The sequence below is a fragment of the Pseudomonas sp. LBUM1672 genome (assembly GCF_059695655.1).
On the sequence record NZ_CP166781.1, the window covers coordinates 1,027,664 to 1,085,334 of the forward strand.

46 protein-coding genes and 2 pseudogenes (2 of these 48 running past the window's edge) are annotated in these 57,671 nt (G+C 59.2%); 26 read left to right on the top strand and 22 right to left on the bottom strand.

The window, feature by feature from the left end:
* Positions 1 to 107, top strand: the end of a protein-coding gene (locus tag ACA053_RS04540; protein ID WP_497394629.1) for an SDR family oxidoreductase. The gene continues 805 nt to the left of window position 1, outside the view; the window shows 107 of its 912 coding nt (coding positions 806-912); its start codon lies beyond the left edge, outside the window; its stop codon occupies positions 105 to 107.
* 52 nt (positions 108 to 159) lie between these two features.
* Here the strand turns inward: ACA053_RS04540 and ACA053_RS04545 are convergent, their stop codons facing one another.
* Both ACA053_RS04545 and ACA053_RS04550 read right to left on the bottom strand, forming a co-directional pair.
* Entirely contained in the window at positions 160 to 423 is a 264-nt protein-coding gene (locus ACA053_RS04545) for a bacteriocin immunity protein (RefSeq protein WP_497394630.1), read from the bottom strand.
* Position 424: 1 nt separating this feature from the next.
* On the bottom strand, positions 425 to 2,548 hold the full coding sequence (locus tag ACA053_RS04550) for a pyocin-S2/colicin E7-DNase domain-containing protein (protein ID WP_497394631.1): 2,124 nt from the start codon (positions 2,546 to 2,548) through the stop codon (positions 425 to 427).
* A gap of 919 nt (positions 2,549 to 3,467) precedes the next feature.
* Between ACA053_RS04550 and ACA053_RS04555 the strand changes: the two genes are divergently transcribed.
* The 4 genes from ACA053_RS04555 to ACA053_RS04570 all read left to right on the top strand — a co-directional run bounded on the left by ACA053_RS04555 (position 3,468) and on the right by ACA053_RS04570 (position 11,958).
* Positions 3,468 to 5,261: a DUF1302 domain-containing protein gene (locus ACA053_RS04555; RefSeq protein ID WP_497315671.1), complete on the top strand. Its 1,794-nt coding sequence runs from the start codon at positions 3,468 to 3,470 to the stop codon at positions 5,259 to 5,261.
* Between the two features lie 23 nt (positions 5,262 to 5,284).
* On the top strand, positions 5,285 to 6,652 hold the full coding sequence (locus tag ACA053_RS04560; RefSeq protein WP_497394632.1) for a DUF1329 domain-containing protein: 1,368 nt from the start codon (positions 5,285 to 5,287) through the stop codon (positions 6,650 to 6,652).
* A gap of 140 nt (positions 6,653 to 6,792) precedes the next feature.
* A complete protein-coding gene (locus ACA053_RS04565; protein ID WP_497394633.1) occupies positions 6,793 to 9,348 on the top strand; it encodes a LuxR C-terminal-related transcriptional regulator in 2,556 nt (851 codons plus the stop codon).
* Between the two features lie 198 nt (positions 9,349 to 9,546).
* Complete coding sequence (locus ACA053_RS04570) at positions 9,547 to 11,958, top strand: hypothetical protein (protein ID WP_497394634.1); 2,412 nt, start codon at positions 9,547 to 9,549, stop codon at positions 11,956 to 11,958.
* 9 nt (positions 11,959 to 11,967) lie between these two features.
* Here ACA053_RS04570 and ACA053_RS04575 read toward each other — a convergent pair whose 3' ends face one another.
* Positions 11,968 to 12,774 (bottom strand): IclR family transcriptional regulator, encoded by an 807-nt coding sequence (locus tag ACA053_RS04575; protein ID WP_109628032.1) that lies wholly within the window; start codon positions 12,772 to 12,774, stop codon positions 11,968 to 11,970.
* A gap of 165 nt (positions 12,775 to 12,939) precedes the next feature.
* On the opposite strand from ACA053_RS04575, the gene hmgA reads away from it, so the two are divergent.
* From hmgA to maiA, 3 genes are read left to right on the top strand one after another with little or no spacing between them, the layout of a single operon-like run.
* Positions 12,940 to 14,244 carry a homogentisate 1,2-dioxygenase gene (gene hmgA / locus ACA053_RS04580; protein WP_497315679.1) on the top strand — a complete coding sequence of 435 codons (1,305 nt, stop codon included), beginning with the start codon at positions 12,940 to 12,942 and terminating at the stop codon, positions 14,242 to 14,244.
* Positions 14,245 to 14,247: 3 nt separating this feature from the next.
* Positions 14,248 to 15,552: a fumarylacetoacetase gene (gene fahA, locus ACA053_RS04585; protein WP_497394635.1), complete on the top strand. Its 1,305-nt coding sequence runs from the start codon at positions 14,248 to 14,250 to the stop codon at positions 15,550 to 15,552.
* Between the two features lie 12 nt (positions 15,553 to 15,564).
* Complete coding sequence (maiA, locus tag ACA053_RS04590; protein WP_497394636.1) at positions 15,565 to 16,206, top strand: maleylacetoacetate isomerase; 642 nt, start codon at positions 15,565 to 15,567, stop codon at positions 16,204 to 16,206.
* Positions 16,207 to 16,319: 113 nt separating this feature from the next.
* On the opposite strand, the gene ACA053_RS04595 is transcribed toward maiA, so the two are convergent.
* Positions 16,320 to 17,123 carry a SirB1 family protein gene (locus ACA053_RS04595; RefSeq protein ID WP_497315685.1) on the bottom strand — a complete coding sequence of 268 codons (804 nt, stop codon included), beginning with the start codon at positions 17,121 to 17,123 and terminating at the stop codon, positions 16,320 to 16,322.
* A gap of 183 nt (positions 17,124 to 17,306) precedes the next feature.
* Here ACA053_RS04595 and ACA053_RS04600 point away from each other — a divergent pair, with 183 nt between their 5' ends.
* Complete coding sequence (locus ACA053_RS04600) at positions 17,307 to 18,326, top strand: Glu/Leu/Phe/Val dehydrogenase family protein (RefSeq protein ID WP_219095759.1); 1,020 nt, start codon at positions 17,307 to 17,309, stop codon at positions 18,324 to 18,326.
* Positions 18,327 to 18,486: 160 nt separating this feature from the next.
* Here ACA053_RS04600 and ACA053_RS04605 read toward each other — a convergent pair.
* Positions 18,487 to 18,741, bottom strand: a pseudogene (locus ACA053_RS04605) (YebG family protein); the annotation flags it as partial.
* A gap of 314 nt (positions 18,742 to 19,055) precedes the next feature.
* Between ACA053_RS04605 and ACA053_RS04610 the strand changes: the two are divergent.
* Positions 19,056 to 19,556 carry a phosphate-starvation-inducible protein PsiE gene (locus ACA053_RS04610; protein ID WP_109628039.1) on the top strand — a complete coding sequence of 167 codons (501 nt, stop codon included), beginning with the start codon at positions 19,056 to 19,058 and terminating at the stop codon, positions 19,554 to 19,556.
* Here the strand turns inward: ACA053_RS04610 and ACA053_RS04615 are convergent.
* The 3 genes from ACA053_RS04615 to ACA053_RS04625 form a co-directional block, all read right to left on the bottom strand.
* On the bottom strand, positions 19,553 to 19,870 hold the full coding sequence (locus tag ACA053_RS04615; protein ID WP_109628040.1) for a DUF3509 domain-containing protein: 318 nt from the start codon (positions 19,868 to 19,870) through the stop codon (positions 19,553 to 19,555). The genes ACA053_RS04610 and ACA053_RS04615 overlap by 4 nt on opposite strands.
* Positions 19,871 to 20,086: 216 nt before the next feature.
* Positions 20,087 to 21,388, bottom strand: coding sequence for an HAAAP family serine/threonine permease (locus ACA053_RS04620; RefSeq protein ID WP_497315687.1), 1,302 nt, complete (start codon positions 21,386 to 21,388; stop codon positions 20,087 to 20,089).
* A gap of 61 nt (positions 21,389 to 21,449) precedes the next feature.
* Positions 21,450 to 22,826 (bottom strand): L-serine ammonia-lyase, encoded by a 1,377-nt coding sequence (locus ACA053_RS04625; protein ID WP_497394637.1) that lies wholly within the window; start codon positions 22,824 to 22,826, stop codon positions 21,450 to 21,452.
* A gap of 135 nt (positions 22,827 to 22,961) precedes the next feature.
* Between ACA053_RS04625 and ACA053_RS04630 the strand changes: the two genes are divergently transcribed.
* A complete protein-coding gene (locus ACA053_RS04630; protein ID WP_109628043.1) occupies positions 22,962 to 23,909 on the top strand; it encodes a LysR substrate-binding domain-containing protein in 948 nt (315 codons plus the stop codon).
* Positions 23,910 to 24,122: 213 nt separating this feature from the next.
* Positions 24,123 to 24,530 (top strand): HPF/RaiA family ribosome-associated protein, encoded by a 408-nt coding sequence (locus tag ACA053_RS04635; protein WP_497315690.1) that lies wholly within the window; start codon positions 24,123 to 24,125, stop codon positions 24,528 to 24,530.
* A gap of 248 nt (positions 24,531 to 24,778) precedes the next feature.
* On the opposite strand, the gene fecA is transcribed toward ACA053_RS04635, so the two are convergent.
* From fecA to ACA053_RS04650, 3 genes are all read right to left on the bottom strand, one after another.
* Positions 24,779 to 27,112: a TonB-dependent Fe(3+) dicitrate receptor FecA gene (gene fecA / locus ACA053_RS04640; protein WP_497394638.1), complete on the bottom strand. Its 2,334-nt coding sequence runs from the start codon at positions 27,110 to 27,112 to the stop codon at positions 24,779 to 24,781.
* Positions 27,113 to 27,373: 261 nt separating this feature from the next.
* On the bottom strand, positions 27,374 to 28,312 hold the full coding sequence (locus ACA053_RS04645) for a FecR domain-containing protein (protein WP_497394639.1): 939 nt from the start codon (positions 28,310 to 28,312) through the stop codon (positions 27,374 to 27,376).
* Positions 28,309 to 28,797: a sigma-70 family RNA polymerase sigma factor gene (locus tag ACA053_RS04650; protein WP_497315696.1), complete on the bottom strand. Its 489-nt coding sequence runs from the start codon at positions 28,795 to 28,797 to the stop codon at positions 28,309 to 28,311. The genes ACA053_RS04645 and ACA053_RS04650 overlap by 4 nt, the downstream gene beginning before the upstream one ends.
* Before the next feature lie 176 nt (positions 28,798 to 28,973).
* On the opposite strand from ACA053_RS04650, the gene ACA053_RS04655 reads away from it, so the two are divergent.
* From ACA053_RS04655 to ACA053_RS04680, 6 genes are all read left to right on the top strand, one after another.
* A complete protein-coding gene (locus tag ACA053_RS04655; protein WP_497394640.1) occupies positions 28,974 to 29,279 on the top strand; it encodes a DUF3649 domain-containing protein in 306 nt (101 codons plus the stop codon).
* Positions 29,276 to 30,856 carry a PepSY-associated TM helix domain-containing protein gene (locus ACA053_RS04660; RefSeq protein WP_497394641.1) on the top strand — a complete coding sequence of 527 codons (1,581 nt, stop codon included), beginning with the start codon at positions 29,276 to 29,278 and terminating at the stop codon, positions 30,854 to 30,856. The genes ACA053_RS04655 and ACA053_RS04660 overlap by 4 nt, the downstream gene beginning before the upstream one ends.
* A complete protein-coding gene (locus tag ACA053_RS04665; protein ID WP_109628049.1) occupies positions 30,857 to 31,180 on the top strand; it encodes a DUF3325 domain-containing protein in 324 nt (107 codons plus the stop codon).
* Entirely contained in the window at positions 31,177 to 31,743 is a 567-nt protein-coding gene (locus tag ACA053_RS04670; RefSeq protein WP_497315704.1) for an RNA polymerase sigma factor, read from the top strand. The genes ACA053_RS04665 and ACA053_RS04670 overlap by 4 nt, the downstream gene beginning before the upstream one ends.
* Positions 31,740 to 32,729 carry a FecR family protein gene (locus tag ACA053_RS04675; protein ID WP_497394642.1) on the top strand — a complete coding sequence of 330 codons (990 nt, stop codon included), beginning with the start codon at positions 31,740 to 31,742 and terminating at the stop codon, positions 32,727 to 32,729. Before ACA053_RS04670 ends, ACA053_RS04675 begins: the two co-directional genes overlap by 4 nt.
* Before the next feature lie 215 nt (positions 32,730 to 32,944).
* Complete coding sequence (locus ACA053_RS04680; protein ID WP_497394643.1) at positions 32,945 to 35,374, top strand: TonB-dependent siderophore receptor; 2,430 nt, start codon at positions 32,945 to 32,947, stop codon at positions 35,372 to 35,374.
* 142 nt (positions 35,375 to 35,516) lie between these two features.
* On the opposite strand, the gene ACA053_RS04685 is transcribed toward ACA053_RS04680, so the two are convergent.
* On the bottom strand, positions 35,517 to 36,392 hold the full coding sequence (locus ACA053_RS04685) for an AraC family transcriptional regulator (RefSeq protein ID WP_109635950.1): 876 nt from the start codon (positions 36,390 to 36,392) through the stop codon (positions 35,517 to 35,519).
* A gap of 276 nt (positions 36,393 to 36,668) precedes the next feature.
* Between ACA053_RS04685 and ACA053_RS04690 the strand changes: the two genes are divergently transcribed.
* Positions 36,669 to 37,571, top strand: a complete 903-nt coding sequence (locus tag ACA053_RS04690) for a DMT family transporter (RefSeq protein ID WP_497394644.1) — start codon at positions 36,669 to 36,671, stop codon at positions 37,569 to 37,571.
* A gap of 28 nt (positions 37,572 to 37,599) precedes the next feature.
* Here ACA053_RS04690 and ACA053_RS04695 read toward each other — a convergent pair whose 3' ends face one another.
* The 5 genes from ACA053_RS04695 to ACA053_RS04715 all read right to left on the bottom strand — a co-directional run bounded on the left by ACA053_RS04695 (position 37,600) and on the right by ACA053_RS04715 (position 42,697).
* Positions 37,600 to 38,109, bottom strand: coding sequence for a DUF2165 family protein (locus ACA053_RS04695; RefSeq protein WP_497315708.1), 510 nt, complete (start codon positions 38,107 to 38,109; stop codon positions 37,600 to 37,602).
* A gap of 140 nt (positions 38,110 to 38,249) precedes the next feature.
* On the bottom strand, positions 38,250 to 39,224 hold the full coding sequence (locus tag ACA053_RS04700; RefSeq protein ID WP_497394645.1) for a 2-hydroxyacid dehydrogenase: 975 nt from the start codon (positions 39,222 to 39,224) through the stop codon (positions 38,250 to 38,252).
* 816 nt (positions 39,225 to 40,040) lie between these two features.
* Positions 40,041 to 40,418 carry a DUF6124 family protein gene (locus tag ACA053_RS04705; RefSeq protein WP_109628057.1) on the bottom strand — a complete coding sequence of 126 codons (378 nt, stop codon included), beginning with the start codon at positions 40,416 to 40,418 and terminating at the stop codon, positions 40,041 to 40,043.
* A 617-nt stretch (positions 40,419 to 41,035) separates the two neighbouring features.
* Positions 41,036 to 41,401: a DUF6124 family protein gene (locus ACA053_RS04710; protein ID WP_109628059.1), complete on the bottom strand. Its 366-nt coding sequence runs from the start codon at positions 41,399 to 41,401 to the stop codon at positions 41,036 to 41,038.
* 327 nt (positions 41,402 to 41,728) lie between these two features.
* A complete protein-coding gene (locus ACA053_RS04715; protein WP_010463147.1) occupies positions 41,729 to 42,697 on the bottom strand; it encodes a LysR family transcriptional regulator in 969 nt (322 codons plus the stop codon).
* A gap of 187 nt (positions 42,698 to 42,884) precedes the next feature.
* Between ACA053_RS04715 and ACA053_RS04720 the strand changes: the two genes are divergently transcribed.
* The 4 genes from ACA053_RS04720 (at position 42,885) to ACA053_RS04735 (ending at position 47,805) form a co-directional block, all read left to right on the top strand.
* Positions 42,885 to 44,384, top strand: coding sequence for an efflux transporter outer membrane subunit (locus ACA053_RS04720; protein WP_497394646.1), 1,500 nt, complete (start codon positions 42,885 to 42,887; stop codon positions 44,382 to 44,384).
* A 138-nt stretch (positions 44,385 to 44,522) separates the two neighbouring features.
* Entirely contained in the window at positions 44,523 to 46,727 is a 2,205-nt protein-coding gene (locus tag ACA053_RS04725; RefSeq protein WP_497394647.1) for an FUSC family protein, read from the top strand.
* A complete protein-coding gene (locus ACA053_RS04730) occupies positions 46,717 to 46,917 on the top strand; it encodes a DUF1656 domain-containing protein (protein WP_109628062.1) in 201 nt (66 codons plus the stop codon). Before ACA053_RS04725 ends, ACA053_RS04730 begins: the two co-directional genes overlap by 11 nt.
* A gap of 27 nt (positions 46,918 to 46,944) precedes the next feature.
* Positions 46,945 to 47,805, top strand: coding sequence for an efflux RND transporter periplasmic adaptor subunit (locus ACA053_RS04735; protein WP_497394648.1), 861 nt, complete (start codon positions 46,945 to 46,947; stop codon positions 47,803 to 47,805).
* Positions 47,806 to 47,845: 40 nt separating this feature from the next.
* Here ACA053_RS04735 and ACA053_RS04740 read toward each other — a convergent pair whose 3' ends face one another.
* From ACA053_RS04740 to ACA053_RS04755, 4 genes are all read right to left on the bottom strand, one after another.
* Positions 47,846 to 48,517: an NHL repeat-containing protein gene (locus ACA053_RS04740; RefSeq protein ID WP_497394649.1), complete on the bottom strand. Its 672-nt coding sequence runs from the start codon at positions 48,515 to 48,517 to the stop codon at positions 47,846 to 47,848.
* Between the two features lie 208 nt (positions 48,518 to 48,725).
* Positions 48,726 to 49,124, bottom strand: coding sequence for a DUF4440 domain-containing protein (locus tag ACA053_RS04745; RefSeq protein WP_497394650.1), 399 nt, complete (start codon positions 49,122 to 49,124; stop codon positions 48,726 to 48,728).
* A 118-nt stretch (positions 49,125 to 49,242) separates the two neighbouring features.
* A complete protein-coding gene (locus ACA053_RS04750) occupies positions 49,243 to 50,067 on the bottom strand; it encodes an SDR family oxidoreductase (protein WP_497394651.1) in 825 nt (274 codons plus the stop codon).
* 33 nt (positions 50,068 to 50,100) lie between these two features.
* On the bottom strand, positions 50,101 to 50,565 hold the full coding sequence (locus ACA053_RS04755) for a multidrug transporter (RefSeq protein ID WP_109628067.1): 465 nt from the start codon (positions 50,563 to 50,565) through the stop codon (positions 50,101 to 50,103).
* Positions 50,566 to 50,746: 181 nt separating this feature from the next.
* Here ACA053_RS04755 and ACA053_RS04760 point away from each other — a divergent pair.
* The 3 genes and pseudogenes from ACA053_RS04760 to ACA053_RS04770 form a co-directional block, all read left to right on the top strand.
* A pseudogene (locus ACA053_RS04760) lies at positions 50,747 to 52,717 on the top strand (RHS repeat domain-containing protein); the annotation flags it as partial.
* Between the two features lie 109 nt (positions 52,718 to 52,826).
* Positions 52,827 to 53,585 (top strand): hypothetical protein, encoded by a 759-nt coding sequence (locus ACA053_RS04765; RefSeq protein ID WP_497394652.1) that lies wholly within the window; start codon positions 52,827 to 52,829, stop codon positions 53,583 to 53,585.
* 156 nt (positions 53,586 to 53,741) lie between these two features.
* Entirely contained in the window at positions 53,742 to 56,468 is a 2,727-nt protein-coding gene (locus tag ACA053_RS04770) for an RHS repeat domain-containing protein (protein WP_497394653.1), read from the top strand.
* Positions 56,469 to 56,544: 76 nt separating this feature from the next.
* On the opposite strand, the gene ACA053_RS04775 is transcribed toward ACA053_RS04770, so the two are convergent.
* A protein-coding gene (locus ACA053_RS04775) for a mannose-1-phosphate guanylyltransferase/mannose-6-phosphate isomerase (RefSeq protein WP_109628068.1) crosses the window boundary here: on the bottom strand, positions 56,545 to 57,671 show its 3' portion. It continues 325 nt past the right edge of the window; only the last 1,127 of its 1,452 coding nucleotides appear in the window; its start codon lies beyond the right edge, outside the window — the gene reads right to left on this strand; it ends in the stop codon at positions 56,545 to 56,547.

Here is a 57,671-nt window from a genome sequence, read left to right on the forward strand (position 1 = left end):
CGGCGCAGTGGGAGCAGATTTGTGATTTTGAAGGGGCGGCGCATCCGAAGGACAATATTGAAGCGCTGAAGGAAATGATGGGGAATTTGCAGAAGTATTCGTTGTAAAAAATCAGACAGAAGGAGCAAGCAATAGTGTGCTTGCTCCTTTGTTGGATTATTAATCTTCGGCTTTAAATCCCGGCTTTCCGTTCGCTGCTCGCCATTGTTTTATGGTCGTCAGAACGCCAGATGGGCTGTCTTCAATACCCTCCGAAGGAAAGTACAAGATGTCGGAACCGTTCGGATGTTCGGAAGTGTTCACGATGTTCTCAACAATGCCATCGAGCTCTTCTTCTGATGAATAATCACCATCAAACAAACGTTGTATAAGGATCTTGTATTCGGATTCGGTATATTCCTCAAACTTGTTTTTAAGGCTCATTTTATTTGTCCCCCCTGTCTGAGTGAATTTTTATGTGTTGCTTTGGAGTCAGTAATTGAATGTTGTCAATGTCGTAGACTGCTCCGTCTTCGCTAATGGGTGTCAGATGATGGAGTTCGTACTTCGTCCTTTTTCCGACGTGATCCACTGAAGGTGCCTTAGCTGAAAGTCCTTTTTTAGCCTCGATTTTGCTTAGCCGAGATAAGTGTGAACTCAACTCTGTATCGGAAGCTACAGCCTTCCAAAACTCCCTGCGAAAAGCTTTGAAACTCGAAAATTCCCTCCCTCGAAGTTTATCCGCAATCTGCTCGGGGATCGGTGCCCCTTCCTGCGTTGAGGCCATCCCCGCCCAGTTTCCTGAAACCGGCTTTCCGTAACCAGTGGCAACACCGGGTTCGTTCCGCCGATCCCTGAACATCGTAAAGATCGGAGGAATTCCCGACTCAGCAGGAAATACCGTGATAAAACCGCCAAAGCTGTAAAGATCCAGCTCCGGAAATTCATCAATCCTGCCTTCCAAGGCGGATGGCGTCGTGCCGTCGTAAACGGCAATGTTCGGCTCGCTGGCGGGGAGGGTGGTTGATGCGCTGTCCGGCAGGACAATCGGCGTCCAGGTCATGCCGATGGACGGGGCATCCGGGTTGTACGACCTATAGATATTAGCGTTAGGGTCGTAGGTGGCGAGTCGCACCGGGACGTTGCCAGGCAGCGTCGTTTCGTTTGTGGCAGCGACAAAGAACTCGGTTATGTTCCCTGCTGTTCTGGAGCCGATCGCCACCGGCAGCCTGACGTCTCCACTGATCTGGGCAATGGCATACAAGTCATCTGGATTGACCTGTGCGAACTCCGAGAGCGGGATGCTCAAGGCGTGGAGATCGTTGGGCTGGTACTCCGATAGCGAGAGGCTCCAGGAGTGGAAATTGTCGGGTACCAGATTCGAAAGCGGGACGCTTAGCGAACGTCTTTCACCGTCAGCCAGTGGAGAGGGGAACATCAGTGCCGCAAATCCGACAAATACGGCACTTGCCGCTGCGGAGCCCGCCATTGTCGCTGTGGTAACTGCGGCGTGCAGCGCGGACCTGACGGATTGAGTTGTCGCTACGCCAGTGGCGAGACGACCCGTTGCCAGGGTGAACACCGGACCTGCTGCGGCAGACCGGCCCGATACGGGAAACGGACGACTGGTTTTGGCGGCTTCCCATGATTTGAACATCGCAACCATGGCTCTGAATCGTTCGATCTCCTGCGCATTCTTTTCTGCATCGGCCTCCTTTCTTTCTTTTTCCTCTTGCTCTTCGCGTGCCCGTTCTTCCTGCCGTATGACCTCGGCTTGTGCTTCGAGAAGCGCCCGTTCTGCAGCGACCTGCTGCGCGGCCGCTTGCGCCGCAACCCGAGCTTGTTCCGCCGCTACCCTCCGCGCGTTTTCCAAGGCGGCAAGCCGCGCTTGCTCTCGAGCCCGGGCTGCAGCCTCCTCATTTACGCGCGCCAACTCGGCGGCAGCCCTCTGTGCTTGCTCATTGGCCTGCACAGCACTCAGAAAGTTCTGCACATTGCCGTTTTGCTGTCTAAGCAACTCAAGGCCTTGAGCCAACAATCTTGCATCGTGGGCCGCCCTAAGAGACTGAAACAATGCCTGCATTGCAACGCCGTTCGGCGCAGGCCTTTTTTCGATAGTTGTAGCCTTCTTCATGAACTCGTTGATGTGTCTGTTAAATGGATCTCCTCCATAAAAAGAATGGGCAACCGCTGTTTTGTCTTGGAGTTCGGCCGTTTTTCGAACGGTGAGTTTATTTCGTACATCCAACTCGCGAATGATCGATTGCACAGGCGGAAGCGGTGCAGTTGAACCCTCAAGCCGAGTGGTGGCGAGTTCATTCTCAATGGTTTGCGGTAGTTGGCTGGACTTGGTTTGATATTCCTGTTCCAGCGCATTGGAAGTGGCTTTGATTGTATTGAGATTCTGGTAGTAAACCGGTATGCCGTGTCCGTGTGGGCCGGTTGTTACTACGTTTGATGTTAGAGGTGCGGGGATAATGTGATCGGGTGCTTCGCCAATCGTGTGAACAGGTGTGCCGATATCAAGAAATCCTGGTCTTGATTGATCTGGTGGCTTTTGCATATTCATATCCTTTTGAATGTGCAGGGTGATTTAGAAAGCGCGCGTGGTTGGCATGTCTTCTAAAAATAAATTCGAGTTATTACGTCGTGCCCATAAAACGTTACAACCAAAACCAACAGTCTGGGTCCGAGAGATGTGTGGGCTGTTACAGACAGGATTGAGAGAAGTTTCGATGCGGCAGGAATAAAGACGTGAATGTCTTTCGCGTAAAGAGATGTTTCTTATCCCGATATAGGAAATATCTTGCAGGAGATTCTCGAGCGGAAATCCCTGTCCCCATCGCCAGCCACAAAACCACCGCCCATAAAAAAGGCCGCTGCAAACGCAGCGGCCAAAGTAAGACGTTGGATCAAGGAGCTACAAATCAACGTCAGTGAACACGGGGCGATCAATCGATAAAGCGTCGATTCATCAGGATTCTGTCGCCAATGGCATGGGCATGATCACATGCCATCGCTTCGCGCTTCCTGGCTACTCACCGTGAAAGCCCGGCAAGAATAAGGCCTTGAGCCCAAAGGAAAAATAGCGATTCGCGACATGAACTGTTGCAGCATAAGTAAAAGTCCACTGCGCCAAGGCCCCTGTAGCAGCTGCCGAGCAACGCGAGGCTGCGTTCGGCTGCGAAGCAGTCGTTTAATCAGCCAACGCGGTTCACCAGGAGATTTGCATATGCAGGTTTTGCGACTGCTGCGCAGCCGAACGCAGCCTCGCGCTGCTCGGCAGCTGCTACATCGGTCGGTGCCATCCTCCCGCCATGCGTTCTGCTGATAACCCTCCATCCAGCCCATCCATGCTCAGCGCAAACGCCCGTCCCATCAGGCCATTCATCCTTTAGAGGTACACCACGAATACCTCCTTGGTGCGCTTATCGCTCCTCACGTGCGGCAGTAGGGTGGGGCCTTCTGTCACTCACCGGGGAAGACGCATGACAAAAACAACAATGCGCGCCATCTTCACGCCGCAAGCGCTGGCCGCTGCGGTTGCCTTGGGCTGCTGTGCCCAGGCGCAAGCGGTTGCATTCAACATTGGCGAAATCGAGGGGACGTTTGACTCCTCGCTGTCCGTCGGCGCGAGTTGGGGTATGCGCGATGCCGATAGATCGTTGGTGGGCACCGTCAACGGCGGGACCGGACAGTCTTCGACCGGTGATGACGGCCGGCTGAATTTCAAGAAGGGCGAAACCTTCTCCAAGATCTTCAAGGGCCTGCACGACCTCGAATTGAAATACGGCGACACCGGCGTGTTCGTCCGTGGCAAGTACTGGTACGACTTCGAGCTCAAGGACGAAGACCGCGAGTTCAAGCCGATCAGTGACAGTGGCCGCAAGGAGGGCGCCAAGTCGTCCGGTGCGCAGATTCTCGATGCCTTCGTCTATCACAACTATTCCATTGCCGATCTGCCGGGCACTGTGCGCGCCGGCAAGCAGGTGGTCAGTTGGGGTGAAAGTACCTTCATCGGCAACTCGATCAACAGCATCAACCCGATCGACGTCTCCGCGTTCCGTCGCCCAGGCGCCGAGATCAAGGAAGGTCTGATTCCGGTGAACATGCTGTTCGCCTCCCAGGGCCTGACCGATCAGCTCTCGGTGGAAGGTTTCTATCAACTGGAGTGGGACCAGACGGTCGTTGACAACTGCGGCACCTTCTTCGGCAACGACGTAGTGGCGGATGGTTGCAACAACAACTACACCGTCGGCAGCCCCGCGATTGCCCCGTTGGCGCCTTTGGCGTCAGCCTTCGGTCAACCAATCCAGGTGACCCGCGAAGGCGTGGTCGTTCCCCGTGGCGGCGACCGCGATGCGCGGGATTCCGGGCAGTGGGGCACGGCGTTGCGCTGGCTCGGTGACGACACCGAGTACGGCCTATATTTCATGAATTACCACAGCCGCACACCGACGGTCGGCACCACCACCGCCGGCCTGTCGACGCTGGCCAGCCTTCCAGGCATGGTGAGTGTGGCCAACCGTCTGGCGCCGGGCAGCGGAGCGGGTCTGGCCCAGAGCGTCATGCTCGGACGCGGTCAGTATTACCTCGAATACCCGGAAGACATTCGTCTCTACGGCGCGAGTTTCTCCACCACCTTGCCGACCGGCACCGCGTGGAGCGGCGAGATCAGTTATCGGCCGAATGCTCCGGTGCAGCTCAGCACCAACGACCTGACCCTGGCCATGGTCAACCCGATTGCCGGTGGCGCTGCATCACCGATCGCCACCACCCCTGGTGCTGACAACAAAGGCTACCGCCGCAAGGAAATCACGCAGATCCAGACCACCCTCACGCAGTTCGTCGATCAAGTGTGGGGCGCCCAGCGCTTGACCCTGGTCGGCGAAGCAGCGGTGGTTCACGTCGGTGGTCTGGAGTCGCGCAGCAACCTGCGTTACGGCCGCGACTCGGTCTACGGCCAGTACGGTTTCGGCGGCGATACCGAAGGTTTCGTCACCTCGACCTCCTGGGGTTACCGCGCCCGGGCGATCCTCGATTACGCCAACGTGATTGGCGGGATCAACCTCAAACCCAACCTGTCCTGGTCCCATGACGTCGCGGGCTACGGCCCCAACGGGCTGTTCAACGAAGGCGCCAAGGCAGTCAGCGTCGGCGTCGATGCCGACTACCGCAACACCTATACCGCGAGCCTGAGTTACACCGATTTCTTCGGCGGTGACTACAACACCCTGGAAGACCGCGACTTCCTGGCACTGAGCTTCGGCGTGAACTTCTGATCTGGCTGAGAAGGATGAATTTGATGCGCAAGATGATTCTGCAATGCGGCGCCCTGGCCCTGAGCCTGCTGGCGGCCAACGTGATGGCGGCGGTCTCGCCGGACGAAGCGAACAAACTCGGCACCAACCTCACGCCGCTCGGCGCCGAGAAGGCCGGTAACGCGGATGGCTCGATCCCGGCGTGGACCGGTGGCATCCCGAAAAACGCCGGTGCGGTGGACAGCAAAGGTTTCCTGGCTGACCCGTTCGCCAGTGAAAAACCGTTGTTCGTGATCACCCCGGCCAACGTCGACAAGTACAAGGACAAACTCTCGGAAGGCCAGGTGGCGATGTTCAAGCGCTACCCGGAAACCTACAAGATCCCGGTCTACCCGACTCACCGCACCGTGGCCGTACCACCGGAGCTTGTCGAGTCGGCCAAGCGCAGCGCGCTGAACGTGAACAGCATCAACGACGGTAACGGCCTGGCGAATTTCACTGGCAACCGCTACTACGCGTTCCCGATTCCGAAGACCGGGGTCGAGGTGTTGTGGAACCACATCACCCGTTATCACGGCGGCAACCTGCGCCGCATCATCACCCAGGTGACGCCGCAGACCAACGGCAGCTACACGCCAATCCGCTTTGAGGAAGAGATCGCCGTCCCGCAATTGATGAAGGACCTGGACGCGGAAAAAGCTGCCAACGTGCTGACCTTCTTCAAGCAGTCGGTCACGGCGCCAGCGCGTCTGGCGGGTAACGTGCTGCTGGTGCACGAAACCCTCGATCAGGTGAAAGAACCGCGCCTGGCGTGGATCTACAACGCCGGCCAACGCCGTGTGCGCCGCGCGCCGCAAGTGGCCTACGACGGACCGGGCACCGCCGCCGATGGTCTGCGCACCTCCGACAACTTCGACATGTTCTCGGGTGCGCCGGATCGCTACGACTGGAAACTGGTCGGCAAGAAGGAAATGTACATCCCCTACAACAGCTACAAACTCGACTCGCCGAGTCTCAAGTACGACGACATCGTCAAGGCCGGCCACATCAACCAGGACCTGACCCGCTATGAACTGCACCGCGTCTGGGAGGTGATCGGCACGGTCAAGTCGAGCGAGCGGCACATCTATGCCAAGCGCCACATGTACATCGACGAAGACAGCTGGCAAGTGGCGCTGGCGGACCACTACGATGGTCGCGGTCAACTGTGGCGAGTGGCCGAAGGTCACGCCCAGTACTACTACGATCACCAGACCCAGGCGTACACGCTGGAAGCGCTCTACGACATCATTGCCGGCCGATACATTGCGCTGGGGATGAAGAACGAAGAGAAGCACAGCTTTGAATTCGGTTTCGAAGCCAAGGCCGCGGACTACACGCCATCGGCGTTGCGTGCCGAGGGGGTTCGGTAAGGTAATTGATGTATTCGCAGTGCAGAAGGCGACCGCTTGGTCGCCTTTTTTATGGGCGTCAATCAGCGTTCTGAATACTTCTAAACAAGCGGGTTGTAGAGGGCTAGGGTTGCCGGACAATTATAAATAGGCACGCCGCAATGACCGCCATGACCCCGTGTCTTGACCGTTCTGGATTCCTGCCCCGTCTGTCCTCGCATCACCTGTCGCGTGATCGATTGACCGGGCCTTTGCTGGCTTCCACGTCACGGGTGAAATTACTCTGCGCGCCGGCCGGCAGCGGCAAGACCGCGCTGCTCGCCGACTGCCTGTTACAGGCGCCGCCGCAATGCCGGGTGTGTTGGTTGCCGTTGTCTGGCGTGACGATGAATGCGGCGCAATTTCGTCAGCGAGTGGCAGAAGCGCTGGGTCTGGCTTCTTCGCAAGAGTCGGCAATGCTCGGGGCGCTGGCTCGCGTGCAGGTTCCGACCTGGCTGTTTCTCGATGACTATTGCCGCGTTCCAAACCCGGAGCTCGATCAATTGCTGGATCGCATGCTGGCCGTCAGTAGTCCTGTGCTGACGTGGTGGTTGGGCGCCCGCCGCCGCCCGCAATGCAATTGGCCACGGTTGCTGCTCGATGACGAATTGTACGAATGCGAGCGCGCCACGCTGGCCTTCAATCAAGCTGAGATTGCCTCGCTGTTACGTCACCTGACGCCGGTTGATGCCAACACCGCCGCCAGCAAGATTATCCAGACCAGCGGCGGCTGGTGCGCCGGTGTCCGCGTTGCGCTGCTGCAAAAATGCGACTGGTCGCGCAACGATCCGCATCACAGCCGACCGGACACGTTGCTCGATTACCTCGAACACGAACTATTCACCAGCCTGACCCCTGAGTTGACGGAAGCCTGGCGGGTGCTCGCGCATTTGCCACGCTTCAATGCGCGGTTGTGCGATCACCTGTTTGGTGCGGGGGAGGGCGCGCAATGCCTGAAGACGTTGCAGGACCTGGGCTGCTTTATCGAGCCTTGGCAGGAATCGACCGACTGGCTGCAGATCTTCCCTCCACTCACGCAGTTGATGCGCGATGAGCAATGGCCGGCCGGGCGTTCCTGGCATCGCCGCGCCTGCCAGTGGTTCGCCGCCGAACTGGACTGGAAAGCCGCGTTCGAGCAGGCCTTGCTGGCCGAAGAGTTCGAGGTTGCGGTCAGCCTGTTACAGCATTTCAGTTTCGAGCATTTGTTCGAGGAACAGACGGTCGTGCTGTTGTTGCGGTTGTACGAGCAACAAGGCGAAGCGCTCATGTTCGGTTCGCCGCAACTGGTCGGGCTGATCACCGCGGCATCGCTGTTTGCGGGACGATTTGAACAGGCCGGGGATTGCATCGAGCAGTTGTCACGATTCACCCCGCAGCCGTCGGCGATTCTGCAACGGCAACTGATCGCGCGGTGGCAAGCTCAGCAGGGTTGGCTGTTGCATCTGCAGGGGCGGGCAGAGGGCTCACGCGCGCATTTTCTCGATGCGCTGAATGACCTCGGCCCCGAGCTCTGGACTGTGCGCGTGATGTGCTTGTCGGGGCTGACTCAGCAGGCCTTGCTGCGGGGCGAGCTGGATGTCGCTCAGGCGATGAATCGTGAAGCTTTATGCCTGGCGCGTGCTCAAGGCTCGCTGGTTTTCGAAGGACTGCTGGAGCTCGATCATGCGCAATTGCTCGAGCAGCGTGGTGCTCTCCAGCGTGCCGAACACCTGCTCGCCAATGTTCACCTCATGTTTACCAGGCAGCAGCGCAATGCCGAACCATTGCTTGGTCGATTGGCGTTGCAGCGTGGCCGTTTGAATTTGTCTCAGGGACGGGATGCGCAAGCGGCCGAGTTGTTCGAGAGTGGCTTGCGGATTTGTTTGCGCAACCACGACAAACGGGTTTTGTATGGTTTTCTTGGCTTGGCGCAATTGGCGGCCAATCAGCGTGACTATGACTTGGCGTTTGCTCATCTACGCGACGCTGAGCGGCTGATGCAGCAGCGACAGAGTCCTGACACCGTTTACCGCGGCGTGTTGTTGCAAATCAGCAGTCATTTCTGGCTACAGCAAGGCCGTCCCGAACTGGCTCGCGAAGCACTCACTCGAGTGCTGCGCCATTATCGTGGTCCGCAAGCGCGGCAAGCACCTCCCGCAACTTTGATGTTGATCGCACGGATCGAATATTTACTGGTGCTGGCGCAAGTTTATCTACACCAGGTCGACGACCCGATGATCCAATTTGAACAAATGCTTGAGCAGTCACAGAGGGCCGCAATCCCGACACTGGAAGTTGAACTGCTGTTCGCATGCACTGAAGGTGCCTGGTTGAAGGGGGACCTGGCTGGCGCCAGGGAGTTCTTGCGTAAGGGCTTGAACCTCGCAGAGCGCTGTGGGCTGCGTCAGGCACTTCGTGAATTACAACTGCGTCAGCCGGGGTTACTGTCGTCGCTGGGTATTGCCGAAAATTTCACTGAAAACAGCACAGTGGTCATTGAAATCAATCCACTCAGTCAGCGTGAGTCTGAAGTGCTGAAGTTAATTGCCATGGGTAATTCCAATCAACAGATTGCAGAGCAGTTGTTCATCTCGTTACATACGGTGAAAACTCATGCTCGACGTATTCATGGAAAGTTAGGTGTCGAACGCAGAACTCAGGCGGTGGCAAAGGCCAAGCGATTGGGTTTGCTGGATTAAAGTCGCGTGTTGGTTTGTGACGGCGCTTTTGCTTTTTTATTGCGATTAAACGTGTGTTGGATGTAGTTGGGTTGCGCGGTGAGGATTGTTTAATATGCAGAAAAAAGTTTGATATTTTTATCTTGGGAGAGGGGGGTTAGTGTTTGTTGGTAGAGCAATTGGCATGGTGCCATTGCTGTTGTCAACAAGGATGATTTAGTGAGTTTTAATAACAGTGTGCCTAGTAAACGAGAGATGCGACTGGATTACTGGCGTCAGAGTTTTTCGGAGCAACACGTTCAGCATTTTCTGGGGCTTGAAGCAGCGTTGGTTGAAAGTGAAAAGAATTTGAACGAAGCGTTAGGCCCACGCGCTTCTTTAAAGGCTTATGCACTGAATCGTGTTCGTTCATGGGCACGCAGCGCCGCAGGTGTCGAGTGTGAGCCCGACCAGATTGTCGTGACGTCCCGACATACGCTCCGCGTTGCTGGCAAGGAGATCATTCAGGAGGATAAAAGATCGCTGACCGAGTTCGCGATTTTTGGTTTGCAAATTTCGACGCTTCAGGAATTGAGTTTTGCAGGTCCGGTTTACCCGGGGCTTACCAGCGCTGGCCTTCAACAATGGCTTGCCTCGGTCGACATTCGTTCTGACTTCGCCGTGATGATGACTATCGATGCAACCGAGGTTATCAATGAAGCGATGCAAGAGTATTTGGCCAGGCAGATAGAATTCACTCTTTTTTGCGCGAGTGTCGAGCGTGCTTACGAACGCTTGGACGACCACTGGGTGCTGCGATACCTGGCGGGTGATCCGGCATTGTTTGTCCGTGGCGTGGTGTTGCCGGGCACGGGCGCTGCAATGAAAGATCTGTTTGTCATCAGTGAGAGAGGGAACCCGCTGGGGCGAAACATCCTGTATGCGCCCGCTGCTCCAGATGAGAAGGTTTGGCACAGCTTTGACAGTGTCGTCGAGATGGGTAACGCAGTCGGTGATTGGGCCAGCAAGTCTTCGGATTTTATCGATGATCAGGTTGATAGCCGTTTTCGGGATTCGGCTCACTTGTTTTTTCGTGAGCTCGCGGCGAATAAACGCTTCTGGAAAAACGACGATGTACAACTGCGTGAGTTTATCGCGCCCAAGGCGGGACAGCCTTTGTTTGGTGTGGTGTCTGAAAGAATTCGTCGAGACAAAATTGAAGCGATCGAATTGGCCTCGGCAAACTATCGTAATGCGCCTGTCTTCTTGCGGGAGCAGTTTGCTCGACTCAATACCGAACTCAAGGCGTTGTATACCGTTGAGGCGCGTGATCATGCGTTGATTTCGTATCATCAGTTTGCGTACGACTTGATCAAGTATCAAGTCGAGCAGGTGCTGAAGTCTCGGGGGGAACATGTATCAGTTGATCCGGATTTGATAATTGTCGAGTTAAGTTCGACGGAAAAACTGTCTCTGACTTCCATAATTGTCAATGAGCGTGTTTTCGACGCCAGAAATGAAGGCAGTGCAAAACCTTCGTACTACCCAAGATTCAGCCTGGCGGAGGGGCAGCCTGAATTCAAGAAGCTGGATATATACGAGTTGTCTTCGTGGTCCAAGGTGTTGCGTCCTGGTGAACAATACATCGATATGTTGCGCGCGGTTTATCTGGATTCTTCCGAGTTGAGTTACGCGTTCAGGCGCGGTGTTCATCAACAGCGTCAGCTGGCGGAAATGAACCGGGCTGTATTGTCAGAATACTTTCAGCAGCGAATCAACTATGAGCAACGCAATGGTCTTTTCAATTTAATCAGTTCGTTGGAGCATGTGCAGGCACGCCATCCGTTGGGCGATTATCCGGCGATGGAAAACAGTATCTACCAGCTTCACCTTGGTCGGCTTCGTCCGGTGGAGGGGGTCTATGTATTCCGGCTCATGACCGCGGGGAAAAACGAGGATTGGTTGTATACCCCGCAAGCTCCGGACGGTTTATGGTTTCGCCCATTCAGCCATTTTGATACGTCGGTTCGTATCAAGGGGTTGAGGGATTACTACTCTACGCGCGTTCATTTCAGGGATCGGCTCGCGGTCAGCAATTACTTTGATGGACTTGAGGCCTCGACTCGTAGCCTGCCTCCGCCGACATTGGAGCACAACAGTCGGGTCCGAGACTTCGTCAGGTCTTACGACGACATGATCTGGCGCGTCATCAGGGATGTGGACGCGCAGACGACCAGTCTGGCCGAGATCATTGCGGGCCTGACGTACAACGCTGTCATCAACGCCGCACAGGTCATCAGCCTGATTATTCCTCCTCTAGGGCTCGCGGTCGCCGGAATACAAATCACCAAAAACATTCTTGAAGGCGCGCAGGCCTATCACGATGGGGACAAAAATAAAGCGATCACCCATTTCAAGGACGCATTGATTGATCTGGCCACGTTGGGTTATGGCAAATACAAAGAGCTGGGCAAGGGCGCAATCACCGCAGCGCAAAGAACGCTGATCGACCTCGCGGGTGATGCGAAGACAGTTGCAGGCCTGGTTTCTGCAGCCACTGGGCAAGAGGTTCCGCACCAGGTACTGCAGCAAATTGTTCAGGATGTATTGGCCGACACGCAGGGGCGGGGCAGCAAAACCATCGTCCGTTAACCCTGCTGATTAATCGCTGATCGGACTCGCTGCATGGACGGGCTCATGGCCCATCCGCCAACTCACGGCCCGCGTCGCCGCCAGCAATCGCTGCGCCGCCGGGCCGTTTTCGTCGGCGTGAAATAACGAGGTAGGGCCGACAATGGTCATGACCGCCGCGACATTCCCTACTGCGTTGAATACCGGTGCTGACAAGGCGTCCACCCCCGGCATGAGTAAACCATGCACATGATGCAGGCCGCGCTCGCGGATCTGTTCGCACAAGGCCGCATAGGCTTGATCGTCCGCCAAGACGTGCTCGTTGGTGTTTTGCAGTTCCTGATCGCGCAAGTCCACGGTTTCGCGCTTCGGTAGAAACGCGCCAAACACCAGGCCAGTGGACGAGCTGAGCAACGGCAGCACCGAACCCAACTGCGTCACAACCGTCACCGCACGCACCGCCGGTTCGATGTGCACCACGGTCGCACCCTGATTGCCCCACACCGCCAAAAAGCAAGTTTCGTTCAGTTCATCGCGCAACTCGGCCAAGGGCAGGGCGGCAACTTTCAGCACGTCCATACTGTTGAGCGCGGCGAGGCCCACGCGCAGTGCTTCACGGCCGAGTCCGTAATGGTTGGTGGCGGTGTTCTGCTCGGCGAAACCGCTGGCGATCAGCGCCTGCAAATAACGATGAACCTTGCTTGCCGGCATCTGCACGTGTTCGGCCAGGCGCGACAACGAGGTCGAGGGCGACAACTCGGCGAGTGCCTTGAGGATGTCGGTACCGACCTCGGCCGAGCGGACTTTCTGTTTGTCGTTGTTGCGCGGCGTTTCCATGAAGGCAGTCTGATCCCGGGACGAATGGGCGTCTTTATAGCTTGACGGTCAATACCAATCAAATTACGTTATGCGTAATCGAATTACGACAAAAATAACCCGGGCGTGCCGAGAACTCTGCAGTAGAGCGACAGGCCATTGCCTACTCCCTGTTCAGGAGGCTCCATGAACCTCGATTCAACGGCGCCAGCGCTGGCTTATCAGTCAGGCTTCGGCAACGAATTCAGCAGCGAAGCGTTGCCCGGCGCACTGCCCGTCGGCCAGAACTCCCCGCAAAAAGCCCCTTACGGCCTCTACACCGAACTGTTCTCCGGTACCGCGTTCACCATGGCCCGCAGCGAAGCGCGGCGCACCTGGATGTACCGGATTCAGCCGTCGGCCAATCACCCGGCGTTCGTCAAACTGGATCGGCAATTGGCCGGTGGTCCGTTGGGTGAAGTAACCCCCAATCGCCTGCGCTGGAACCCGCTGGACATCCCGAGCGAACCGACCGATTTCATTGACGGGCTGGTGAGCATGGCCGCCAACTCGGGCGCAGACAAACCCGCCGGGATCAGCATCTACAGCTACCGCGCCAACCGTTCCATGGAGCGCGTGTTCTTCAATGCCGACGGTGAACTGCTGCTGGTGCCTGAGCAGGGCCGCCTGCGCATCGCCACCGAATTGGGCGTGCTGGAACTGGAGCCGCTGGAAATCGCCGTGCTGCCGCGCGGTCTGAAATTCCGCGTCGAATTGCTCGACCCGCAAGCGCGCGGCTATATCGCCGAAAACCACGGCGCGCCACTGCGCCTGCCAGACCTGGGGCCGATCGGCAGCAACGGTCTGGCCAATGCCCGGGACTTCCTGACGCCCGTTGCGCATTACGAAAACCTCAAGCAACCGATCACTCTGGTGCAGAAATTCCTCGGCCAATTGTGGGGCTGTGAGCTCGATCATTCGCCGCTGAACGTGGTCGCCTGGCACGGCAATAACGTGCCGTACAAATATGACCTGCGCCGTTTCAACACCATCGGTACGGTGAGTTTCGATCACCCGGATCCGTCGATTTTCACCGTCCTGACCTCGCCGACCAGCGTCCACGGTCTGGCCAATCTGGACTTCGTGATCTTCCCGCCACGCTGGATGGTCGCCGAGAAAACCTTCCGTCCACCATGGTTCCACCGCAACCTGATGAACGAATTCATGGGCCTGATCAAGGGCGAGTACGACGCCAAGGCCGAAGGTTTCGTGCCCGGCGGCGCGTCGTTGCACAGCTGCATGAGCGCTCATGGCCCGGACGGCGAAACCTGCACCAAGGCCATGAACGCCGAACTGGCGCCAGCGAAAATCGACAACACCATGGCGTTCATGTTCGAGACCAGCCAGGTGCTGCGCCCGAGCCGTTTCGCCCTGGATTGCCCGCAACTTCAACCTAATTACGATGCCTGCTGGGCCACGCTGCCCGCCACTTTCGACCCGACCCGGAGATAACCCATGACTCAGACTTCCATCACTCGTAGCTGGGTTTCTTCCGCCAACGGCCATGCTGATTTCCCGCTGCAAAACCTGCCGCTGGGCGTGTTCAGTGTGAAGGGCTCTGCACCGCGCAGTGGCGTCGCCATTGGCGAACACATTTTTGATCTGGAAGCGGCGCTGGACGCCGGCCTCTTCGACGGCCTGGCAAAAACCGCCGTAGAAGCCACCCGTGGCGGTCAGCTGAATGCGTTTTTCGAATTGGGTCGTGAGGCTCGCGTTGCACTGCGTGAGCGTCTGCTGGAACTGTTCGCTGAAGGCAGCACCCTGCACGGCAAGATCGAAGCCCAAGGCGCAAAGCTGCTGCCACTGGCGGCAAACTGCGAGATGCACCTTCCGGCGAAAATCAACGATTACACCGACTTCTACGTCGGCATCGAGCACGCGCAGAACGTCGGCAAACTGTTCCGCCCGGACAACCCGTTGCTGCCGAACTATAAGTACGTACCGATCGGCTATCACGGTCGTGCTTCGACCATTCGCCCGTCCGGCACCGACGTTCGCCGTCCGAAAGGCCAGACCTTGCCAGCCGGTCAGACCGAGCCGACCTTTGGCCCGTGCGCACGCCTGGATTACGAACTGGAACTGGGTATCTGGATCGGTCATGGCAACGAGATGGGTGACTCGATCGCCATTGGCGACGCGGCCGATCACATTGCCGGTTTTTGCCTGCTCAACGACTGGTCGGCGCGGGACATCCAGGCCTGGGAATACCAGCCGCTGGGGCCGTTCCTGTCGAAAAGTTTTATCACCAGCATCTCGCCCTGGGTCGTGACAGCCGAAGCGCTGGAGCCGTTCCGTCGTGCTCAACCGGCGCGCCCTGAAGGCGATCCGCAGCCGCTGCCGTACCTGTTCGACAAGCGTGATCAAGCCTTGGGTGCTTTCGATATCGAGCTGGAAGTGCTGCTGCTGACCGAAGGCCTGCGCGAGCAAAAACTGCCGGCCCATCGCCTGACGCTCAGCAACACCAAACACATGTACTGGACCGTGGCGCAAATGGTCGCGCACCACAGCGTCAACGGCTGCCAGTTGCAGGCCGGTGACCTGTTCGGTTCGGGCACGTTGTCGGGACCGGAAAACGGTCAGTTCGGCAGCCTGCTGGAAATCACCGAGGGCGGGAAAAAGCCGATCGAGCTGGCGTCGGGCGAGGTGCGCAAGTTCCTTGAAGACGGCGACGAAATCATCTTGCGGGCGCGTTGCAGCCGCGACGGTTTTGCCTCCATCGGTTTCGGCGAATGCCGCGGCAAAGTCATCGCGGCGCGCTAAGAGGATCGGCTCATGGAGCTCTACACCTACTACCGTTCGACGTCGTCTTACCGGGTGCGCATTGCGTTGGCATTGAAGGGCCTGGATGTCCAGGCGCTGCCGGTCAATCTGATCGCACCGCCGGGTGGCGAGCATCGGCAAGCACCGTATCTGGCGATCAATCCGCAAGGCCGGGTGCCGGCCTTGCGCACCGATGAAGGCGAACTGCTGATTCAGTCGCCGGCCATCATCGAGTACCTGGAGGAACGTTATCCACAGGTGCCGCTGCTGTCCAAAGACCTGGCCGCGCGCGCTCATGAGCGTGGTGTCGCAGCCATAATTGGTTGCGACGTGCATCCGTTGCACAACGTCAGCGTGCTCAACAAGCTGCGGCAATTGGGTCACGATGAGACGCAGGTGGTGGAGTGGATCGGCCACTGGATCAGCCAGGGTTTGGCGACGGTGGAGCAGTTGATTGGGGATGAGGGGTTTTGCTTTGGGCCGGAGCCAGGCTTGGCGGACGTCTATCTGATCCCGCAGCTGTACGCCGCCGAGCGGTTCAACATCTCACTTGAAGCGTATCCACGGATTCGTCGGGTGGCGGCACTGGCGGCAACGCATCCAGCCTTCATCAAGGCCCATCCGGCCAACCAGCCAGACACCCCTAAAACCTGATACCACCACCCCTGTGGGAGCGGGCTTGCCCGCGATGAGGGTGTGTCAGTCGACATTCATTTGGCTGACACACCGCCATCGCGGGCAAGCCCGCTCCCACAAGGGATCTGTGATTAATGGACGATCGAGTTCGGCGGCAGATGCCCCAGTCGTTCAGTCAGGCGAATCCGCTGGATCGGGTCGTCACTGAGCAGCAATGCATGCTCCAGGTCGAAGCGCTCGGCGTTCGGGCAGTCCAGCCGTTGATAGAGGCTCGCCCGGGCCAGGTAATCGGAGGCGTTGGCGTTGCCCAGTTCCAGCACGCGTTCAGCGTCGATCAGCGCGCCGATGTAGTCATCGTGGGAAAGGTGCAACTGGCGCAGGTTGCGTGACAGCCGTTGCAGCATTTGCGCCGGTTCGGCGGTCAGCAAATGCTCGGCGTTGAGTTTTATGTTCGGGCCGTACTGGCGTTGCAGCAATTCACGGCAATCGTTGGGGTACAAGCGGCGCCCGCCGCACGGGTCCAGCAGGTGATCGGCACCTGGCACCCGCAGCAGGAAGTGCCCGGGGAAATTGACCCCGACCAACGGGATCTCCAGGCGTCTGGCCAGCTCCAGCGCGATCAACCCCAAGGACAGCGGCTGGCCGCGCCTGAGTTCCAGCACCTTATTGACCAGTGCCACTTGCGGGCGCAGCGGGGTGAAGTCGTCCTGGGCGAACCCCAGGTCATTCATCCGCCGCAACAGCGGCTGGGCCAGTTCGCTCACCGGCAGCATCGGCAAGCCATAACTGACCCGCTGTTGCAGATCGCGAAAGTCTGCCAGCACCTTCTCGGGATTTACCTCTTTGTCATGCTCGGCCGCCATCCACAGCGCCGCCTCGAACAGCGCGGGCGGTGATCGTTGCAGGCAGTCAAAAAAGTGTTGGCGCGGGGTCATCAAAATCTCCGGGCAATGCCTCGTTTTAGCCCCGTCGCCGGCATTCGTCCAGTGCGGCACACATGCGGTATCAGGTTATGTCCGAAAGCCTGCATTGCGGCGCTGCTTATTCCGGTGCGCTTCTGCAATTTTTGGGCGCAAGCCTATACTGGCGACTACAAGAAGTGATTCGGGAGCCCTACGATGTTCGCTCTCATGCAAAGCACTCGCCTTGAATCGCTGCATCTGAGCGTCGACCCGGTCACCGGGTTGAAGGCGGTCATTGCCATTCATAACAGCCGCCTGGGGCCAGCCCTGGGGGGATGTCGTTACCTTGCCTATCCCAGCGACGAATCTGCAGTCGAGGATGCCATTCGCCTGGCGCAGGGCATGAGTTACAAGGCGGCGCTGGCGGGCTTGGCCCAAGGTGGCGGGGTGGCGGTCATTGTCCGACCGGTGCATGTGGAAAATCGTGCCGCGCTGTTCGAAGCCTTCGGCCGCTGCATCAATCAACTCGACGGGCGCTACATCACCGCGATCGACAGCGGCACCTCGGTGGCGGACATGGATTGCATCGCCCAACAGACCCAACACGTTACCAGCACCACCTCGGCGGGCGACCCCGCGCCACACGCCGCGATGGGGGTGTTCACCGGCATTCGTGCCACCGCCATGGCTCGTCTGGGTAGTGATAACCTCGAAGGCCTGCGGGTCGCGATCCAGGGCTTGGGCAACGTCGGTTATGCCTTGGCCGAACAGCTGCACGCCGCTGGCGCCGAACTGCTGGTCAGCGACATCGATCACGGCAAGGTGCAATTGGCGATGGAGCAATTGGGCGCTCATCCGATCGCCAACGATGCGCTGCTCAGCACGCCGTGCGACATTCTCGCGCCCTGCGGCCTCGGTGGCGTGCTCAACAGCCACAGCGTCACTCAACTGCGCTGCTCGGCAGTGGCCGGTTCGGCGAACAATCAGCTGACGCATCTGGAAGTCGCCGATCAACTGGAGCGACGGGGCATTTTGTATGCGCCGGATTACGTGATCAATTCCGGCGGGCTGATCTACGTTTCGCTCAAACACCGTGGCGAAGAACTCACGACCATCACCGCGCACCTGTCGAAAATCGCCTCGCGGCTGACCGAAGTCTTTGCCCATGCGCAGGCGGAAAAACGTTCGCCTGCACGGGTGGCGGACGAGTTGGCGGAGAAAGTGCTGTACCGCTGAATCCTGCTTTTACTCCAGACATGAAAAAGGCCCTGAGCCATTCGACTCAGGGCCTATTCAATTCGGGCATTGCTTACTTCGGTGTCTTGGCGGCTTTAGCTGGCTTGGTCGGCTCAGCGGTGGCAACTTCTTCAACCGGTTCAGACGTTTCAACCACTTCGGCCGGCGCATTCAGCAGTTCGGACAAAGCATCCGGCTGGCTCTTGAATGCCTTGGCGAACACATCGCGATTCTTCGCCATGTAGATCCCGGCTTCTTCCACCTGCTGTTCGGTCAGGGACGGAACGGCTTTCTGCAACACTTCAGCCAGCAACTCAGCCAGTTCGAGCATTTTGTCATGACGGTCAGCTTCGGCTTTATCCATGAACAAGCGCTCCAGATCTCGGCTGCTGCGGTATACCACTTCGACGGCCATTCACCACCTCACATGCCTTCACATTAGTTGTCTGTTTCGACCACTGTATTTATATACAGCGAAAAGGATAAGCGAATCCCTGCGCTTTGGGTAGTGGCTTTTCAATGTAGACCGAAATCAGGGTTTGTCAGGTGGACCGAGTTGCTCCCTTCGCGAGCAGGCTGGCTCTCTCAGGTGCGACCAAACGCCACGGAGCGCGTTTTAGAGCATCTCGCCATCATGTGGCAGGCGCCTCTGGCCTTTTTTCTGCATGCAGAACAACCGTCACGTCAAACCCGCATCATCCGCTCGAACCGAGCTAAGGAAGAATCACCGTGAAAATCAACTGGGCCGAGAAACTGCGGCAGAACGTGCATCAATTGGCCGAGTCCCTGGGCAACCTGTTCGTCGAGACCTTCCATTACCTGGCGTTGTTCGCCATCGGTGCAGTGACCGCGTGGGCGGCGGTGATGGAATTTCTCGGGATGATCGAAGAAGGGCACATCAAGATCGATGACATCTTGCTGCTGTTCATCTACCTGGAACTGGGTGCGATGGTCGGGATTTACTTCAAGACCAACCACATGCCGGTGCGCTTCCTGATCTACGTGGCAATCACGGCGCTGACGCGACTGTTGATTTCCAACGTCTCGCACCACAACCCGCCGGACCTCGGCATCATTTACCTGTGCGGCGGGATTCTGCTGCTGGCGTTTGCGATTCTGGTGGTGCGTTACGCTTCGTCGCAATTCCCTTCGGTGAAGATCGAACACCCGCAACGCAAGGTCGGTGCGGGTTCCGGTGAACATCCCGAAGTGGAGAAGGGCGAAATCTAAAGTCCCATGGTGGGGCGGGGCTTGGCTTTGACTTGGGGTGGCGGCAGGTTGCGATTGTCGCCATCGGTCATGGCTTCGAGGATCGACATGGCGCTATGGCCCTGTTCGATGGCGATGCCGAACTGAATGCTTTGCACCAGGCGCTTGAGGCGCTTGGGGTCATTGCGCTGTTCGGCGCTGATCATCCGCTTGGCAACCACGTGGCCGCTGTTGGACAGGGTCAGCATGATGCGGCCGTCCAGCCCCTGAATGCTCAGGTTGATCTGATAGTCCGCTGCAAAGGCATCGGTAATGAGCTGAAAAGGGTTGTCCATGATGCGTCACCGCCTGATTGAACGTGCAGTTGTTGACCGGCCATGATCAGGTTGGTTCGCATTACCGGACCATTGGCAGGCCGCTCGCTGAGGTTTTCAAAAGTCCTTTTGCCTCAGACAAGACTTAGCAAGGGCCATGCCGGGAAAATTGTCGAACAATTATCACGGCAAAAAAGAGGCGGGCACTGAGGCCCGCCTTCTTTTTGCCTGCCCGTTTCAGGGCATGAATGAATAGATGATCGCAGACAGTGCAATCAAACCGATCAACACCACGAACACGTTCGACGCCTGCCCGGAATACTGGCGCAGGGCCGGCACGCGGCGGATGGCGTACATCGGCATCAGGAACAACAGGCACGCGATGATCGGCCCGCCGAGGGTTTCGATCATGCCGAGGATGCTCGGGTTGAAGGTCGCCACGGCCCAGCAGCTGAGGATCATGAACAGCGCCGTGATGCGGTTCAGCCAGCTCGCCGACATCACCCGGCCACGGCCGCGCAGGCTTTTCACGATCAGGCCCTGAAAGCCTTCGCTGGCGCCGATGTAATGGCCGAGGAAGGATTTGGTGATTGCCACCAGCGCAATCAGCGGCGCAGCGTATGCGATGACCGGCGTCTGGAAGTGGTTGGCCAGGTACGACAGGATCGAGATGTTCTGCGCCTTCGCCGCCGCCAGATCAGCCGGGGACAGTGCCAGCACGCAGCTGAAGCAGAAGAACATCACCGTCACCACCATCATGGCGTGGGCGATGGCGAGAATGCCGCTGCTCTTGCGTTCGGCCTGTTCGCCGTAGCGCTGTTTCTGGTCAACGGCGAACGCGGAAATGATCGGCGAATGGTTGAAAGAGAACACCATCACCGGGATCGCCAGCCACAAGGTTTTGAAGAACAGCGGCAGCGGCATGCCTTCGCTGGCGGTGGCGAAGAACGCGCCGTTCCAGTTAGGGATCAGGCTGACTCCGAGCAGCAGCAACGCCGCGACGAACGGATAAACCAGCACGCTCATGCATTTGACGATGACACCCTGGCCACAACGCACGATGGCCATCAGACCGAGAATCAGCACCAGCGACAAAATCGCCCGCGGTGGCGGGGCGATGTGCAGTTGATGCTCCATGAAGCTGCTCAAGGTGTTGGTCAGCGCCACGCTGTACACCAGCAGAATCGGGAAGATCGCAAAGAAATACAGCAGCGTGATCAGCTTGCCGGCGCCAATGCCGAAGTGTTCTTCCACCACTTCGGTGATGTCTCCGGAGCGACCGGACAGCACGAAGCGGGTCAGGCCCCGGTGAGCAAAGTAGGTCATCGGGAATGCCAGCACCGCCAGGATCAGCAGCGGCCAGAAGCCACCCACGCCGGCGTTGATTGGCAGGAACAGCGTGCCGGCGCCGATAGCCGTGCCATAGAGGCCGAGCATCCAGGTGGTGTCGTGTTTGCTCCAGCCTTTGGTGGCGGTTGCTGTGTCGCGTTTGAGTTCTACAGCTGGGTTATCGGCAGCAGGTGTACGTACATCGGTCATCGTTTGGCCTCGTTATTGTTCTTGCTCGGGCTCACGGTTACGGGCGGTCAGGTAATGCTCCTCAGCACTCCACCCAGCTGACAGCCAGGCCGCCCCGTGAAGTCTCTTTGTATTTGTCGTGCATGTCGGCGCCGGTATCGCGCATGGTGCGGATTACCCGGTCCAGGGAAATAAAGTGTTTGCCGTCGCCGCGCAGGGCCATTTGCGTGGCGTTGATCGCCTTCACGGCGGCGATGGCGTTGCGTTCGATGCACGGCACTTGCACCAGGCCGCCAACCGGGTCGCAGGTCAGGCCAAGGTTGTGTTCCAGGCCTATTTCGGCGGCGTTTTCCAGTTGCTCGGGCGTGGCGCCGAGCACGTCAGCCAGGCCGGCAGCCGCCATGGCGCAGGCGGAACCGACTTCACCCTGGCAGCCGACTTCGGCACCGGAGATGGACGCGTTTTTCTTGCAGAGAATGCCTACGGCCGCCGCGCCCAAAAAGAACGCGACCACGTCATCGTCCGACGCGTCCGGGTTGAATTTCATGTAGTAGTGCAATACCGCCGGAATGATCCCTGCCGCGCCGTTGGTCGGCGCCGTCACCATGCGCCCGCCCGCTGCGTTTTCTTCGTTCACGGCGAGGGCGAACAGGTTCACCCACTCCATGGCCGACAGCGTGGACGTGATGACATTCGGCTTGCCGATTTCCAACAGGCTGCGGTGCAATTTCGCCGCGCGACGCGGAACATTCAGACCACCGGGCAGGATGCCTTCGTGACGCAAGCCTTGCTCGACGCACTCACGCATCACCGACCAGATGTGCAGCAAGCCCTGACGGATCTCGGCTTCGCTGCGCCAGGCCAGTTCGTTGGCCAACATCAACTCGGAAACCCGCAGGCCGTGCTGGTTACAGAGCTTGAGCAGTTCGCCAGCGCTGGAAAAATCGTAGGGCAGCACCACGTCGCTGGTCGGCGCGATACCGGACTCGGCTTCCGCCGCTTCGATGATGAAACCGCCGCCAATCGAGTAGTACGTTTGCTCCGACAACTCTCCGGTTTCACCAAAGGCTGTCAGAGACATGGCGTTGGGGTGGTAGGGCAGGCTCTCGTCGAGCAGCAGGAGATCGCGTTGCCAGTTGAAGGCGATGGTCTTGCTGCCAGCCAGAGACAATTCGCCGGATTCGCGCAGGCTCTGGATGCGGCTGTCGATGGTGGTCGGGTCGATGCTGTCCGGCCATTCGCCCATCAGGCCCATGACGCAGGCGCGGTCGGTCGCGTGGCCGACGCCGGTGGCCGAAAGGGAGCCGTACAGACGGATTTCTACCCGACGCACGGCGTCCAGCAAACCCTGGTCAATCAGTGCCTGGGCAAAGGTCGCCGCGGCGCGCATCGGGCCGACGGTGTGGGAACTGGACGGACCGATGCCGACTTTGAAGAGATCGAAAACACTGATAGCCATGCTAAAGCCTATACAAGCAATGGAAGAGAAATCGCTGCCATTTTTGTAGGACAAGCGCAATGTCGGCGATACTGCCTACCTCGGTCCAACGTGACCAACGAAACTTCCTAAGACAGCCTTTAGCAGGACTAAACAATGAGTCGCCAATTGCACGCCCAGACTTACGTCTGGCTGCACGTGTTTTCCTGTGCCGCGCGGCACTTGTCGTTCACCCGATGTGCTGAAGAGCTGCACATCACGCCGGGTGCGGTCAGTCAGCAAATCCGTCAACTGGAAGAACGGTTGGGCTTTCGCTTGTTTCACCGCCGTGCCCGCGGTGTGGAATTGAGCGCCGAGGGCCAGCGACTGGCCATTACGGTCAACGAGGCTTACGGCAACATCGATGCGGAATTGCGACGACTGGACGCGGGAATGATCAGCGGGATTCTGCGGGTGCGGTCTATTCCATCGTTCCTGAGCAAGTGGCTGACCCCGCGCCTGCCGCGCTTGCAGCAGCGCTTCCCGGACATTCAGCTGCGCCTGGTGGCCGAGGACAGCAGCGTGCCGCTGCACGAAGGTGACTTCGACCTGGCCATCGACTTGAATGACGGCAGTTATCCCGGGTTGTTATCCACAACCCTGCTCGACGAACAGATCTTCCCGGTCTGCGCCCCGAGTCTGCTACGCGGCCGGCCACCGCTGCACGGTCCGGCCGGCCTGGTGCACTTTCCCCTGCTGCACGACATCACCGCCTGGCGCGGCAGTTACGAGTACGCGGAATGGGAGTTCTACCTCAATGCCATTGGCTTCGAGGGCGCGGATGTGCGGCGCGGGCATACCTTCAATCGCAATCACCTGACCATCGAAGCGGCGATTGCCGGCATGGGTGTGGCGATTGCGCGGCGCACGTTGCTCAACGATGAGCTGGAGCGCGGGACGTTGATTGTGCCGTTCGGCCTGGCGGTGCCCAATCACAAGCGTTACGTGCTGCTCTATGCGCCAGGCGCGCTGAGCCATCCGGGTGTGCGTGCGGTGCATGACTGGCTGGTGGAGGAGGCGGGGATCTTTCGGAGTCTGCACCCACTGGCGGAGCGGCAGATGTGAGCAATTGTGACTAAAGAGAGGGGCGACCCAACTCCCGACCTTAACAGCGCTTTTACCGGTTGTCCGGCTTTTTTTGCGAATCCATATTTATCTTTTTCTAGGGGTTGAAATGTTCTGCGCGCAGACCGATTGTGTAAGTAAGAGGTCACGGTGATGACGTCCAAGGGCCAGCCGATGCGCCTCTCGCGAGCTAGCTGAAATAAGGGATGAACTATGCAAATCCAAGTCAACAGTGATAACCATATTCAAAGCAGCATCCGACTGGAGGAGTGGGTACGTACTACCATTGAGAGCACGCTCGAACGTTATGAAGAGGACCTGACACGCGTCGAGGTTCATCTGCGGGACGAGAATGGCGACAAGCCAGGTCCCCATGACATGCGCTGCCAGCTGGAAGCGCGGCCAAAAGGCCACCAACCGATTTCTGTCACTCATAAAGCCGACACCCTGGAGCAAGCGATCGACGGTGCGGCGGAAAAACTCGAACATGCGCTTGAGCATCTGTTCGGCAAACTGCGGGGCAAACCACGTGCCGCTGTGATGCCATTCGAAAGGGCCACCGCCGACAAGCTGCTGGAAGACGAGTTTCTCGAGAACGAACAGGCTGCACAAAACGGCTGAAGCCTGATTCACTTTTTACCTTCCCACTGAAAACGGGCCTGCTGATGCAGGCCCGTTCTTGTTTCAGGGTTGGTGATTTCTATAGTTTATTAATACCTTGTGGCGAGGGGATTTATCCCCGTTGGGCTGCGAAGCAGTCGCCAATCCTGCATAGATAGTATTTCTGGAAGAATGCTAGGGGCCGCTTCGCAGCCCAACGGGGATAAATCCCCTCACCACAAAGCTGCCCGGCTTTAGAGGTCAGTGGGTCAAAACGCCACCGAGGTCTGCACATAAACCGTTCGCGGTTCCCCCACGTACTTGCCCTTGTTGTTGTCATCGAACGAGCGGGTGAAGTACTGGTGGTTGAAGATATTCTTCACCCCCACCGCTACATTCAAATCCGACAACTTCGGCCCGAAGTCATACGCCGCGCGGCTGCTGAACAACATGTACCCGGGAATCTTGCCCGTGCTGCCATCAGCGCTTTCGGCCGAGGTGTTGGCGTTGTCGGCAAATTGGTCGCTCTGATAACTGCTGTCCAGGTTCAGCTTCCATGCGCCTTCGGTGTAACCCACGCCAATCGTGCCCTTGTGTTTCGAGGAGAAAGGCACACGATTGCCCTTGTTCGGTCCGTCTTCGCGGATGGTCGCGTCCACAAAGGCGTAAGTGGCGTACACATCAAAACCGGCCAGCGACGGGCTCAAGTCATCCAGTGAATAGTTGATGCTGCTTTCGATCCCTTGATGACGCGTCTCGCCGCGGGCGATCACCGAGTCATTGGTCTGATTACTTTCGTACTGATTGTCGAAGTTGATCAGGAACGCGCCGATTTCCGCTCTCAACGCACCGTTGTCGTAACGGGTGCCCAGTTCCCAGGTCCGCGCCTTTTCCGGTTTGACTTCGCCGCTGGTCACCCGGTTAGGCATCTGGCTGTATTGCACGCTGCCGAACGAGCCTTCGGTATTGGCGTAGAGATTCCAGGAGTCCGTCACGTGATAGAGCACGTTCAGCGCCGGCAACGCGGTGTTGTAGTCGCCCTTGTACTTCACGTTGGTCAGGTTGTTGGTCTGCTGCGAATCGATCATCTCGTAGCGAATGCCCGGCGTGAGTGTCCACTTGCCGATGTCGATCCGGTCGTCGAGGAAGAACGCGTTGGCTTCGGTGCCGCCACGGGTGTCGCGATCATTGCGGCTGTTAGTGGTCGGGTAGGTATTGTTGGCAATCGGCTCGCGGTAACGCAGTTCGTGGCCGGCTTCGTTGATGTAGCGATAGCCGATACCGACTTCATGGCTGGTCGGGCCGAGGTCAAAGCCTTGGGCGAAACGGGTTTCCAGGCCGCGTACCCAGTACTCGCGCGGGGACAGCGACAGGAACGTGCCCTGATCCAGATAACCACTGCGCAGGGTTTTGGTGAAGAACGTGTTGGCGGTGAATTCGCGACGGTCTTCCTGATAGCGATAGCCGAAGTTGAACATCGTCCGGCGGCCCCAGAACTGGTCTTTCGGGCGGGTCGACTGGTACGGGTCGGCATCGTAATCGGCGACGTTCAAGCCGCCGGGCATGTCGGCCTTGCCTTCGTAATACTGAGCCATCGCGTTGAAGCTGTTGGCGTCATTGAGCTGGTATTTGCCCTTGAGGATCAGGTCGTCGATTTCGGTATCGCTGCGTTCACGCCAGTCTCCACCGCGGGTGCCGGAATACAACAGCGCGCCGCCCAAGCCGTTGTCGGCGGTGCCGCCGGCCAGCAAGTTGCCGGTGGTTTTGAAGCCGTCGTGGCTGGAGGACGGGCTGGTTTCGGTCTGGAAACCACCTTTCACCGTTGGCTCATCGGGAATCGCGCGGGTCACGAAGTTGACCACGCCGCCGACGTTCTGCGGGCCGTAACGCACCGCGCCGCCGCCGCGCACCACGTCCACCGCGTCCATGTTGCCGATGCTCACTGGCGCGAAAGACAACTGCGGCTGGCCATAAGGTGCGAAGGGCACCGGGATGCCGTCCATCAATACGGTCGAGCGTGAAGCCAGGCGCGGATTGAGACCGCGAATGCCGAAGTTCAGCGCCATGTCGTGGCTGCCGGTGCCGTTGTTGTCCGGCGCGTTCACACCGGGGATGCGGTTGAGCACGTCCTTGGCCTGGGTCGCGCCCTGGCGTTCGAACTCCTCGCGGCGGATCACATCACGGGCGCCGGGATGCTCGAAGACGTTGATTTGCGCGGCGTCACCGAGCCAGTCGCCGACCACTTTCGAGGTATCCAGCTCCAGCGCGGTGTCGTCCGCCGGTTGCAGGCTGAAGGCATTGTCGCCCTCGGCACGCGCTTGCAGGCCGGTGCCTTCGAGCAATGCGTCCAGGCCCTGCGACGGGGTGAAGTTGCCTTCCAGGCCACGACTCTGCACACCGCTAGTGACTTGCGAACCGAAGGTGATCAACACGCCGGCTTCACGGCCGAACTGGTTGAGTGCGCTTTCGAGCGAGGACGGTGCGATGTGGTACGGCTTGGCATCGGCGGCGAACGCGAGCGGCAGCGCGCCGAAGCTCAAGCTGGCGCCGAGCAAGAGGTGGCGCACGGTTCGGGCCAGCGGAGTGAGGCGGGTGGGGTGCATGGAGGACGATCCTGAGAAGGTGGAATCAAGGGGGCTTTCCTTCTCTGTCACGCCAGATCTGAAAAACGGCTCACGTGGAACAAAACTTTTTTTGTGTGGATCACTTTTGTGGCGAGGGGATTTATCCCCGTTGGGCTGCGAAGCAGCCCCAAAACCAGATGAACGCATCCTTCAGGTAATCCACGTTTGCAGGTTTTGCGACTGCTGCGCAGTCGAACGGGGATAAATCCCCTCACCACAAAGCTTTTGTTTTGCCTTGGGTTACGCCTTCGCTTCGACGGTCACCCAATACCGGGTAAAGCGCTTCACTTTCACCGGCAAGCTGATTTCCAGCAGATCCAGAATCCGTTCGCTGTCGGCCAGCGGATACGTCCCGGAAATCAACAGATCCGCCACCTTCGCATCGCAATTCAACTGCCCGCGACGATAGCGGCCGAGCTCGTCGAGAAAATCCCCGAGGCGCATGTGGGCGGCCACCAGCATGCCGTCGGCCCAGGCGCCGCTGTTGGCCTCCAGCGGCAGCGGTTTACCCACGCCGCGCGGGCCGAAACCCAATTGCCGGGCGGCAGGTAAAACCAGTGGGGCGCCATCGTTCGGCATCAACTCGACACTGCCCTCGAACACCGCCACCAGGGTGTGATCAGCAAACTGCCGCACGTTCAATCGTCCACCTTGCGTGGTCAACACGCCCTGCGCGGTCTGCACCTGAAACGCCTGGGTCGCGGTCAAGAGCAGTTCGCCCTCCAGCAAACGAATCAGCCGTTGCGGGCCCTCCACCCGCACATCCGCCGAACTCGCGGTGTTGAGCTGCAACTGATTGCCTGCGCCGAGCGCCACCTTGCGCCGCTGGCCGATGGGGCTGCGGTAATCAGCGAGTAACGGCGGCAGCACGTTGTGTTCGCGCATGCCCCAGGTGACCGCGGAACCTGCGCCGAGAATCAGCAGCAGTTTCAACGCCTGACGTCGGCTGCCGGACTTCGGCGCATTGAGCGCCGCGTGGGCCAGCGGCGAAGACAAACCGCGAAGTCGCTGATTGACCCGCTGGATATGTTCCCACGCCCGTTGATGCTCGCTGTGCCCATCGTGCCATTGCTGCCAGGCCTGTTGCTGGCGCGGGTTCAGCGGGTCTTGCTGCATTTCCATCAACCAGTGCACGGCCTGTTCGGCGACTTGGGAAGAAAAGTCCGGAGTACCGTTCATAGCGCGAAATAGCAGCGCATGGCTGCTTTACTCAAGTGGCGTTTGACCGTGGCAATGGAAATGCCCAGTTCCGCCGCGATCTGTGGATAAGTCAGGCCATCGACCTGCGCCAGCAGAAAGGCGCGTTTGACCAGACACGGCAAACCGTCCAGCAACTGATCCAGCTCCATCAGGGTTTGCAGGATGATCGCCCGTTCTTCTTCGGACGGCGCGTACACCTCAGGCATTTGTGCGAGTGCTTCGGCGTAGGCGCGTTCCAGATCATGGCGACGGTAATGGTTGAACAGCACGCGTTTGGCGATCGTGGTCAGGAATGCTCGCGGCTCGATGATCTGCGGTGTTTCCCGGGCGGTCAGCACGCGAATGAACGTGTCCTGAGCCAGATCCGCCGCACTGTCCGGGCAGCCAAGCCTGCGCCGCAACCAACCGGTGAGCCAGTTGTGGTGGGCGTGATAGAGGATTTCGACGGGATTGGCGGGCTGCAACAGAACCACTCCGACACAAACGGATACGTTAGAGAACAAGAATTGTTCGCATTGTAGGGGTGTGCAATGCCCCCGGCAATCGGAACTGTTTTGCGTATGAGAATATTTATCATTAATATTGCGCGCTTGCTGGCCCGTGACTTTTACGCGGCCTCACCCGGTTTCAAGGTCGAAACATGAAAGGCAAAATCAGCACGCTTCCCGTTTCCTATCGATTGGCCGTCACTTCGCGAGTGCTGGCTGCGGTGTTGGGCGGCTATTTCGTCGCGGCGCTGGCCAGTGTCAGCCTTAGTTTGTGGTTGCCGATGGCCCGCGCCGAAGCGGTGGTGACCGGGATGATGACCTCATTTCTGGTCTATCTGGTCGCGGTGCTTTGGTGTTTTGCCTGTCGCAGCGCGTGGCAGGCCTGGTTCGGTTTGATCGTTCCGGGTCTGGTGCTGACAGCTGTTTCAGGGTTGGCGTACTGGATGGGCCACGCATGAAAGAAGGATTTCGTCAGGCGATGGCCTGGTTGCACACCTGGGCCGGGTTGACCTTCGGCTGGTTGCTGTTCGCGATTTTCCTGACCGGCACGCTCGCGTATTTCAAGGACGAGATCAGTCACTGGATGCAGCCCGAAATACCGGCGCGTTCGGTCACTGCCGAAACCAGTCTGACGCTGGCGCAAGACTATCTGCAGCAACACGCCCCAGGCGCCTCACGCTGGCTCATCGATTTGCCGAGTGCCCGGGAACCGGGCCTGTCGGTGCGCTGGCAGCAGTCGCCGCCCAATCCCGGTGAGCGCGGCCGATTCACTGAAAAACTGCTCGATCCGCAAACCGGCGCCGAAGTGCAGGGCCGCGAGACGATGGGTGGCGAGTTCTTTTATCGCTTCCACTTTCAGCTGCAAATGCCTTATCCGTGGGGCCGCTGGTTGTCGACCATCGCGGCCATGGTGATGTTCATCGGCCTGATCACCGGGATCATCACCCACAAGAAAATCTTCAAGGACTTTTTCACCTTCCGCCCGCGCAAAGGCCAGCGCTCATGGCTGGACGGACACAACGCGGTGGGCGTTCTGGTGCTGCCGTTTCACCTGATGATCACCTACAGCAGCCTGGTGATTTTCATGTCGATGGTGATGCCAGCGAGCATTCTGGCCTCGTACAAAGGGGATGTCCGGGCGTTTTTCGATGACGTGTTTCCGGCCTCCAGCACGCCGGAACTGGCGGGAAAACCGGGGCAGTTGGCCCCCATGGCGCCACTGTTGGAACGGGCACGCGAGCAATGGGCGGGCGGTCGTGTGGAGCGCTTGACGGTGAACAATCCTGGGGATGCAAACGCCTCGGTGGTGCTGGTGCGTGACGGCGCGGATCGGGTGGTGCATGACGCGGGCAGCGCGGTGACGTTCAACGGCGTGACCGGGCAACAACTCAGCGCCACACCACAGCAACCGATGCCGATGGCGATTGCCGGCAGTTTTTATGGTTTGCACATGGGCCATTTTGCGAGCCCGGTGTTGCGCTGGTTGTACTTTATTTTCGGTCTGGCGAGCACCGCATTGATCGGCACCGGGCTGGTGGTCTGGCTCGGCAAGCGCCAGCTCAAGCATGCGAAAAGCGCCGTGATGCCCTTCGAACTGCGGTTGGTGGAAGTGCTGAACATCTCCAGCATGTCCGGGCTGGTGGTCGCAGTGGCGGCGTTCTTCTGGGCCAATCGGTTGCTGCCGGTTGAGATGGCCACTCGGTCGGATTGGGAAGTGAACAGCTTCTTCATCGTCTGGGGCTTTAGCGTGATTCACGCGGTGATCCGCCGTGGTCGCGCGGCGTGGGTCGAGCAATTGGCGATGGCCGCGTTGCTGTTCTGCGGCGTTCCGCTCTTGAACGCGCTGACCACGCCGTACCACTTGGGTGTGACGCTGGCTGAAGGCGACTGGACGCTCGCCGGGTTCGATCTGACGTGCCTGGGCAGTGGCCTGCTCCTGGCCTGGGCTGCCTGGAAAATGCAGCGTGTCGGGCAGACCGTTCGCATTGCCAAAGAACGCGCCCGACCGATCACGCTTGAGCAGAAGGTGAACTGAATGCTGTTGGCCTTGCTGCTGTGCTACGGCGGATTCACCGCGCTGTGTTTATCGATGGATCGGCATCACGTCGACCTGCTGGGGCGCAAGTCGTCGGCCCAGCGGCGTAAAGCATTCAAGCTGAGCGGCTGGTTGCTGCTGACGGTTTCCTTATGGGCGGCGGTGTCGCAAACCGGTTGGGGCCTCGGGTTGGTGGAGTGGTTTGCGGTGTTGATGCTCAGCGCCTTGCTGCTGGTGTGGTTGATGCCGTATCGCCCGCGCCTGGCCCTGGCGTTGGCCGGGTTGAGCCTGCTCGCCAGCCCCGTCGCCGTGTTTGCGCAATGATGATCACCAATCCACCTGAAGCACACGATGAAGAGCATCGCGGCGCCCGTGCGCATTTTCTTCAGGTGTTCCTGTCCCAGCGTTCGCAGATGGAAGCGCTGGTGAGTCGGCGTGTCGGCTGCCGAGCGACCGCCGCCGACCTGGTCCAGGATTTGTTCCTGCGGTTCTGGCGGCGGCCGCTGGTGCAGGTCGAGGAGCTCAGCACTTACCTGTTGCGTTGCGCCGGCAACATCGCCATCGACCATTTGCGCAGCGAAGGCACGCGGGTTCGGGTCAACGAAGGCTGGATGCCGGATCAACCGGACAGCCAGGGCAGCGAACCACAAGCGGCACTGGAGGCGGGCAACGATCTGCGTCACGTCGAAGCGGCGTTGCGCGCGTTGCCGGAGCGCACCCGGCAAATCTTTCTGCTCAACCGCATCCACGGGCGCAAATACGCCGAGATCGCCAAGGCCATGGGCCTGTCCCAAAGCGCCGTGGAAAAACATATGATGCGCGCCCTCGATGCCTGCAAGGCCAGCCTGCAGGAACCGCCAACGCGCACGCCAAGGAAAGCACCGTGAATCAGCTTGACCGCGTCATCCCGACGCCCGCTCAGGAGCAGGCCGCGCTTGCCTGGCTGAGCCTGCTGCACGACCAGCCCAGCGGCGGCGATCAACTCACGTTCAGCCGCTGGCTGCAGGCTGATCCCGCCCACGCCGAGGCTTACGCCCAGGCGCAAGTGCTGTGGGAATTGAGCGAAGAGCCGGCGCGAACCTTGGCCGACGAAGACGCGTTCGCCTTGCAGGGTTACCTCAGTGCCATGAACCGGTCCCGCCGCACCCGTGTGCGGCGCTGGACTGGCGCGCTGGCCATGGCCGCGTGCCTGGTGTTGATGATCGGCCTTGGCGCAGGTTGGCAGCCGACGCGCTGGATCGATGATCTGGGGGCGGACTACGTGTCTGCACCGGGGGAAATTCGCACCGTGACGCTGGCCGATCAGTCGCAAGTCACGCTGGATGCCGACAGTGCCATCGCCGTGGATTTCAGTCGCGGTGAGCGCCACGTCCAGCTGCGTCGCGGTGCCGGATTTTTCAGCGTGACCCACACGGGCGATCCGTTTGTGGTGGACGCTGAAAAGGGCCAGGCGCGGGTGCTCGGTACGCAGTTCGAAGTGCGCCTGCAACCCCATGGCGCGCAGGTCACGGTGCTGTCCGGTCGGGTCGGCGTGACCGCGGACAAGCACGCCGAGCAGCAGGTTCTGAGCGCTGGCCAGCAAGTGGCGTATGGCGAAGGCTCGGCGGAAAAACTGCATGCCGTCGACAGTGAAGCGCAGTTGGCGTGGCGTCAGGGCTGGCTCAATTACTACAAGGTCACCCTGGCCGAGGTGGTGCAGGATTTGGGGCGGTATTACCCGGGGCGGATTGTGTTGCTCAATGATGAACTGGCGGCGCGGCGGGTGAGTGGCAGTTTCCCCAGCAAGGATCCGCAGGCGGTGTTGAGTTCGTTGCAGGGTGTGTTGGGGTTTGAGCAGACCAGCGTTTTGGGGCATCTGATTATTGTGCGGTGAGGCAACTGGCGCCTTCGCGGGCAAGCCTCGCTCCTACAAGTTTGCGCGAACCTTGTAGGAGCGAGGCTTGCCCGCGAAGGCGTCAAACCCAACACCACTGACCCCCAATAAAATTATTTTCAGAATTTTGATGAGGTAAACCCAACCCCCATCCGTGTAGTGACTGAAACTGCGAGTCATTCGCATCCCGTAGGTTCTACACAGGTCATTGAGCAATGAAGTCCAGGGCAAAATCGGGTTCGGTCAAACAGTGGTTGGGTGCTTCTGCACTGTGTATCTCGGCGTTGGCCTTGCTGCCATCGAGCGTCGCATCCGCCGCTGAGGCGGCCAACACGCAGCCGCTTACGCAGTTCAGTTTTGCTATCGCTGCCAAGCCGCTGCCCCAGGCCTTGAGCGACTTCAGCCGGGTCACTGGCATCAGCGTGGTCTACACCGATGAAGCGCCGTACGGTCTCACCGCCCCGGCGGTCAATGGCCAGTTGAACGCCGAGCAGGCCCTGCAGCGTTTGCTCGGCGGTTCGGGTTTCACCTTCCGCCGTAGCGACGCTCACACCCTGGTGCTTGAACCGCTGCCCACCGCCGGCACGTTGAATCTGGGCACCACCACCATCAACTCGGTGGCCGATCAATCCATGAGCTATCAGCCGCCGCCCACCAGTTCGGTGATGCGCTCGTCGGCCTTGCTCCAGGAAATCCCGCAGACCGTCAACGTCATCCCGGCCCAGGTGATTCGCGATCAGGCACCGCGCAATCTGGATGACGCGCTGGCCAACGTCAGCGGCATCACTCAGGGCAACACGCTGGCGAGCACCCAGGATTCGGTGATGACCCGCGGTTTCGGCGACAACCGCAACGGCTCGATCATGCGCGACGGCATGCCGATCGTGCAGGGCCGAGGCATGAACGCGACCGTGGACCGGGTCGAAGTGCTCAAGGGCCCGGCCTCGCTGCTGTACGGTATTCAGGACCCGGGCGGCGTGGTCAACATGGTCAGCAAGAAACCCGAACTGGAGCAATACAACGCCCTGACGCTGCGCGGTTCGACCTACGGCGACGGTAAAAACGGCAGCGGCGGCGGCCTCGACAGCACCGGCGCCCTCGGTGATTCCGGTTTTGCTTACCGCATGGTGCTGGACCACGAAGACGAAGATTACTGGCGCAACTTCGGCACTCACCGCGAGACGCTGGTGGCGCCGTCGCTGGCTTGGTTCGGCGAAAGCACCAAGCTGTTGTTCTCCTACGAACACCGCGAGTTCCTGACCCCGTTCGACCGCGGCACGGTCATCGACCCGCGAACCAATCACCCGTTGGACATCTCGCGCAATGAGCGCCTGGACGAGCCGTTCAACAACATGGAAGGCCGCTCGGACCTGTACCACTTCGAGGCTGATCACGAGCTCAACGACAACTGGAACGCCCACTTCGGCTACAGCTGGAACCGTGAAACCTACGACGCCAGCCAAGTGCGCGTCACCGCCATCGACACCCGACGCGGCACGCTGACCCGCAGCATGGACGGCACCCAGAACGCGATCAGCACCGACCGTTTCACCACCGCCAGCCTTGAAGGCAAGGTGAACGCGCTGGGCATGCAGCATGACCTGGTGTTCGGCGTCGATGACGAATACCGCAAGATCTACCGCGAAGACCTGATCCGCCAGAGAAGCCTGAGCACCTTCAGCTACGTCAACCCGGTCTATGGCCGCGAGGTCGCCGGCACCACGGTCAGCCCGGCGGACAGCGCCCAGACCGATGAGCTGCGCAGCGATTCGATCTTTCTGCAGGACTCGATCCACCTCACCGATCAATGGATTTTCGTCGCGGGCGCACGCTTTCAGGAATACGACCAGTACGCCGGCAAAGGCGTGCCGTTCCAGGCCAACACCGACAGCAACGGCCAAAAGTGGGTACCGCGTGCCGGTCTGGTCTATCGCTTTACCGATGAACTGTCGTTCTACGGCAGCTACACCGAATCGTTCAAACCCAACTCGACCATCGCGCCATTGAGCGGCAGCAGCACCGTGCTCGACGGCAGCGTGGCGCCGGAAGAAGCCAAGTCCTGGGAACTCGGCGCCAAGCTCGACATGCCGGGCCGCGTGACCGGTAACGTCGCGCTGTTCGACATCAAGAAACGCAACGTGCTGGTGGCCAACTCCGAAGGTCCGGTGACGATCTACAGCGCCGCCGGCGAAGTGCGCTCCCGTGGTCTGGAAGTGGACTTGACCGGCCAGCTCAGCGATCGCTGGAGCATGATCGGCAGCTATGCCTACACCGACGCCGAAGTCACCGAAGACCCGGTCTACAAGGGCAAAAAACTGCAAAACGTCGCGAAGAACAGTGGCTCGTTGTCGGCGGTCTATGACTTCGGGACCATTGTCGGCGGCGATCAATTGCGGGTCGGCGCGGGGGCGCGGTATGTCGGCGAGCGGGCGGGTAGTGCCGTCAACGATTTCGACCTGCCGAGCTACACCGTGGCCGATGCGTTCGCGACCTACGACACCAAGGTTGAAGGGCAGAAGGTCAAGTTTCAGCTCAACGTGAAGAACCTGTTTGACCGCACGTACTACACCTCGGCGGCGAGCCGGTTCTTTGTGTCGATGGGGGATTCGCGGCAGATCTCACTGTCCAGCACATTGGAGTTTTGACGAAAAACCGCGTCATCGTTCATCGCGGGCAAGCCCGCTCCCACAGGGATAGTGTCGTTCGCAAAAGATGGGTTCGCCACCTGTCCTGTGGGAGCGGGCTTGCCCGCGATGGCGGCCTGATAGCCACTGATGATCTTCGGGATTAACGCAAAAACGCCTGACGATATTCCCCAGGCGTCCCACCCAAAACCTGCCGAAACCGATTGGTGAAATGACTTGCACTGGCAAACCCGCACGCCAATGCAATCTCCCCCAGAGGCTGCGAAGTCGAACGCAACAACTCCTGCGCCCGACTCAATCGCCGCGCCAACACATACTGATGCGGCGGCAAGCCAAAGCTTTCCCGGAACATCCGCGCGAAATGATATTCCGACAGCGCACACAGCGCCGCCAATTGACCCAGGCTGATCGCCTCGGCCAATTGATTGTCGATGAACTCCACCAACTGCCGCCGCTGATGCGCCGCCAGTCCACCCTTGAGCCGCAAGCCCTCACGCATCCCGACCTGGCCGAGCAACACGTGGCTGAGCATTTCGTGAGCGAGGCTGCTGGTGAGCAAGCGTTCGCCGGGTTCGTCCCAGTTGAGCGTGAGCATCTGCCGAAAGCGCCGGGCTTGTGCCGGGTCATCAAGAAAAGTCGCTTCGCGCAATTGCAGTTCGCGCGGCTCGCGGTCCAGCAGCGTGACGCAGCCGAGGGCGAATTGCTCGGGGCTGAAATACACGTGGGCCAGGCGAATGTCGCCGTTGATTACCCAGCCTGACTGATGCTCGGCCGGCAGGATGCACAGCTTGTCCGGGCCGCCCTTGGTGCCGGGCTGGTCGCGACGGAAAGTGCCGGTGCCGCCGGCGATGTAGCAGGACAAGGTGTGGTGGCTTGGCGCCTCATAGTCCTGGGCATCGTGATGGTTGCTCCACAAGGCTGCAGCCATGCCGTCACCGAGCTCGGCGCTGTGCTCGAGGCGAGCATTGGGCGAGCGGTTGAGGGCTTGAAAGACTTGCAGGGTTTCCAGTGCGGGCATGATCGCTTTCTCTCCGACGCCTTGCATCCTACTCCGTAGACTTTGCGCTGCCAGCCTCTGCCACGACAAAAGCGCAAGTTTATGCAAGTGCGCCCACGATCAGCGCAGCACACTGGATCCCTAATCAGGCAATGCACTGTGGCGAGGGAGCTTGCTCCCGCTTGAGTGCGCAGCACTCACAATAACTGGAGAAACTTGCCAGGATGGGGCCGCTACGCAGCCCGGCGCGAGCAAGCTCGCTCACCACACCGCATTGCCCATTCCGGAGCTGTCGCCATGAACCTTTCGTTGTACTTGTTGACCGTGCTGATCTGGGGCACCACCTGGATTGCCTTGAAATGGCAGCTGGGCGTGGTGGCCATTCCCGTGTCGATCGTCTATCGCTTCGGCCTTGCTGCGCTGGTGCTGTTCGTCCTGTTGCTGCTCAGTCGACGCCTGCAAGTGATGAACCGTCGCGGGCATTTGATCTGTCTGGCTCAGGGACTGTGCCTGTTCTGCATCAACTTCATGTGCTTCCTGACCGCCAGTCAGTGGATACCCAGCGGTCTGGTCGCCGTGGTGTTTTCCACCGCCACGTTGTGGAATGCACTCAATGCGCGGGTGTTCTTCGGTCAGAAAATCGCCCGCAACGTATTGATGGGCGGTGCACTGGGTTTGTTCGGCCTTGGCTTGCTGTTCTGGCCCGAGTTGGCCGGTCATACCGCCAGCCCGGAAACCTTGCTCGGCCTGGGTTTGGCGCTGCTCGGCACCCTGTGTTTCTCGGCCGGCAACATGCTCTCGAGCCTGCAACAGAAGGCCGGTTTGAAGCCGCTGACCACCAACGCCTGGGGCATGGCGTATGGCGCTGCGATGTTGTCGGTGTGGTGCCAGGTCAGGGGCATTCCATTCGACATGGAATGGAACGCGCGCTACATCGGCTCGTTGTTGTACTTGGTGATTCCGGGTTCGGTCATCGGCTTCACCGCGTACCTGACGCTGGTCGGGCGTATGGGCCCAGAGCGCGCGGCCTATTGCACCGTGCTGTTCCCGGTCGTGGCACTGAATGTCTCGGCATTTGCCGAAGGTTATCAATGGACCGCGCCGGCCTTGGTTGGGTTGGTGTTGGTGATGCTGGGTAACGTGCTGGTGTTCCGTAAGCCCAAGGTGCGCGTGTTGCGGCAAACTGGAAATCTGGCCTGATATTTCTGGAGGTCGAGCGCAATACGATTCAGCGCTCGATCTTTAACGCGATATACATCAGTAACGGCAACATAAAATCGACAATATGCCGAGCCCAATCCTTGGCATTCCATGTTTGCGATCTATCCATGTCGAACCATTCGACGCCCACGACCTGCAAGCAGACGTAATAGATGAATAAACCGATTAATAGACCCATGATCGAGAATTTTTTTGCTTCATGGAATTCACGGGCAGACGCATTCAGTTTTCGATAAAGGTGGTAAGTGCCTAACAGGCAGTAAATGGTGTAGGTCACTTCGAGGGTGATGATGAGCCAGTAGATGCGATGGTGCAACATGGGCGAAGTGATGGCCCGGTAGGTTGTTCGTTCGTTGTTGTAGGTTGTGTCCATGCTCAGGACATGGGCGACATATTCGTAGTTTGTGGTGTAGTCGGTGAAGTTGCTATACATCACCAAAAGTCCAAAAAAGCTTATATAAGCCATCAGTGCAATTTTGCTGATTCTGATGATCTTTTCAGTTGTGTAGTTGTTCAAGGTAATTGTTCTCCATGTACATAGTCCGGGGTCGGGCAAGTAAAGGAGAGTCTAAAGTGCTTAACTTTTTTTCGTCGGTTGACTGAATTGCAAGTTGTGTAAAGAAACGGGCAGGCACTTATAGTGTCTGCCCGTTTTAGTCAGCCTTTCCAGACTTGCGGGTTGACCAGATCCTGTGGCCGCTCGCCCAGCAGAGCGCTGCGCAGGTTACCCAGCGCGCGGTTGGCCATGGCTTCGCGGGTTTCATGGGTGGCGGAGCCGATGTGCGGCAATGTCACCGCGTTTTTCAGCTGGAACAACGGCGACTCGGCCAGTGGTTCTTTCTCGTAGACGTCCAGCCCGGCGCCGCGGATGCGGTTGTTTTGCAGCGCTTCGATCAGGGCAGGTTCATCGACGACCGGGCCGCGGGCGATGTTGACGAGGATGGCGCTTGGCTTCATCAGGGCCAGTTCGCGGTGGCTGATCAGGTGTCGGGTTTTTTCGCTGAGCGGGACGACCAGGCAGACGAAATCGGCTTCGGCCAGCAGTTCGTCAAGGCTGCGGAATTGCGCGCCGAGTTCTTGTTCCAGCTGAGTCTTGCGGCTGTTGCCGCTGTAGAGGATCGGCATGTTGAAGCCCAGGCGACCGCGACGGGCAATGGCGGCGCCGATGTTGCCCATGCCGACGATGCCCAGGGTTTTGCCGTGTACATCGCAGCCAAACAGCGGTGCGCCGATGGTGGCTTGCCATTGGCCGGCCTTGGTCCAGGCATCGAGTTCGGCGACGCGGCGGGCGCTGCTCATGAGCAGGGCGAAGGCCAGGTCGGCGGTGCTTTCGGTGAGGACATCCGGGGTATTGGTGAGCATGATGCCGCGTTCGTTGAAGTAGGCAACGTCGTAGTTGTCGTAGCCGACGGAGACGCTGGAGACGACTTCGAGTTTGGCGGCGTTTTCCAGTTGCGCGCGGCCGAGTTTGCGACCGACGCCGATGAGGCCGTGGGCGTAGGGCAGGGCTTCGTTGAATTGGGCGTTGATGTCGCCGTTTTTCGGGTTGGGGACGATGACGTCGAAGTCTTGCTTCAGCTGTTCGACCATTTCCGGGGTGACGCGGCTGAAGGCGAGGACGGTCTTTTTCATGGGAGGAGGGCTCGTCGGGGCTTGGTGAATGCCAAGCACGCTAACATTCTTCTCCGTTGTTGTGCGAGTCTGCGGATTGACTGGGAGTTTCTGTGGGAGCTGGCTTGCCAGCGATGGCGGCCTTCGGGCCGACCATGTTGTGGTTGACCGGGTACATATCCATTCCTGCGGTTACGGCGGCTGGCGGTTTCGCCCTTACGGCGACTCACTTTTTTTTCAAACGCCAAAAAAAAGTAAGCAAAAAAAGGCTCGCCCCAAACGTCCGGCCCCTCGCCTGGGCTCGGCGTTCCTTCGCTCCGGTATCCATCCGGGGACACTGCCCTCCGGTCTGCTTCGCGACGACCTACATGCAGCGTGTTCGACTGCGTCGAACGGCGCTGCGCGCCACTCCCCGGATGAACACCTCCACTCAGCCTCCCGACGGGGCGGGTGGATCAAGATCAAGAGCTGCAGGCGAGCTAACGCTCGGCCTGATGAGTGGTGAGAAGCGGGTGTACGCTGGGAGCTTGTAGGAGCGAGGCTTGCCCTCGAAGGCGGCCTGACAGCCGACCAATTTCTTGCAGATGTACACCAACCCCCTGTGGGAGCTGGCCTGCCAGCGATGGCGGCCTGACAGCCGACCAATATCTTGCAGGTATACGCCGAACCCCTGTGGGAGCTGGCTTGCCAGCGATGGCGGCCTGACAGCCGACCAATCTCTTGCAGATGTACGCCGAACCCTTGTAGGAGTGAGCCTGCTCGCGATGGCGGAGTGTCAGACGACATCAATGCTGGATGTCAGACCGCCATCGCGGGCAAGCCCGGCTCCTACAGGTATTAGCTGTGTGGCGCAGGTTTTGGTACTGCGACGTTATCCAGCATCCGGTTCGCTGCCAGTTCGGCGAGCATGACGATCTGCTGGATTGCCATCGCCTTGTGCCGGTGTGGGCCTTCCAGATAGTCCGCGAAATCACTCGCCATTACGCTGGCCTGGGCCAACGACTCACAGGTGTGGGCCAGCAGGTCTTCGTCTTTGATGTCCGGTGCGATCAAAAACATCGTGCTGGGTTTGCGGTTGGCAGGGGATTTGAGGGCGGCGGGGTTGAGGTAGTGATCCAGCGCGCGTTCAGCGGCGTCGTGGAATTTTTTGGAATCGAGGGATTCGTAGGGGGAAACGTCATCGGTTTCCGGAGGATTCGGAGTTTCTTTAATCATTTGGCAAAGATCCTTAGAGTCGAGGAGCTGCCACTTTTCGTTTTCCAGACGAAAGGGTGGCAGCTGTACGCGGACTGGAAAAACCGAGAAAGGATCAAACCCGGCAGACCCGAAGGTCTCCCACGTACAGCCGCCATAACTCAAATCGCGGTGCTGAAAAAGCGCCGCATTATGTCATGCGCTGTGATCCTTCTTCGGGTTTTCCAGACCCGATCGCTGAAATGCCAGCGACCCACAGAGCCTACCCATTTCCCGTCCGACCCAACAACCGACAGAACCCGTCGGAAACATTCCCCAAAATCACCGCGTCTGTAGGACTGTGAAATCAGTTCGCCACCCGACCCACCCAGAAGGGGCGGGCAGATCAAGATCAAAAGCTGCAGGCGAGCTAACGCTCGGCCTGTTGAGTGGTGAGAGGCGGGTGTATGCCGCGCTCTTGTAGGAGCGAGGCTTGCCTGCGAAGGCGGCCTGACAGCCGACCAATCTCTTGCAGATGTACCCAATTCAATTGTGGGAGCGGGCTTGCTCGCGAAGGCGGTGGATCAGTCGATATCAATGTTGAATGACAATCCGCTTTCGCGAGCAAGCCCGCTCCCACATTGGGATTAGCCGTGCGGCTAAGGTTTTGGTATGGCGACGTTATCCAGCATCCGGTTTGCGGCCAGTTCGGCCAGCATGACGATCTGTTGAATGGCCATTGCCTTGTGCCGGTGCGGGCCTTCCAGATAGTCCGCGAAGTCGCTCGCCATCACGCTGGCCTGGGCCAATGACTCGCAGGTGTGGGCCAGCAGGTCTTCGTCTTTGATGTCCGGTGCGATCAAAAACATCGTGCTGGGTTTGCGGTTGGCAGGGGATTTGAGGGCGGCGGGGTTGAGGTAGTGATCCAGCGCGCGTTCGGCGGCTTCGTTGAGTTTTTTGGAATCGAGGGATTCGTAGGGGGAAACGTCGTCGGTTTCCGGAGGGTTCGGTGTTTCTTTGATCATAAAAAATTACTCGATATGGGATTAATCGAGCTGCCATTTTCGTTTCCAAGCGAAAGGGTGGCAGCCATGCGCGGTCTGGAAAACCGGATATCCCACCAAAACCGGCAGACCCGAAGGTCTCCCGCGCACAGCCGCCATAACAAGGAATTGCGTGCAGAAAAAAGCGCCGCAGTATGCCATGTGCTGTGATGGGAATATCAGGTTTCCAAGCCTGGCCGCTGATTTTGCAGCGACCCACAAAGCCTACCCATTTCCCGTCCGACCCAACAACCGACAGAACCCGTCGGAAACATTCCCCAAAATCACCGCGTCTGTAGGACCGTGAAATCAGTTCGCCACCCGAACCCCGCCCAGACTCCCACTCAATTCATACGCCACCAATTCCGCCTGATGCGCCGCCAGTATTTCCGGCAGTGACCCGCGCAAGTACTCGACCCACGTCTTGATCTTTGCGTCCAGGTACTGCCGCGACGGGTAGATCGCATACAGATTCAGTTCCTGCGAGCGGTAGTTCGGCATCACTCGCACCAGCGTGCCGTTGCGCAAGCCTTCGATCGCCGCGTACACCGGCAACACGCCGACGCCCATGCCGCTGATGATCGCGGTTTTCATCGCGTCAGCCGAGTTCACCAGGAATGGCGAGCTATTGATGGTGACCATTTCCTGGCCTTCCGGACCGTCGAAGGTCCATTTCTCCAGCGGGATCACCGGGCTCACCAGACGCAGGCACGCGTGGTTGAGCAAGTCGCTGGGTTTGTGTGCGCAGCCGTTGGCTTTCACATAAGCGGGCGAGGCGCAGACGATGCTGTAGGTGATGCCCAGGCGCTGGGAGACGAAGCCCGAGTCCGGCAGTTCGCTGGCCAGCACGATGGACACGTCGTAGCCCTCGTCGAGCAAGTCCGGCACGCGGTTGGCCATGGTCAGGTCGAAGGTCACGTCCGGGTGAGTCTTGCGATAGCGGGCGATGGCGTCGATCACGAAGTGCTGGCCGATGCCGGTCATGGTGTGCACTTTGAGCTGCCCGGCCGGGCGCGCGTGGGCGTCGCTGGCTTCGGCTTCGGCTTCTTCGACGTAGGCCAGGATCTGCTCGCAGCGCAACAGATAGCGCTTGCCGGCCTCGGTCAGGGCGATGCGGCGGGTGGTGCGGTTGAGCAGGCGGGTTTGCAGGTGGGCTTCCAGGTTGGAGACCGCGCGCGAGACGTTGGCCGTGGTGGTGTCGAGTTGCACGGCGGCGGCGGTGAAGCTGCCGGCCTCGGCCACGTAACTGAAGGCGCGCATGTTTTGCAAAGTGTCCATGGGGTGCTCTCGGGTGCGATGGCAAATTGTGACACAAGGTTTCAGAGACTGAGACCCCGACCAAGGGATTATCGCGTTAACGGTAACAAAGATTCACAGGATTCCCAGCTTATCGCCACTAAGACCCACCCCTAGAATTGCGCCCACCTCCTACAGGGGGCCTCTCCCACCTCAGGAATTTTCAGCAGTGCCGCGTCGCATCAGCAGAGCGCTTCAGACGCTCAGTGTTCTGGCTTTATCCCTGACCCTCAGCGGCTGCATCGGAACCGGAGGAATTGCCCCGCAGGGCAAGGCGCTGGAGGCCAATTCACTGGCCACCGACGACGCCATCCAGAGCGCCGCGCAGGACGCTCACTGGCCCACCGCGCAATGGTGGCAGGCCTATGGCGACCCGCAATTGAACCGCTGGATCGACCTCGCCGTGCAAGGCAGCCCGACCATGGCCATGGCCGCCGCGCGAGTGCGGCAGGCCAAGTCCATGGCCGGTATCGCCGAGTCTGCCGAGTCGTTGCAGATCAATGGCGAATCCACCCTCAAGCGCCACAACTGGCCCACGGATCAGTTTTATGGACCGGGCGAGTTGGCCAACTCGACGACCTGGGACAACAATGCCGCGCTGGGCTTCAGCTACGCCCTCGACCTTTGGGGCCGCGAAAGCAACGCCCTTGAGCGCGCCGTGGACATGGCGCACATGACGGCCACCGAAGCGCGTCTGGCTCAGCTCGAACTGCAGAACAACATCGTGCGCGCCTACATCGAACTGTCGTTGCATTACGCGCAGCGGGACATTGTCGAGGCGACCCTGAAACAGCAGCGGCAGATTCTCGATCTCGCGCAAAAACGCCTGAGCGGTGGCATCGGCACCCATTTCGAAGTCAGCCAGGCGGAAGCCCCGCTGCCGGAAACCCATCGCCAGATCGACGCGCTGGACGAAGAAATCGCCCTAAGCCGCAACCAGCTTGCAGCTCTCGCAGGGAAAGGCCCGGGCGAGGGCGCGCAGTTGCAGCGGCCCACGTTATCGTTGGCCGCGCCGCTGAAACTGCCGTCGTCTTTGCCCGCGCAATTGCTCGGGCAGCGCCCGGACGTGGTCGCCGGCCGCTGGCAAGTCGCGGCGCAGGCGCGGGGCATCGATGTCGCCCACGCCGGTTTCTACCCCAATGTCGATCTGGTCGGCAGCCTCGGCTACATGGCCACTGGCGGCGGTGCGCTGGAGTTTTTGAGCGGCAAGAAACTCAACTACAGCGTCGGCCCCGCGATCTCGTTGCCGATCTTCGATGGCGGGCGCTTGCGCTCGGAGCTGGGCGAAGCCTCGGCCGGGTACGACATTGCCGTGGCCCGGTACAACCAGACGCTGGTCAACGCGCTGAAAAACATCTCCGACCAGTTGATCCGCCGCGAGTCCATGGACAAGCAGCAAACCTTCGCCGCCGAGTCCGTGGCCACCGCGCAGAAGACTTACGACATCGCGATGATCGCGTATCAGCGCGGGCTCACCGATTACCTCAACGTGCTCAATGCGCAGACTTTGTTGTTCAAGCAACAGCAGGTGCAGCAGCGGGTTCAGGCGGCGCGGCTAAGTGCTCATGCTGAATTGGTGACGGCGCTCGGTGGAGGGCTTGGTACAGGTAACGATGTGCCGGAAGACAGCCGGACCCAGGCACCGAAAACCCCGATGCTACTTAAGTGAACACAAACCCTGTGGGAGCCAGCCTGCTGGCGATTGCAGTGCGTCAGGTGACATCAGCATCGACTGACACACTGCAATCGCCAGCAGGCTGGCTCCCACAGGGATCTCATCTGGCTGAATATCAATGAGCAGGATTCCATGACTCCCTCGCCCGCACCTCTGCGCTGGCTGTATTCCCTTGAATGGCGCCGGGGTTTCTTCGACTGGGCACGCAGTGATGGCGTGACCTGGGTCTACATTTTCAAGGTGCTGATCGCCGCGTTCCTGACCCTGTGGCTGGCGATGCGCCTGGAATTGCCGCAACCGCGCACGGCGATGATCACCGTGTTCATCGTCATGCAGCCGCAAAGCGGCCAAGTATTCGCCAAGAGTTTTTACCGCTTCCTGGGCACTCTGGCCGGGTCGGCGGTGATGGTCGCGTTGATTGCCTTGTTCGCCCAGAACACCGAACTGTTCCTCGGTTCGCTGGCGATCTGGGTCGGGATCTGCTCGGCCGGCGCCGCGCGATATCGCAACTTTCGCGCCTACGGTTTCGTGCTCGCCGGGTACACCGCCGCGATGGTCGGTTTGCCCGCGTTGGCCCACCCGGACGGCGCCTTCATGGCGGCGGTTTGGCGGGTGCTGGAAATCTCCTTGGGCATTCTCTGCGCCACCGTGGTGAGCGCCGCGATCCTGCCGCAAACCGCCAGCGCGGCGATGCGCAACGCCTTGTATCAGCGCTTCGGTGTGTTCGCCTTGTTCGTCACCGATGGCCTGCGCGGTCGAAGCAAACGGGACGCTTTCGAAGCCAGCAACGTGCGCTTTATTGCCGAAGCGGTCGGCCTGGAAGGGCTGCGCAGCGTCACTGTGTTCGAAGACCCACACATGCGTCGGCGCAACGGCCGGCTCAGTCGTTTGAACAGCGAATTCATGGGCATCACCACGCGGTTCAACGCCTTGCACCAACTGCTCGAACGCTTGCGCAGCAGCGGCGCTGACCACGTGGTGGCGGCCATCAAGCCGGGGTTGCAGGACCTGGCGGAATTGCTCGACGGCTTCAGCGGTCGCGCCTTGACCAGCCCCGACGCCGCACGCCTGACCAGCGCATTGGCGATCTACAAGGAGCACCTGCCGACGCGGGTTCGCACCCTCCGGTCGATCTTTCAGGAAAGCGAGCCGAGCGACGCCGAGCAGCTCGATTTCCACACCGCCTACGAACTGCTTTATCGCTTCGTCGACGAGTTGCACAGTTATGCACAGACCCACGCTTCGCTGGCCGATCACAGCCATGCCCGGGAGCAATGGGACGAGCCCTTCACTCCGCAAACCAACTGGATGGCCTCGGCGGCTTCGGGGATTCGTGCGGCATTCATTCTGGTCGTACTCGGCAGCTATTGGGTGGCGACGGCGTGGCCGAGCGGGGCGACGATGACGCTGATCGCCGCGGCTACTGTCGGTCTTTCTGCCGCGACGCCGAACCCCAAGCGCATGGCATTCCAGATGGCGTGCGGGACTTTCCTCGGGGCGCTGATCGGCTTCGTCGAGATGTTTTTCATCTTCCCGTGGATCGACGGTTTTCCATTGCTGTGCGTGATGCTCGCACCGGTGATCGTGCTCGGCTCATTCCTCACTTCGCGGCCGCAATACGCCGGTGTCGGCCTCGGCTTGCTGATCTTCTTCAGCACCGGTTCGGTGCCGGACAACCTCACCGTCTACAACCCTTACGCGTTCATCAACGACTACATCGCCATGGTGCTCGGCATGCTGGTGTGCGCCGCGGCCGGGGCAATCATTCTGCCGCCGAACAGCCGCTGGTTGTGGCGTCGGCTGGAGCAGGATTTGCGCGGGCAAGTGGTCTATGCGATCAGCGGCAAGCTCAAGGGCCTGGCCTCGAGTTTCGAAAGCCGTACCCGGGACTTGCTGCATCAGGCCTACGGTCTCGCGGTGGGTCAGCCGCAGGTACAACGGGACTTGCTGCGCTGGATGTTCGTGGTGCTGGAGGTCGGCCACGCGATCATCGAGTTGCGCAAGGAACAGGCAATTCTGCCGGTGCATCCGGCCTATGCCGAATCTCAACCGTGGCGCCAGGCAATCCGCGTGATGGGCCGCTCGCTGGTGCGGCTGTTTCTGCAACCGAGCCAGAGCAATCTGGAGCGCGGATTGATTGCGGTCGACCATGCGATCAGTCGTGTGCAGGCCACTGACGAACCGTTCGCGCCGCACTTCGACACCTCCGCTTTGCGTCGGGTTAAGAGCTACCTGCACTTCATCCGCACCTCGCTGCTGGACCCGCAATCACCGCTCGCCGGCTACATAAAGGCCAGCGCCACCGCCAAGCCCCAAGGACTTGAACATGCCTCGTGAAATCGCCTTCCACGGCGTGTACATGCCGACCATGACGCTGATGTTTTTCATCGCCGCGGCGCTGGCCTGGGCGCTGGACCGATTCCTGTCCGGGTTCGACCTGTACCGTTTTTTCTGGCACCCGGCGCTGCTGCGCCTGAGCCTGTTTAGCTGTCTGTTCGGCGCCCTGGCGCTGACTGTCTACCACTGACTCTCTATCTCTGAAGAAAAGGCACCGATGAAAAAGCTTTTCAGCCTGCTCGCCACCCTGTTGGTGCTGGCCCTCGCCCTATGGATCGGCCGCACCCTCTGGGTGCATTACATGGACACGCCGTGGACCCGCGACGGCCGGGTGCGCGCCGACATCATCAACGTCGCCGCCGACGTCACCGGCGAAGTGGTGGACGTGCCAGTGCGCGACAACCAACAGGTGAAAAAGGGCGATTTGCTGATGCGCATCGACCCCGAGCACTACCGCATCGCGGTCAAACAGGCGCAGGCATTGGTGGCTTCACGCAAGTCAACGTGGGAAATGCGCAAGGTCAACGCCCATCGCCGCGCCGACATGGATGCCCTGGTGATCTCCAAAGAAAACCGCGACGACGCCAGCAACATCGCCGACTCGGCCCTGGCCGATTACCAGCATGCCCAGGCGCAACTGGAAGCGGCCGAACTGAACCTCAAACGCACCGAGGTCCGCGCGGCGGTGGACGGTTACGTCACCAATCTGAATGTGCATCGCGGCGATTACGCGCGCATCGGCGAAGCGAAAATGGCCGTCGTCGATATGAACTCGTTCTGGGTCTATGGCTTCTTCGAGGAAACCAAGCTGCCGCACGTGCGGGTGGGCGACAAGGCCGACATGCAGTTGATGAGCGGCGAAGTGCTGAAGGGGCATGTGGAAAGCATTTCTCGCGGCATCTACGACCGGGACAACCCGGAAAGTCGCGAGCTGATTGCGGACGTGAACCCGACGTTCAATTGGGTACGCCTGGCGCAGCGGGTGCCAGTGCGGATTCACATTGATGAGGTGCCGGAGAGGGTGCTGTTGGCGGCGGGGATTACGTGCACGGTGGTGGTGAAGCAGGGTTCCGAATAGCAGGCAGCATTTGGTGAGCTCGCCTGCGCCTTACTTGCCGTCAGGCTTTGCGCAACGCATCGAATTCGGTGTCTGCATGTTGGCCATTGACCAGGAGGATTCCGGCAGTACCGAACTTTGAGCTGGGCGTCCCGTCGGGATTGAGGATCGCCACAAAACCGTGTTTCATTTCGTCCTGCGCCAGCGCATGGCCGGCGACCAGAATCCGGCCGTTGGACAGGATGTGGCAATCCTTCAGAGCGGTGGAGGCTATTCCATCGGGCAGTTTTATTTCAACCCGTCCCTCTTTACCGAACGTTTTTACCGGGAAGCCCAGTGCGTCAAATTTGAGAAGCGTTGCTGTTTCAACGTTGAGCGGGGCTGTTACGTAGTTGGCTCCGACGATAATGCTTCCGCCCGCAAGGGTTCTAATCACTGGGGATTCGCCAATGCAGGGATGGCAGCCACTGGTGTTTTTGACGATGACTCGTCCATCGTCACCGAATTTTTTGTCCCAGCTTCCGCGGCTATCAATGCACAGAATCTCTATGTGTGGATCCAGGCAGTCAGGTGATGTTGACCAGCCAACCATAAAGACCCGGCCGTCGCCCACGGCAGTTTTAGTGCCACCGGCATTGCCTGGAGTAGCGAATTTAATCTGCTCCGGATCCCAACTTTCATGACGGTCTCGCGCTATGCGGTGGGGAATATTGGGTAGGGGCTGGGCCATCATGTCGACTCCCTCCTTCATCGAGCTCCAGTTGCCGGGACGAAAACTGATCTCAGATGAGGCATTGAGCCCCTGGCCCATCCTCATGACTCGCCTGTTTTCGGCGCCTCAACTTTGAGCTGATGTGATGGAGGTCGTCTACTGTCAACTCTGACAGGTAGACAAGCGTTAAATTGTGTGTTTCGCGGCTGCAATCCGACGTGCCCGGGTCTTACTGCTTGCAAAACGTCTCATGCAAATGCCGCCAGATCACCGGGCCGGACGCTTGCTTCTCAAACGCCACTGTCGAGCGTCGATCCGAATGCAGCCCCGTCGCATCCGTCTGCCGCTCGCGATAACTCACCACCGCGCCACCGTCGTACAGCGCGATTCCTCGTAAATCGCTGAGCTCGATCCTGAAGCCGAGTTTTCTTCCGCCCGCCAGCAGGAACAACTCGTTCAACGCGGCGAAATCCAGCACCCGTCCCAATGGCGAGATCATGGAAAACTGTGGCGAAAAACGCGTGAGCAGGTGTTCAAGTGCGGACTCATCCTGGTCCTCGGCCAGCCATTGCTCGATGGCGATGTGGGCCTGGATCACTTCGTCGAAGTATTCGGTGTAGTCGGTCATCAAAGTGTCCCTGAAATTTTCAATGTTCGTTCTGACGCCATCGCGGGCAAGCCCGCTCCCACAGGTTTAGCGCAGGTCCTGTGGGAGCGGGCTTGCCCGCGATGGTGTCGACTCGGTCTTAGAGTTGCCCCGTCAACCCAAACCGCTTCTTCAACCCCGCTTCCAGTAAACCTTTAGGCAACAACCCCGCCAACAACGGCAATGCCCGGCTGCCGTTGCCCAGTCGAATCAGACGCGGTGGCTTACCCTGCTGCACGGCCTTGAGCAAACCTTCGGCAAATTCCCGGGCCGGTGTCGGCTTGTCCTGAGACGCCTTGGCCCGCGCACGAATGCCTTCACGCAATGGCCACCACGGGGATTGCTCGGTAATCAATTGCTCTGCCTCATGTCCGGCATTCTTGGCGAAGCTGGATTCGATTGCACCCGGCTGTACTTCCATCACGCGCACACCAAACGGCGACAACTCCATGCGCAATGCATCGCTCAATGCATGCACCGCCGCTTTCGAGGCGCAATAGGCGCCGGCAAACGGCGTGACCAATACCCCGGAAACGCTGCCGATGTTGACCACCAAACCCTTGGCACGACGCAGCACTGGAAACAGCGCGCGTGTCACACCGACAACGGCAAACACATTGGTTTCGAACTGCCGCTGCATCGCCGGCACGCCGCCGTCGAGCAGCGGCCCCATGGCGCCGTAACCGGCATTGTTGATCAACACATCGAGGCCGCCATGTTGCTGGTTGATCTGCTCGCTCAGCTGTTCGAGCGCGGCGCCGTCGTTGACGTCCAGTTGCACGGCGGTGAAACCGGCGGCGGCCAGCACCGCCACGTCTTCAGCCTTGCGGGCGCTGGCCCAGACTTCGTAGCCGGCACCTTTGAACACATCGGCGAGGGCGCGGCCAATGCCGCTGGAGCAACCGGTAATCAACGCAACGGGCATGGCGCGGTCCTTGTGCAAAAAGAAGTAGGGGGATCAGTCGGAGAAACTACCCTGCAAACGCTCGGCGCGAAACTCCAGGGTTTGCGGACGATAGCCAGGGCGCAGCGGCGGCAGGGGCAAGCAGTCTTCCCAATTGGCGCCGGCCTGCAGTTCGCCGGGGCCGCGATAGCGCGGAGCGGCGTATTGATTGTCGGCCAGATTGACCGTATCGCCCGGCGCGTACGCGGCAACGCGCCAGCGCAACTCGGTCAGCGGCACATCGTTGCCATTGTTCATGGTCAGCTGCAACGGGCGGTCCGCCGGGCAGTGTTCGGGCGCGTAGGTGATGCGTAACTCCAGGCGCGCCAGTTGCTTGACCTCGCGGCTGTCCATCCAGATCACCCACGTGGCCACCAGACCCAGGCCGATGGCGGCCGCCACAGAGACGGGCAACGCCTTGGCCGGGTAGCGCAGCAATAAAATCAGCCAGGTGATGACCAGCAGGACGCCGATGAACATATTTGAACGCTCCTTGAACTCATGACCACCATCCTACCGAACGGCTGCCGGAATGGACATTCACGGATCAACGGCGATCACCGTTGGTCGGTACTGTAATTTCTGACAGTAGCCAGCCCTGAGCACGCGAAGTTAGATAACCGCAGGCAAACAGGGACGAATCGGCATGCAGGCTGCGGCAGTGGGAATGCACTACAACACCCCCCGATTGTTCGCCGTCGATCCGCGAGGACTGTCGATCCGTTACGTGGATTACTGGCGCGAGGTCGAGGGTGCCCCGGCTCAGGCTCGCATCAACCGCACCTTGCACAATGCCGCTGGGGGCACGGTAAAACAGTGGGATTCACGGCTCTGGCGGCTACAGCAACAAGAGCCGATGGCGCCCGCCAATCTCACGACCGTGCATTCGCTGACCGGTCATCCCGTCTGCACGGTCAGTGTCGATGCCGGCTCACAGACCAGCCTTCTCGGCCCGGCCAATGAAGTGCTGCAACGCTGGGACAGTCGCGGTACCCGACGCGAGATTCACTACGACGACCGGCTTCGCCCTGTGGCCGTATTCGAGCACGTTGCCACGCAGCCACCCCGATGTACCGAACGTATGGAATATGGTGGCGCCGATCCGGTTAACCGCGATCGTAATCAATGCGGGCAGTTGATTCGTCAGGACAGTCCCGGCGGGACCGTGCTGTTTGAGGCGTTTGCGATCACCGGCCAGTGCACCCGGCACATTCAGCACTTCACCCTCGACGCCGTTGCACCGGATTGGCCGGAGCGAATAGCGGATCGACAAACACTGCTGGAGCCGGGCGCGGGTGCCGTTTCAACGTGGCGTTACGGGCCGTTGGGGAATGTGCTGGAAACGGTCGATGCCCGGCAGAACTGCCAGGTCTTTGCCTTCACCCTTGATGCCCGGCTACGCCAAAGCGCCTTGAAGCTGGGCGGCAAAACCACTTGGCAAACACTGGTCAGCGAGATCGAGTACAACGCCGACGGACAGACCCTGCGCGAAGTCGCGGGTAACGGCGTACGAACAACGCTCACGTATGGCCCCGAGGATGGTCGCCTGCTGGAGCGGCGAGCGGACAGTGATCGCGCCGGATTGCTGCAGCATCTGTTCTATAGCTACGACCGAATGGGCAACGTGCTGAGTATCGAAGACAAGGCACTGCCGGTGCGTTACTTCAACAACCAGCGTATTGATCCCGTCAGTCGCTTTATCTACGACAGTCTTTATCAATTGATCCAGGCGTTTGGCTGGGAGGCGGGCAGCCCCAACCAGGGGCCGGAATCGGTCGTTCGTACTGATCCGGCGGCGGTCAGCAATTACCAGCAGACCTACCGCTACGACGAGGGCGGCAACCTGCTGAAGTTGACGCATGTCGGCGCACAAAACCCTGGGCGTGAATTGACCGCCGCGCTTTACAGCAATCGCTGCCTGCCCTGGCGCAACGGTGTGCCACCGACGGAAGAGGAAATCGCCGCTGCATTCGATGCCAACGGTAATTTACTGGAGCTGGACCCGGGGCGGTTTCTGACCTGGAATCTGCGTAATGAATTGGCGTCGGTCTGCCCGGTGGAACGCGCGTCCGGGCGCAATGACTGTGAGCTCTATCTCTACGATGGCGGCGGTCAGCGGGTGCGCAAAATTCGTTCGTTGCAGACCAATGCCCGGACCGTGGTGGCTGAAGTCCGCTATTTACCGGGGCTGGAACTTCGCACCGACAGCGGTACCGGGGAGGTGCTGCAGGTCATCACCGCACAGGCCGGTCTCAACACCGTGCGGGTGTTGCATTGGGATAGCCCCCCGCCTTCGGGAACAAACGACCAATATCGGTACTGCTTCACCGATCATTTGGGCTCGATCAGCCTGGAGTTGGCCGATGATGGGCGAATTATCAGCCGGGAAAACTTCTACCCCTACGGCGAGACGGCCTGCCTGGCCGGGGATGATGTGATCGAAGTCAGCTACAAAACCGCTCGCTACTCGGGCAAGGAGCGGGATGCGACCGGGTTTTATTACTACGGTTTCAGGTACTACGTGCCGTGGTTGTTCCGTTGGCTGAATCCGGACCCCGCGGGAGATGTGGATGGACTGAATCTGTATTGGATGACTCGAAACAACCCGGTCAGCCTTATTGATGATAGTGGAGCCATTTCGAAAGAGCCCTTGAGTAACGGCTTACGGACTCCGGTCATCGCCGTGGGTAATGAACGCACAGTGCCGGGTGCCAAGCCCGTTGATGCGGGAAAACCTATACATGGTGCCATTCACGGGGCAGTCAGCGGATATCCGCAAGGCATTATCGATACCTGAGTTTAGCCGTGTGGGGGTTAACACCGACTTGCTGATGTCAACGAAAGTCGCCTATTCACCGCAGGTCAGCTCGCAACTGGCGAATAAAGAAGGTGGCGCCAGTTTTATATTTTCAATGCAGCGGATGACGTATTCCGGCGCGGCGAAGGGTGAGTTCAATGCCCTCAAGGTTGTCGATATCGCTGCCGGTGAAATGCCTGAACAATCCAGTGCAGTCTCCGGCTATTGGGCTGCGCAGGGAGGGTATGTAGACATACCTGTCCATCCCCAAGGCACGGACGCCGAGTTTCTCTTTACACCGGGTTTCAGTGGTTGCTCGCTGACGGTCGATCAGCTCAACGACAATGTATTGCGGGTGAGGCACGTAGAGGGTGCAAAAGAAGATGCGCAATACAACAGGTTACCTTCCGCTGAGCACGGAATGGGGCTCAGCGCAGCGATGGAATTTACCGATTATGGATTTGATGTTGATGAAAACAACAATGTGATCACAGAGACAACCGGGTTCGCGTTCATGAAGTACGACCGAAAAACAAAGGCGTGGGACATTCATTATCAAACCCTTCAAGGTGCAGCGACCATCGGAAAGTATTCCCCGACCCAGCGAGGTTTTTTTGGCGCAGCGAAGTCTTGTGTGAATGTGTTCGAGCGTACCAAGGTCAGAAAAACCATGAACAAAAAGGTTGTCACCGCCAGGCAGTAAATCGGTGGGACAAAAAAAGCTCCCGCCCAGTCCGCTGCGGGAGTTGACACTCAAGGATCAATCGCGATCACCGTTGGTCGGTACTGTAATTTCTGACAGTAGCCAGCCCTGAGCATGCGGAGTTAGATAACCGCAGGCAAACAGGGACGAATCGGCATGCAGGCTGCGGCAGCAGGAATGCACTACAACACACCCCGATTGTTCGCCGTCGATCCGCGAGGGCTGCCGGTTCGTTCGGTTGATTATTGGCGCGAAGACGAAAGCGCCACCGCGCTGGCGCGCATCAATCGCACCGCCTACGATGCCGCAGGTTTTGCAAGGGAGCTGTGGGATCCGCGGCTGTGGGCGTCGCAAAAGGACGATCTCTCCACGCCTGCCAATCTCACGACCGTGCATTCGCTGACCGGTCATCCCGTCTGCACGGTCAGTGTCGATGCCGGCTCACAGACCAGCCTTCTCGGCCCGGCCAAGGAAGTGCTGCAAGGCTGGGACAGTCGCGGTACCCGACGCGAGATTCACTACGACGACCGGCTTCGCCCTGTGGCCGTATTCGAGCACGTTGCCACGCAGCCACCCCGATGTACCGAACGTATGGAATACGGTGGCGCCGATCCGGTTAACCGCGATCGTAATCAATGCGGGCAGTTGATTCGTCAGGACAGCCCCGGCGGGACCGTGCTGTTTGAGGCGTTTGCGATCACCGGCCAGTGCACCCGGCACATTCAGCACTTCACCCTTGACGCCGTTGCACCGGATTGGCCGGAGCCGATAGCCGATCGACAAACACTGCTGGAGCCGGGCGAGGGTGCCGTTTCGACGTGGCGTTACGGGCCGCTGGGGAATGTGCTGGAAACGGTCGATGCCCGGCAGAACTGCCAGGCCTTCGCCTTCACCCTGGATGGCCGGCTGCGCCAAAGCGCCTTGAAGCTGGCCGGCAAAACCACTTGGCAAACACTGGTCAGCGAGATCGAGTACAACGCCGACGGCCAGACCCTGCGCGAAGTCGCGGGTAATGGCGTACGAACAACGCTCACGTATGGCCCCGAGGATGGTCGCCTGCTGGAGCGGCGAGCGGACAGTGATCGGGCCGGATTGCTGCAGCATCTGTTCTATAGCTACGACCGAATGGGCAACGTGCTGAGTATCGAAGACAAGGCACTGCCGGTGCGCTACTTCAACAATCAGCGTATTGATCCCGTCAGTCGCTTTATCTACGACAGTCTTTATCAGTTGATCCAGGCGTTTGGCTGGGAGGCGGGCAGCTCCAACCAGGGGCCGGAATCGGTCGTTCGTACTGATCCGGCGGCGGTCAGCAATTACCAGCAGACCTACCGCTACGACGAGGGCGGCAACCTGCTGAAGTTGACGCATGTCGGCGCACAAGCCCCGGGCCGTGAACTATCAACCGCGCGTTACAGCAATCGCTGCCTGCCCTGGCGCAACGGTGTGCCGCCGACGGAAGAGGACATCGCCGCTGCATTCGATGCCAACGGTAATTTACTGGAGCTGGACCCGGGGCGGTTTCTGACCTGGAATCTGCGTAATGAACTGGCGTCGGTCTGCCCGGTGGAGCGCGATTCCGGGCGCAATGACTGTGAGCACTATCTCTACGATGGCGGCGGTCAGCGGGTGCGCAAAATTCGCTCGTTGCAGACCAATGCTCGGACCGTGGTGGCTGAAGTCCGCTATTTACCGGGGTTGGAAATTCGCACCGACAGCGGCACAGGGAAGGTGCGACAGGTCATCATCGCGCAGGCCGGGCTCAATAGTGTTCGGGTGCTGCATTGGGAAAGCGCTCCACCGTCAGGCGTCAACGATCAGTACCGCTTCACCCTGATCGATCACCTCAACTCCTGCAACGTGGAACTGACCGACGATGCGCAAATCATCAGTCAGGAAACTTACTACCCCTTTGGCGCAACAGCTTGGTCTGCCGGCCCGAACGACACCGATGGGGATTACAAAACAGATCGGTATTCGGGGAAGGAGCGAGATGCGACGGGGCTTTATTACTACGGGTACCGCTATTACATCCCGTGGTTGCAGCGTTGGCTGAATCCGGATCCGGCGGGGGATGTCGATGGTCTGAATTTGTATGCGATGGTCATTAATAACCCAATGACGTTATGGGATATGAATGGGCTGCAAAACACCGGGAACTATGTAGTGAATGTAGGGTTGAAGGAGAAACTGGCGCTGAAATTAGCTCAACTGAAGAAAATCAGCGTGCTTGATATCGCGTCCGGGAAATATAAAAAGTCAGGTGAATTTAAGGTCGTGGAGGTAAATTCGGACAGCAAATACCTGGTGGTAGGTGACGAGGTAAAAAATAATCTGAAAAACTACAAGGACATTTATAGTCGGCGCTCTAACGTTTCTTCGCTCAAGAACGGAGTGAAAGAAGAATCTAACAATAGCCTTGGAAAAAGTGTTTCGGGCTACATGTTGCGAAGCGCAAATGACACCTTTGTGGAGGGGGCGAACGCTCTGGACTCACCGAACCGGCATCCTGATATGTCCGTTGAACGACGATTCTTTGTTGTTGTGAAAAGGGCGGATAAGTATAAATTGCCTGAGCAACGAGAAATTTACGGTATCTCCGAATTAAGCACTTTTACGGAAAAAGGAAAGACGGAGGTAACGGTCGTTCAAACCGTCGTCCACCCTGATACGCAAGGGGACGAGGAACAATCAGGGTCGAAGGTGGGGAGCACTGGTGCGGCAGGACGACTACCCCATATGCGAGGGATAGGTACTTACTTGACGGTGCAATCTATAACGAATGTGTCAAAAAAGATGAACGTTTCGAAAGTTCAGACCGAGGCGATCAATCCGCGCTCCGCCAAAATCGCAATAAGGTTTGGCGCTAAGTTAGTCAGTTAAACAAAAAACCGCCCAACCCGCTGCGGATAGGGAAAACGCAGCGGACTGGACGGGGGCTTCTGGTTTTGCTTAACGCTTACTGCGCGATGGTTTTCACCGACACGCCGCGTTCGATCGGGGTGGAGCGACCGTAGATATCTTCAAAGCGCTCGATATCGTCTTCGCCCAGGTAGCTGCCCGATTGCACTTCGATGATCTCGAGTGGAATCTTGCCCGGGTTGCGCAGACGGTGAACCGAAGCGATCGGGATGTAGGTCGACTGGTTCTCGCAGAGCAGGAACACGTTTTCGTCGCAGGTCACTTCGGCGGTGCCGCTGACCACGATCCAGTGTTCGGCGCGGTGGTGGTGCATTTGCAGCGACAGGCACGCGCCCGGCTTGACCGAGATGTGCTTGACCTGGAAACGGCCGCCCATGTCGACCGAGTCGTAGGAGCCCCACGGACGATAGACTTCGCAGTGGTTCTGGGTTTCGGTGCGGCCCTGTTCGTTCAGGGTGTTGACCATTTGTTTTACGCCTTGGACCGAGTCCTTGTGGGCGATCATCATGGCGTCCTTGGTTTCGACGACCACGATGTTTTCCAGGCCGATCACCGACACCAGTTTGCCGTTGCCGTGGATCATGCAGTTTTTGCTGTCCTGAATGACCACGTCGCCTTTGGTGACGTTACCGTTGACGTCTTTGTCATTCACTTCCCACAGCGACGCCCAGCAACCGACATCGCTCCAGCCGGCGGTCAGCGGTACGACGCAGGCGCGCTGGGTTTTTTCCATCACCGAGTAGTCGATGGAATTGTCCGGGCAGCAGGCGAACGTGGCTTCGTCGATGGTGACGGTGTCGGCATCCTGTTCGCTGCGCTCAAGCGTCAGCAGGCAGGTGTCGTAGATGTCCGGATCGTGCTTTTTCAGCTCTTCCAGGAAGCGGCTGGCGCGGAACAGGAACATACCGCTGTTCCAGAAATAGCCGCCGGACTGGACGAACTCGGTGGCGCGTTTCACGTCCGGTTTTTCGACGAAGTGCGAGACGCGGCTGACGCCTTCGGGCAGCAGCGAGTCATTGGTCGACTTGATGTAGCCGTAGCCGGTTTCCGGTTTGGTGGCCGGTACGCCGAACAGCACCATTTCGCCGTTTTCGGCCGCGACGGTGGCCAGGGCCAGGGCGCGTTGCAAGGCTTTCTGGTCGTCCAGTACGTGGTCGGCCGGCA

What these genes read in the sequence shown, in the direction of transcription:
- ACA053_RS04670 (WP_497315704.1), top strand. Translation starts at nt 31,177, where the DNA reads ATGATGATCACCAATCCACCTGAAGCACACGATGAAGAGCATCGCGGC.
- ACA053_RS04560 (WP_497394632.1), top strand. Translation starts at nt 5,285, where the DNA reads ATGCGCAAGATGATTCTGCAATGCGGCGCCCTGGCCCTGAGCCTGCTG.
- ACA053_RS04620 (WP_497315687.1), bottom strand. Translation starts at nt 21,388, where the DNA reads ATGACCGATGTACGTACACCTGCTGCCGATAACCCAGCTGTAGAACTC.
- ACA053_RS04700 (WP_497394645.1), bottom strand. Translation starts at nt 39,224, where the DNA reads ATGAAAAAGACCGTCCTCGCCTTCAGCCGCGTCACCCCGGAAATGGTC.
- ACA053_RS04555 (WP_497315671.1), top strand. Translation starts at nt 3,468, where the DNA reads ATGACAAAAACAACAATGCGCGCCATCTTCACGCCGCAAGCGCTGGCC.
- ACA053_RS04725 (WP_497394647.1), top strand. Translation starts at nt 44,523, where the DNA reads ATGACTCCCTCGCCCGCACCTCTGCGCTGGCTGTATTCCCTTGAATGG.
- ACA053_RS04680 (WP_497394643.1), top strand. Translation starts at nt 32,945, where the DNA reads ATGAAGTCCAGGGCAAAATCGGGTTCGGTCAAACAGTGGTTGGGTGCT.
- ACA053_RS04630 (WP_109628043.1), top strand. Translation starts at nt 22,962, where the DNA reads ATGAGTCGCCAATTGCACGCCCAGACTTACGTCTGGCTGCACGTGTTT.
- maiA (WP_497394636.1), top strand. Translation starts at nt 15,565, where the DNA reads ATGGAGCTCTACACCTACTACCGTTCGACGTCGTCTTACCGGGTGCGC.
- ACA053_RS04740 (WP_497394649.1), bottom strand. Translation starts at nt 48,517, where the DNA reads ATGATGGCCCAGCCCCTACCCAATATTCCCCACCGCATAGCGCGAGAC.
- ACA053_RS04660 (WP_497394641.1), top strand. Translation starts at nt 29,276, where the DNA reads ATGAAAGAAGGATTTCGTCAGGCGATGGCCTGGTTGCACACCTGGGCC.
- ACA053_RS04565 (WP_497394633.1), top strand. Translation starts at nt 6,793, where the DNA reads ATGACCGCCATGACCCCGTGTCTTGACCGTTCTGGATTCCTGCCCCGT.
- ACA053_RS04685 (WP_109635950.1), bottom strand. Translation starts at nt 36,392, where the DNA reads ATGCCCGCACTGGAAACCCTGCAAGTCTTTCAAGCCCTCAACCGCTCG.
- ACA053_RS04750 (WP_497394651.1), bottom strand. Translation starts at nt 50,067, where the DNA reads ATGCCCGTTGCGTTGATTACCGGTTGCTCCAGCGGCATTGGCCGCGCC.
- ACA053_RS04690 (WP_497394644.1), top strand. Translation starts at nt 36,669, where the DNA reads ATGAACCTTTCGTTGTACTTGTTGACCGTGCTGATCTGGGGCACCACC.
- ACA053_RS04595 (WP_497315685.1), bottom strand. Translation starts at nt 17,123, where the DNA reads ATGACCCCGCGCCAACACTTTTTTGACTGCCTGCAACGATCACCGCCC.
- ACA053_RS04575 (WP_109628032.1), bottom strand. Translation starts at nt 12,774, where the DNA reads ATGGAAACGCCGCGCAACAACGACAAACAGAAAGTCCGCTCGGCCGAG.
- ACA053_RS04755 (WP_109628067.1), bottom strand. Translation starts at nt 50,565, where the DNA reads ATGTTCATCGGCGTCCTGCTGGTCATCACCTGGCTGATTTTATTGCTG.
- ACA053_RS04730 (WP_109628062.1), top strand. Translation starts at nt 46,717, where the DNA reads ATGCCTCGTGAAATCGCCTTCCACGGCGTGTACATGCCGACCATGACG.
- ACA053_RS04770 (WP_497394653.1), top strand. Translation starts at nt 53,742, where the DNA reads ATGCAGGCTGCGGCAGCAGGAATGCACTACAACACACCCCGATTGTTC.
- ACA053_RS04655 (WP_497394640.1), top strand. Translation starts at nt 28,974, where the DNA reads ATGAAAGGCAAAATCAGCACGCTTCCCGTTTCCTATCGATTGGCCGTC.
- ACA053_RS04745 (WP_497394650.1), bottom strand. Translation starts at nt 49,124, where the DNA reads ATGACCGACTACACCGAATACTTCGACGAAGTGATCCAGGCCCACATC.
- ACA053_RS04600 (WP_219095759.1), top strand. Translation starts at nt 17,307, where the DNA reads ATGTTCGCTCTCATGCAAAGCACTCGCCTTGAATCGCTGCATCTGAGC.
- fahA (WP_497394635.1), top strand. Translation starts at nt 14,248, where the DNA reads ATGACTCAGACTTCCATCACTCGTAGCTGGGTTTCTTCCGCCAACGGC.
- ACA053_RS04765 (WP_497394652.1), top strand. Translation starts at nt 52,827, where the DNA reads ATGGTGCCATTCACGGGGCAGTCAGCGGATATCCGCAAGGCATTATCG.
- ACA053_RS04545 (WP_497394630.1), bottom strand. Translation starts at nt 423, where the DNA reads ATGAGCCTTAAAAACAAGTTTGAGGAATATACCGAATCCGAATACAAG.
- ACA053_RS04645 (WP_497394639.1), bottom strand. Translation starts at nt 28,312, where the DNA reads ATGAACGGTACTCCGGACTTTTCTTCCCAAGTCGCCGAACAGGCCGTG.
- ACA053_RS04550 (WP_497394631.1), bottom strand. Translation starts at nt 2,548, where the DNA reads ATGAATATGCAAAAGCCACCAGATCAATCAAGACCAGGATTTCTTGAT.
- fecA (WP_497394638.1), bottom strand. Translation starts at nt 27,112, where the DNA reads ATGCACCCCACCCGCCTCACTCCGCTGGCCCGAACCGTGCGCCACCTC.
- ACA053_RS04710 (WP_109628059.1), bottom strand. Translation starts at nt 41,401, where the DNA reads ATGATCAAAGAAACACCGAACCCTCCGGAAACCGACGACGTTTCCCCC.
- ACA053_RS04665 (WP_109628049.1), top strand. Translation starts at nt 30,857, where the DNA reads ATGCTGTTGGCCTTGCTGCTGTGCTACGGCGGATTCACCGCGCTGTGT.
- hmgA (WP_497315679.1), top strand. Translation starts at nt 12,940, where the DNA reads ATGAACCTCGATTCAACGGCGCCAGCGCTGGCTTATCAGTCAGGCTTC.
- ACA053_RS04705 (WP_109628057.1), bottom strand. Translation starts at nt 40,418, where the DNA reads ATGATTAAAGAAACTCCGAATCCTCCGGAAACCGATGACGTTTCCCCC.
- ACA053_RS04615 (WP_109628040.1), bottom strand. Translation starts at nt 19,870, where the DNA reads ATGGACAACCCTTTTCAGCTCATTACCGATGCCTTTGCAGCGGACTAT.
- ACA053_RS04735 (WP_497394648.1), top strand. Translation starts at nt 46,945, where the DNA reads ATGAAAAAGCTTTTCAGCCTGCTCGCCACCCTGTTGGTGCTGGCCCTC.
- ACA053_RS04635 (WP_497315690.1), top strand. Translation starts at nt 24,123, where the DNA reads ATGCAAATCCAAGTCAACAGTGATAACCATATTCAAAGCAGCATCCGA.
- ACA053_RS04715 (WP_010463147.1), bottom strand. Translation starts at nt 42,697, where the DNA reads ATGGACACTTTGCAAAACATGCGCGCCTTCAGTTACGTGGCCGAGGCC.
- ACA053_RS04625 (WP_497394637.1), bottom strand. Translation starts at nt 22,826, where the DNA reads ATGGCTATCAGTGTTTTCGATCTCTTCAAAGTCGGCATCGGTCCGTCC.